Here is a 57,671-nt window from a genome sequence, read left to right as displayed (position 1 = left end):
AGCTTGGCAACGTACTGGCGTTCGCGGCTGACGTCGTGGAGCACCAATACCACACCGGAGATTTCGCCGCTGCGCGCGCGGATCGGAGCGGCCGATTGCATGATGGGCACTTCGGTGCCGTCGTTGCGCACCAGCAACAGGGTGGAGGCGGTCTCGATCGTGCGCTCCTCGCGCAATACCATCTCGATGGGATTCGGCGCGACCTTCCGGTTGGTTTCGTCGACCATGCGCAGTATCGCCTGCATCGGCAAGCCCCGTGCCGTTTCCGTTGTCCACCCGGTGAGCTGCTCGGCGACGGGGTTGAGATATTCGACCCAGCCGTCGGTGTCGGTGGTGATGACGCCTTCGGCGATTGATGCGAGCGTTACCAGGGCACGCTCCTTCTCCGCAAACAGGTCCGAGGCCGCCTGCCTGCGGTCGGTCATGTCCGTGATCGATCCCGCCATGCGGACTGCCTTGCCCGTTACACCGCGCACCGACTGGCCGCGTGAACGGAACCAGCGATAGTCTCCCGCTTTTGTCTGCAGACGCATTTCGACATCGAAGGGCGCACCTTGCTCCAGGTGGCTGTGAAAAGCATCGTCGGTCGTTGCCCTGTCTTCGGGATGCACACGCGCCAGGAACGTGTCCATCGAGTTGCCGATTTCAAGTTCACCGAAGCCCAGGAGTTGCTCGAAGCGCGGCGAGAAATACATTTGGCCGGTAATGACGTTCCAGTCCCACAACCCATCGTTGCTTCCCGTGACCGCCAACTTGAAGCGTTCCTCGCTGCGCTTGAGGGCCTGCTCTGCCTCCTCCCGGCGCCGGATCATCTTGTGCGACAGGAAAATCCCTATCGGGATCAGAATTGCCGCCGCCGCGAAATTGGCGATCAGCAGCAGAAACTGCGTAATGCGCGCGGCATCGCCCAGCCTCTTGGTGAAGCGATCCTCCAGCGGTGTAAGCCGGGCATCGATATCGAGGATTATGTCGAGAATCGGGCGCACCGCTTTCGCCGAGTCGCCTGCCGATATGCGCCTGTGCAACTGATCCGCGGCCAGCGTCAATTCCTCGATCATCCGGTCGCCCGCTTCCCACGTTGCAATGACCTCGGCCATGAAACTGACGTTGCGGAAGCGCCGATAAAGCTTGATGACGTGGGGAATGTCGTCCGGATGCGTGCGCCCTTCGATCAGGCCCTGCCATACCAGGGCATAGTCGGGATTGGGCTTTTCCAGTTCGACGCGCGCCTTGTTGTCCCCGAGGGGCACTAAAATGGCCGCACGGTATTTCTGGTAGTTGGCGTCGTCCCTGGTTTCCGCGTAGCGCAGAAGATGGAATACCGATTCCTTCTGGCCTTTCGACCAGAGGCTCTCTCCTTCCGAATAGGAACGCGCGGCAACGAGAATGCTCATGCTCTCGCTGGACAACCACAGGAGCACGGCCACGATGACCAGGAAGGGCCAGATGATCGGCAGCAAACGCCAACTGTCGGGCAGAACTTCAAGAATTCTGCGGCGCGTTTTACTGTCCTTGGGAGCGCTGGCTGTTTCCATTCGCTCGATCACATGCCGCCACCTAGGACACGAATTGACAGGCCGACCCTTGAGAATCGGACGCCCAGATTTGCCATTTTTCCCGGCCCGCGTAAAAACAGGGGCACATTACTGTTTATGTTCTTGGATTTATACATCAATTCGAAGGTAAACGGGCACTTATGGGCAATCCTTTAGCGGCCCGGAAAGGAATTTTGCGCAGGCGGAATCCTCAGGGGGGCAAAAAGCCCGGGTTTACGCCGCTCAGGCGAATGCCCGTGCCAGTTCCGCCATGACCGAAGCGACAGGGGGCAGATCCCTGATCAGCCCCACGGACTGACCGACGTAGAGCGCGAAGGCTTCGATTTCCCCGGTTGCGCCCTGCATCGGTGCCGGCACCCCATACCGTCGAATCGGATCCCCATTGGGAAATGCGCCGACACGTTCACCCTCCCGAGGACATTTCCCGGTCGTCGGACAACCCGCGCTTTCCCATAGGTTCGACGGTTGAATTGCGCAGGGCGCGATGCGGCGCGTCCGGCCAGCCCTGGTCGAACAGCGTGGTATAAACCGTGTCGGTGGAACGAGCGGCCACCAGACGGTTCTTGTAGTCATCATGCGCGCCTGATTCGGCGTTTGACTCCTTCTTCGAGCGCGATTTCCAGGCGCTCGTGCTGGTCCCACGGCATCGCAAGATTGACCGCGAACGGCCCATCGGTCAGCGCGTGTGTCGCGCGAATTTTTTCCCTCAGAACCGTTGGCGCATCCCAACTCGTACCCAGCATGCCCAATCCACCGGCGTTCGTAACGGCTGCCGCCAGCCGGGGCGGGGCCGTGCGTCCCATCGGCGCCTGGAAAATCGGGTAGCGGATCGACAGAAATTCGGCAATACGGTTTGCTTGCATGGCTCTATCCGGCAAGGGGGGGGTCATTTCAGGCGTAACGAATTGTCACATCGTAAACCAGCCCATGCGTCGGCCGTTTCTGGAAGCGTGGTGATGAACATACACGGAGGTGGATCATGAAAAACCGAAGCGTTGCCCCCTTGCTGCTGACCGCCCTGGCTGCCCCAGCCTTTGCAACGGACTATACGGATAGCGCGCCGGTGATTTCCAGCGTACCCGTCTATCAAACCGTCAATGAACCGCAGCAGCAATGCTGGACGGAATCGGTTACCAGTTACGAGGAGCGCCGCTCTCCGGGCGGAGCCATCCTCGGCGGCCTCACCGGCGGGCTGATTGGCAACACCATCGGCAGGGGCGACGGCCGGTTCGCGTCCACTGCATTCGGCGTCGTGATCGGTGCAATGGTCGGGGATCACCTCGCTAACCGGGATAACAGCGCAGTGGCGGTAACCCGTCCGATTCAGCGTTGCCAGACTGTTGCAAGCTATCGTCAGGTCCTCACTGGTTACCAGGTCACTTACAACTACAACGGCCGCAATACGACCGTCGTGCTGCCCTATGACCCGGGTCCGCGTGTGCCCATCGAAGTCGGCATTACCGGCAGCGCAGCGCAATCCGCCTATGTCGGTCCGCCGGTCGCGCGCATCACTTACGAACAACGTCGCGCGCCCATCTGGGAAGAAAAACCGTACAAGCGCCCGCGTCATCGCCATGACGATGACAATGATCGCGACTGGGACCGCTGATAACAAATTCCGTCGTCTCCCCCTGTTTGGGCGCCTCACGGCGCCCTTTTTTTTCGGCTCGTGAACTAGTCGCGGAACGCCGCGGTAAAATTCACGGTCAATCACCAGCCGCCTGCTGATTCCGAAATCATGCTGACCTCCACCCCGAAAACGATTTTCCTGAAGGACTACGCCCCGCCGGCGTTTCTGGTTTCCAGCGTCGATCTCGATGTGGATCTGCGGGATGACCATGCGCTGATCAAAACGAAGCTCGCGATAACACGGAACCCGGAATCGGCCGATCCAAACGCGCCGCTCGAACTCGATGGCGACGAACTCGAACTGGTTTCGGTCAGACTGGATGGCAAGGCGCTCGGCAATGGCGATTTCACCCTGTCGGCGGAGCATCTGGAAATTCCCGGCGTACCCGATCAATTCACTCTGGAAACCGCCGTCCGCATCCGTCCAAAGCAGAACACCAAGTTGATGGGGTTGTACGCCTCCAAGGACGGCTACTTCACCCAATGCGAGGCGGAAGGCTTTCGCCGCATCACCTTTTTCCCCGACCGGCCCGATGTAATGGCGCGCTACACCAACACCATTCACGCTGAGAAGGCCTCATTTCCTTTCCTGCTGTCGAACGGCAACCAGGTCGCGCAGGGCGACGAACCCGGCGGCCGGCATTGGGCGAAATGGGAAGATCCGTTTCCGAAACCCGCCTACCTGTTCGCGATGGTCGCGGCGAAACTGGACCGTCTGGAGAACAACTTCGTGACGCGTTCCGGCCGCAAGGTGAAGCTCGCGGTCTTCGTCGAACCGGGCAAGCTCGATCAATGTGGTTTTGCGATGGATGCCCTGAAGCGGGCAATGAAATGGGACGAAGACGTATTCGGGCTTGAACTGGACCTCGACCAGTACATGATCGTCGCGGTCGGCGACTTCAACATGGGAGCGATGGAAAACAAGGGCCTGAACATCTTCAATACGAAATATGTCCTCGCGCGCGCGGACACCGCGACCGATACCGATTTCATGTTCCTCGATCGCGTGGTGGCGCACGAATACTTCCACAACTGGACGGGAAACCGCGTTACCTGCCGCGACTGGTTCCAGTTGTCGCTGAAGGAAGGCCTCACCGTATTCCGCGACCAGGAGTATGGCGCCGACACCTATTCGCGCCCCGTGCAGCGCATTCAGGAAGTCCGATCGCTGCGCAGTGCCCAGTTCCCGGAGGACGCCGGACCGATGGCGCATCCGGTCCGTCCCGCCTCTTACATGGAAATCAGCAACTTCTACACCGCCACGGTCTATGAAAAAGGCGCCGAAGTCGTCCGCATGATCCACACGCTGATCGGCGCGCAGAATTTCCGCAAGGGGATGGATTTGTATTTCGGGCGCCACGACGGTCAGGCGGTGCGCACCGAGGAATTCGCGCAGGCCATGCAGGATGCCTCGGGCGTGGACCTGATGCAGTTCAAGCGCTGGTATGAGCAGGCCGGGACGCCACTGCTCGAAGTCGACGGCAAGTACGACGCTCAAGGCAAGCGCTACGCGCTGACCGTCAGGCAATCCTGCCCACCGACGCCGGGCCAGGAAACAAAATTGCCGTTCCACATTCCATTCGCGGTCGGACTGGTCGCGCCGGACGGAAGCGAACTCCCGCTGCAGCTCGCGGGAGAAGCCAAAGCGAACGGCGGCACCCGGGTTCTGTCTCTGACCAAGCCCGTCGAAAAATTCGAATTCGTGAACGTTTCGAAGCCACCCGTGCCTTCGTTGCTGCGCGGGTTTTCCGCGCCGGTCAACCTGCGGTTTGATTACGCGGATGCCGATCTGACCCACCTGATGGCTTACGACGCGGACGCGTTCAACCGTTGGGAAGCCGGGCAGCGACTCGCGCTCAATCTGCTGCTGCGCGGTATCGGCGAATTCCGCGCCGGACGTGCTCCTCAATTTCCCGATGGCTTCATCAAGGCCTTCGCACGCGTGCTCGCCGATGCGCCGAATGATCCTGCTTTCGCGGCCGAGGCGCTGGGATTGCCCTCCGAAGGCTACATAGGCGAACAGATGGACGAGATCGACCCGGACGCCATTCATTCGGTACGCCGGTCGTTGAGAAAGCATATTGCGATCGCGCTGAAAAACGAACTGCTGGCTGCCTACCGGACTTCCACTGCATCCCAACCGTACAGTCCCGACGCCCGTTCTGCGGGCCAACGCGCGCTGCGCAATCTGTGCCTGGGTTATCTGATGGAACTCGACGATGCGGGGGTACGCGCGCTGTGTATTGCGCAGTTCGACACCGCCGACAACATGACGGACTCGATGGCCGCATTGTCCGCATTGGCCAACGCCGAGGGCAGCGAACGAGAAGACCCGCTGCAGAAGTTCTACGACAGGTGGAAAGACGAGCCGCTGGTTCTGGACAAGTGGTTCGCGGTACAAGCTTCTTCCCGCCTTCCGGGCACCCTCGCGGCAGTGAAACGGCTGATGCGGCACCCGGCGTTCACGCTCAAGAATCCCAACCGGGTGCGTTCGGTTGTCAGCAGCTTCTGCCACGGCAACCAGGTGCGCTTCCATGCCGTGGATGGTTCAGGTTACGCCTTCGCCGCGGATCAGGTCATCGCGCTCGACCCGCTCAATCCGCAGGTGGCTGCGCGGCTCGCCCGCAGTTTCGACCGATGGAAGAAATTCGATGCGGCGCGGCGGATGTATGCTCGGCCCGCGCTCGAACGCATTCGCGACACCACGGGTTTGTCGAAGGATACGTTCGAGGTGGTAACCCGCGCCTTGGCGTGAAGCGGATGCCGACGCGCCCGCCGCCTGTCCCGGGTTGCCCGGCATCACGACGTGGGAATGGTACGTCGTGAGCCAAGATTCTTCGGTCCGTAGTTCGGCTCGTTCACGTCCATGAAAGCCAGCATGCCGCCGAAACGCCGGGTCGCCGCATCGTCGAAGCCGGCCTGGCCTTCCCACGCATAAGGATTGCGAAACGTGCGGAACAGGATGTCCCAGATCGGCAGATCGCCGTAGTTGTTGGCGTGCAAATCGCGTTGATGGTGAACGCAATGCGCTTCCGGCCGCTGGATGAAGTACCCGAGCCAGTGCGGCGTGTGCACATTCATGTGTTGGAAGAAGCTGTAGAACGCCGCGATATACCCGGTCAGCGCCGCCGCAAGAGGGTCAAGACCGATCACCAGCGTCGTGACCGCCACCGATAATGCAGCAAACACCGTCATCTCCAGCGGATGGAAAACCGCCGCACCGGACATGTCCATTCGCTGCGGGCTGTGATGCATCTGGTGAAAAAGCCTCCACATCAGCGGCACATTGTGTACGCTGCGATGCCATGCATAGGCCATAGCCGAGAGAAGCACATAGCCCACTATCGCCCCGCCCATGACACCCAGGCCGGTCCCATCAACCAGACGATTCTGCTCCAGCCACTCGATGGGGATCAGCAGCGGTACAATCGTCGAGACTGTGGCCAGCACGATCAGAAACACGATACCCAGCGTTTTCCATCCGCGTACCTTTGGAAATTTCCGGGCCGGCCAGATACTTTCCACCGCAAGCATGGCCAGGTAAGTCAGCGGTACCAGCAAGCCCAGGACATCGATTGCACTCATGGAACCCTCCTTTTGGTTCAATCCAAGACATGTACCCTTTTTACCTTACGGCGTAAGGTCGTGAGCGTAGTATAGACTTACAGTGTAAGATTACAAGTGCAAAATGAAAGCCGGACAAAAAATCGGAAAAATCAGGGCAAAAGCGCCGCCAAAGTCAGCGCGCAAGCCGTTATCGCGGGAGCGCATCGAGCTGGCAGCACTGGACCTGATCGAGCAGGAGGGTCTGGAAGGATTCAGCACCCGAAAGCTGGGGGAAGTTCTCGGCTGCGAAGCGATGAGCATCTATCATCATTTCCCGAGCAAGTCGCACCTGCTGAATGCATTGCTGGATCGCGTATTGGCTGCCCAACCGATGCCCGCGAAAGATCTGGCGCCCGTGGAGTGGATACGGCAACTGGCTTACTGGTACCGGCAGATCGGTATCGATCATCCGAAGCTGTTCCAGTACATCGCCCTGCATCGCATGAATACCCGGACCGGACTCGGCCTGCTCAATGACGTCATCGGCGCGTTCAAGAATCTCGGCCTGGGTGCAGAAACCACAGCGCGCCTGTTCCGCTCGTTTTCTTACTACCTGACGGGCGCGATACTTGACGAAACCTCGGGCTATGCAAAGGGCCCTTCGGCAGCGGAGCCTGTTCCCGACGAAGAAATCGCCAGAAACTTTCCCCATGTCGTCGCTGCAGGTCCTTACTTCAAACAACAGCATTTCGAGCGCACTTTTTCCAAAGGTCTCGAGATATTTCTGCGCGCGATCGAGGGTGGCTCGAAACCGGCAAAAAAGGCAAAGCGGTAAGCTGCCCATCCTCAAAAAACTGAGGATGAAGCCGGAGCAACTCGTGCGCAAGAGTGAAGATGTCTACAAGGACAAATTCCCCGATAAGTCGCTCAATGAAGAACAGTGGCTGGAAGCGCTCGCCAAGAATCCCATCCTGATCGAGCGGCCGATCGTGGTGAAAGGCAACCGGGCGGTAGTGGGCCGCCCACCGGAAAGAGTCGAAGAACTGCTCTGAAAATAAGGCCGGTCAGCGTGTCTTGCGGCGCGAAGCCGCACGCACTTTCGACTGTTCGCGGTAATGTCTCTGGAAAAAGGCCGCGAGCATTTCGACATCGACGCGTCTTGCGCCCGCGGCACGAGCGACCAGTGCAACAGTCCGTGCCGGTATCTGGGTCGAGAACGGCCTGGCGATCAACCGGGTGCCTTTGAGAATGCCGGCCTTGAGCGTCAGTTCCGGCAACAGCGTAACGCCGAGTCCGCCTTCCACCATTTGGATCAACGTCGTCAGGCTGGTCGCTTCCAGCAGCGCCTTGGTTTTTGCGCCCCGGGCACCGCACGCCGCGATCGCGTGGTCCCTCAGGCAGTGTCCTTCCTCCAGCAAGACCACGCTGCCGGGCTCGAGGTCGCGCACCAGCATTTCCTTCTTTTTGGCGTGAGCGTCATCCTGACGAGAGACGAACCAGAATTCGTCGCGGAACAGCTCGATCACTTTCAGCTCCGCCGTCTCGAACGGCAGCGCAATCAGCGCCGCATCGAGTTCTCCTGCGCGCAACTTCTCCAGCAGCCTCTCGGTGAGATCCTCGCGAAGATACAGTTTGAGTTCCGGATACTCACCCCTGATCTTGGACATCACGCCGGACAGCAGAAACGGCGCCACCGTCGGGATGACGCCCAGCCGGAATATGCCACCGAGCGGCGCTCCGGCGTCTCGCGCCGAGTCCATCATGTCTTTTACCGCGGCCAGAACGGTCCGGGCACGTAGCGCAACCTCCTCGCCCGCGGGCGTCAGCCGCACGCCGCGCGGATCGCGTTCGACCAGCTCCACGCCAAGTGACAATTCCAGTTCCTTGATACCGGCAGATAGCGTCGACTGGGTGACGAAGCTGGCCTCGGCCGCCGCGCGGAAATTCAGCCGGTCGGCGACTTGCACCAGATAACCGAGTTGCCGCAGGGAAGGCAGTGCGCTCATCGCATTGTTCGTATCGGGCGTCGATCGTATTTTTCGATCAGTCTAAACTATTTTTCTCGCTTTATCGATCAACGGGCTTGATGCAGAGTGGCGCTGCAAACATTTTCAACCTGCCATTCAAAGGAGCCAAGCATGCTGACCATCGGTGACCGTCTTCCCGCATTTGACCTCAACGCCGTCGTTTCGATCGACCCGGACAAGGCTTTCCAGCACATCGACCAGGCGTCCAATCCCGGCAAGTGGAAAGTGCTGTTTTTCTGGCCGAAGGACTTCACGTTCGTCTGCCCGACCGAAATCGCCGCATTCGGCAAGCTCAACACCGAGTTCAACGACCGTGACGCCGTCATCTATGGCGTGTCGATCGACAGCGAGTTCGTGCATCTGGCATGGCGAAACAACCATGCCGACCTGAAGGACCTGCCCTTCCCGATGCTGGCCGACATCAAGCGCGACCTGTCCTCTTCGCTGGGCGTGCTGGACAAGAATGAAGGCGTCGCACTTCGCGCCACGTTCATCGTCGACCCGGAAGGCGTGATCCGCTTCGTGTCGGTCAACGACATGAGTGTGGGCCGCAATCCCGAGGAAGTCCTGCGCGTGCTCGATGCACTGCAGACCGACGAATTGTGCCCGTGCAACTGGAAGAAAGGCGACGAGTTCCTCAAGGCTGCCTGATGGGCGGGCCCGGCTCTAAGGAGCCAGGCCATCGCGGCGCTCGTTTGAACACATTGAAAGGAGATTGAAGATGTCGATCCAGACCCTGAAAGACCGCCTGCCCGAATACGCCAAGGACCTGAAACTGAACCTGGGCTCGCTGGCGGCGGAAACTGTGCTGAACGAAACGCTGAAGGCGGGCACCTTTGTCGCCGCGGCGTTCGCTTCACGCAATGCGGAAGTCATCGCGGCGATCAATGCCGAATTCGGTGACAAGCTGGCACCGGCGGACTTCACCGCCGCCAAGGCGGCTGCGGCGATCATGGGCATGAACAACGTCTATTACCGCTTCCTGCACCTCGCGGAAAACGACGAATACGTACGCCTGCCCGCCAAGTTGCGCATGAATGTGATCGGCGCGCCCGGCACCGCGAAGGAAAACTTCGAGCTGTGGTCGCTGGCAGTCTCTGCGATCAACGGTTGCGGCATGTGCATCACCGCCCACGAGAAGGTGGTGCGCGCCGCGGGGCTGACCGCGGAGCAGGTACAGGCTGCAGTTCGCATTGCCGCGGTGGTTCATGCCGTGGCGGCGGCCCTGGAAGCCGAAGCGGCGACTGCAACGGCAACGCTCGCCGCTGCCGCTTGACCGCAGCGCACTGATCAAAACAGGCACTGATCGAACGAACGGACGACAAATTCGGGACGGGAGGCGACAGCCTCCCGTCCCGAACTATTTTTGCGCGACCGCCTCGTCTTCCGGCCTATAGCCCACTTCCTTCATGTACAAGGCCAGCACGTTATCCATGCTGGCGGCGTGATTCGAGAACCATTCCGCCACGGCCCGCGCCAGCACTTGTCCGAAGCGCGTCTCGCCGGCTGCAACACGACGGCGTACTTCATGCGCAGTCTCGAGCACGCCGTCGTGCTCCCTGACGTGGCAGGTCAGCGGTGGATAGGTCATTTGCTCCATCCAGCGCCGCTCCTGCGCGAAATGCTCCTCGGTATGCCTGATGAATTCGTCGAGCACCGTCAGCATTTTTTCGTCCGGCGCATCGGCAAGACGGTTCAGCAGCTCGATGAATTCGCGATGGGTCTCGTCCATCAGCCCCCGGTCGAGCACCAGGGTTTCATTCCATTCCATGACGGACATGACAACTCCAGCAGGATGCACAGACCGAAGTTTACCGTATCGGCCCTGCCAGCAAGCCACGGACCGATGAGTCACTTATCCGACGAAGGCCGCGGGAACCGGCTCCTCGCCCAGCGCTTGCCGCAAGATCGCCCAATGCATTGCTTCGTCGCCGAGGATGCTGCCCGCCGCGCGCGACAGATCGCGGTTGTCGAATACCGGAATGGCGCCCAGATACGCGCTAACGGCACCCTTCTCGAGCTGAGCGGCGAAGCGCAAGACGTCCGCCTGGGTCTTCAGGGTTTCAACCGGGAATGTGTATTTGGACTTCGGCTCCGCCGGCCGGCCGCCAAGCTTCTTGACGGTGGCGCCAAGCAGATCGGCATGCGTCTTGTGATGCCCTTGAAACGTGACCGCGAGCACCTTTACTCCAGGCTCGAGAAGGCCACTTTCGGCACCGACCTGATAGGCGGCGATCGCTTCCATCTCCGCTGCGAGAGCTGTATTGAGGATGGTGACGTCATTTGCCCCGGCATTGCCGGCATTCTTCTGCGCGGCGGCGAGCGATTCGCAGCCACCCAGCAGGGCGACTGCAGAGGCCGACAACAGGATGCCGGAGTTGCCCAGAAACGCGCGGCGTGACGGGTTGGAAAAATCGTTGTGTGCAAACGATAGAAAAGACATGGCCTTCTCCTTGTAAAAGGAATTGATCGGATAGTCCGGCAGGTTGAGTGCCGGGCGATGGAAGACCCCTCGGGCAGGCGCCCGCGGGTCAGGTGGTATCGGGCGTTCGCAGCCGGTCGAGTACGCCACCCACGATGCGGTCGCAGCGGCTGCCCGCAAACGCAAAGGCGCCGTCGATGGCGTAATCGACTTCCTTCGCCAGCGATTCGCGCAGCAGGCTGCGTGCGCGAAAGAAGCGCGTGCGCACCGTGGGCTCGGGAATACCCAAACAGGCCGCCGTTTCTTCGACCGACAGTTCTTCGAGTGCGCGCAAGACGAAAACCGTTCTGAAAACGTCGGGAAGTGCGTCGATCTTTTGCTCGATGAGCGCGCGCATCTCGCCGCGCATGGCCGCGGCATCCGGGCGATCGGCACTGGCGGCGCTGCCTTCTGCTGTCAAGATATTCCCCTCTTCATCGGTGACGGACTCAAGCGGAATAACGGCACTTTCCGTATTGCGTTTGCGTGCGCGCATCAGCGCCTCGTTGACCACGATGCGGGTGAGCCAGGTTGAAAGCCTGGATTCGCCGCGAAACCCGTCGATCGAACGGTAGGCATGCAGATAGGCGAGCTGCAAGGCATCTTCGGCTTCGGCATCGTCCTTGAGGATGGCGCGCGACGTTCGATACAGCATGCGGTTGTACTTGCGCATCAGCACTTCGAAAGCGAGCTGGTCGCCCGCCGCTATGCGCCGCGCAAACTCGCTGTCCGACAGATCGCTCGACAGGACTTGTTGAACCGCTGCACCGACCGGCATCACGACACTCCTTCAGGTATCTCAGCGTATTGGATGCATGCCGATGCCCCCGCGTTCCCGGTTATTTTTTGCCGGTTGACAGCGCGCAAGTGCCGGGAGACCCTTGAAACGGCAGAGCAACTATGGGATGCATCGAAGAGTGCCTGAACTACCCGACATTGTCGTCTACGTCGAAAGCCTTGAAACGCGCCTTCTGGGGCGGACCCTGCAACGGATCCGGCTCCTGAACCCCTTCCTGCTGCGCACCGCAACACCGCCCATAGCCGCAGCGGAGGGAAAGAAAGTCGCCAGCGTACGCAGACTCGGCAAGCGCATCGTCATCGCGCTTGAAGGAGATCTTTTCCTCGTGCTGCACCTGATGATCGCAGGCCGGCTGCGCTGGTTCGACGGCAAGGCAAAGCTCCCTGGCAGGATCGCGCTCGCGGTTTTTGAGTTCGACAACGGCACGCTGGTGCTGACCGAAGCGGGCACCAAACGCCGCGCGTCGCTGCACCTCGTCGAGGGCGAAGCATCAGCACAAGCGCTGCACGCGGGCGGCCTGGAAATTCTGGAGTCCGATCTGAAGACTTTTTCCGGCCGCCTCACGGCCGAAAAGCACACCCTCAAGCGTGCGCTCACCGATCCGCATATCTTCAGTGGCATCGGCAATGCCTATTCGGACGAGATCCTGCATCGCGCGAGACTCTCTCCGATTGCGCTGACGGACAAGCTGGACGACGAAGAAGTTGCACGCCTGTTCGAAGCCACGCGCGTCATACTCACCGAATGGACTGATCGACTGAGGAAAGATGCCGGCGGAAAATTTCCCGAGAAAGTCACCGCCTTTCGCGAGGAGATGACGGTACACGGACGCTTCGGAAAACCGTGTCCCGTGTGCGGCGCGCCGGTGCAGCGCATCGTCTACGCGGAGAACGAAACCAACTACTGCGCGCGCTGCCAGACCGGCGGCAGGATTCTCGCCGACCGCGCGCTGTCGCGACTGCTGAAGAAAAGCTGGCCGCGCTCGATCGACGAAGTCGGTTGAGCGCGTGCTCTTGCCGGCCGGTGTGTAGACAGCGAGAACTCGTACCTCGTAATTCCCGCATACCAGGCGGGATATTCAAGGTAGTCAACGCCATGCCGATCGATCGAAGCTGTCGCGGCTGCTCAAGAAAAGTTGGACGCGTTCGACCGACAAACTCGATAGGTTCGCACGGCAAACTTGGCGACCACTCTACCGGAGCATTTTTTCACGGCCTAGGTGGTCGTTTCATACTGCATCTGGTCGGTAACATCATGTCGCGCGCCTCGATGCGCGCGTCCGTTCGGGTGCCCAGGCCGGTGTTCTCAAAGTCGTACTTCACGTCGCGGCCATTGACGCGGGTGATCGTGGAAATGTATAGCGGCTCGAAGAGCTGATGATCATCAGGGCGCATCCAGGCCTCGCCCATGCTGTTCTGAACGCGAACACCTTCCAGAGCGTAAGCAACGCGCAGCGCATCGGTTGCGCCCGCGCGTTCGGTCGCGCTCACTAGCATCGCAAACAGATTGTTGAGAGGCATTGAATAATATTCCAGCCCGTATCGTCTCTTGTATTCATCGGCTGCCCTGCGTTCATCTTCAAACGGAAGATTCGGGTGCCAGCGCCAGATGACCTTCACTTTATCGCTGGCCGCCAACCCCATCGCAGTCGGGGCGCCCGGGCCGCCCCCGTAATAAGTGTAGAACGCCGCTCCCAAACCCGACGAGGCCGCCGCCTTGACGAGCAGCGCCATATCGGACCCCCAATTGCCGGTAATCACTGTGTCCGCCTTGGCAGCCCTGATTTTGGCGACGTAAGGAGAGAAGTCCTTGACCTTGCCTAGCGGGTGCAAATCGTCGCCGACAATGGCAATGTCGGGCCGTTTGCGGGCGAGCATTTCTCGGGCGAAACGCCGTACCTGATGGCCGAACAGATAGTCCTGATTGATCAGGTAAACCCTCTTCACATTCTTGCGCATAGCAATAAAATCTGTGAGCGCCTCCATCTTCACCTCCTGGTTGGCCATGAAAGTGAAGGTCCAGAAGCTGCACTTTTCCTGAGACAAGTCCTGATCACCGGGTTCGTTCAGAAACAATAGTCGATTGTCGGGATCGCGCTCATTGTGTTTCTCGATTGCGTCGGCAAGCGGTACCGCGATGTGGGATCCGCCGCTCTGGATCATGAACGGGATTCTCTCGTCGATGATCCTCTTGAGTACCAGCAGGGCTTCCTGCGGACTATTTTTGTTATCGAATGGGACGACCTCCAGCTTGCGTCCACCCAACACGCCGCCATGGGCATTGATGGCATCGACCACGAACTGCGAATTCTTGACGTAAAGCTCGCCGACGTTGGCGAACGGCCCACTCATCGGCATGTTCAGCGCAATCCTGACCGGTTCGGCAGCCTCGGCGCTGAAAACTACTGCGAACATTGCGATACCCAGGGCACATCCGAGATTCCTGGCTGTCATGTTCCCTCCGCGCCGCAGTTCCACCGCATCAGGGATTATGCCTTCTGTTCCGGCAAAGTTGTAACATGCTCACGTCTTAGCGCACGCAACTTCCCAATGCCAAGACAGCGTTTTGCCAAAGTTACCCCTCTCCACCTTCACGGAGCTGTGGCCCGCGGACTCGTTAGCGACGGAGTCGACTGTTCGCGGGGAGCGGGCCCGGCCACCGCACAACGGTCTCGCTGGCAATGAAACACCCGCAATTCGCAAAGCTGACAAGACCTCGGCTCCATGACGCGGTGGCCCGCGAGCGGCTGTTCCGCGTCCTGGACGAAAAACGCGGGCATCCCGTGGTCTGGATCGCGGGTCCGCCTGGTTCCGGCAAAACCACGCTGGTGGCAAGCTATCTGGAGGTGGCCCGGTCTCCGGCGATCTGGTACCTCCTTGACCGCGGGGATTCCGACCCCGCCACCTTTTTCTACTATGTGGCACAAGCGACCGGCGCGGCTTCGCGGTCGCGTGGCAAGTCCTTGCCATTGCTTACCCCGGAGTATCTGCCGGACCTCGAAGGATTCAGCCGCCGGTTCTTTCGCGACTTTTTTGGGCGCCTGCCCGAATGCAGTCTTCTCGTTTTGGACAACTATCAGGAGATTGCTGCAGACAGTGCGCTGCACCGTATGCTGAATGCGGCGATTGCCGAGGTGCCGCAGAGCGCGAATTTGTTGGTGATCAGCCGCGCGCCGCCGCCAGGACTGTTCGCACGGGCACAGGTGGCGGGCAGCCTCGACATGCTGGGCTGGGAGGAATTGCGCCTCATGCCGGATGAAACTGCCGCCATTGTCGCGCGTCGCGAAACGCCCGATCCCGAGGTCGTCGCGACCCTTCACGTGCGTTCCGGAGGCTGGGTCGCGGGGGTAAGGTTGCTTCTGCAAGCCGAAACCAGCTTGAAAAACGACGCCCTATCAACCGGTCCGGAAGGGTTGGAATCCGCGTTCGACTACTTCGCCGCCGAATTTTTCGACGGAGCGCCGGAATCGCTTCGACTCGTCCTGCTGCGTACGGCGTTTTTCCCGCGTTTCACTATCGGGATGGCGGTGGCGATCACCGGTGACCCTGATGCCGGAGAGCAGATCGAACAACTGTACAGGCGGCGCTTGTTCATCGACAGGCGCCTGGGCAACGAAGCGACGTATCAGTACCACGACCTGTTTCGCGCTTTTTTGCGGAACCGGGCAAACGATCGGTTGCCGCCGGAGGAAATCGCATCGGTAACCGCAAGATCGGCAGGGTTGCTGACGGCGGCAAATCTCGCCGACGAGGCATTCGGCTTGTTCGTTCAGGCGAAGGACTGGGCTCACGCGGAGGAAATTTTTCTCGATCACGCACCCAGACTCATTTCCAGCGGGCGCTGGCTGACTCTCGATGATTGGGCCAATTCCCTGCCGAAGGAGCGCCTGGCGGCAAATCCCTGGTTGCTTTACTGGCTGGGCCGCTCGAAAGCACTGGTCGATCCCGTGCAGGCATATCCGACGCTTGAGGCGGCTTACAAGTCCTTCACCGAGGGAGAAGACAATCTTGGTCAGCTATTGTGCGCCGCCGAGGTCGTGGAAACGCTGCATTTCGCGGTCACACGTTTTGAAGCCATGGGTCTGTGGCTGGAGCGGTTGGAGAGAAGTCTGGGGGCACAGAAAACATCGCTTCAAACGGATGATGAACTGCGCGTTCATTCCACGTTGTTCTGGGCCGCCGAAAACAGTGATCCCGGCAGTCCGGTCATCGAGCCATCGGTAGCCCGAGTCCAGCAGCTTCTGCCGCATTGTACGGATGTCAACTTGCGGATCTCCGTAGCGAACATGCTTCACTACCACTCTGTCCGCTCGATGGATCCAGAATCAACCCGGATTGCCATGCGTGAGGCACGTCCGTTTCTGGATTCTGCGGCTCTTTCGGCGGATCGGCTTGCACTTTACCTCTTGGCCGAGGGAATGGCACATGTCGATCCCGGCAGATATGAAGATGCCCTCTCGTGCTACGACCGTGCCGACGCAGTCATTGAGGCCCACGGGCTCGCGGGCAGAGATCACATTGCGAGGGTCTGGCGCGCCATGTGTCAATACGCCGCGGGTGACGTTCAAAATGCTCACGCCACCCTTGCGCGTATTGAAACATTACGATCCGAGGACTTGCCGGTCATTGCCCAGGTTCTCCTCAACGCCCGCGCCTGGGTTGCGTTCAGTCGTAACGACATCGAGAGTGCGCTGAAGCATGTTCAGGCCGCAATCGACAATATTGACAAATGGGGTCCGTCAATTGTGCTGGGATGGTTACTGCCGAATCAAGCCTACATGCGAATCTCTGCAGGACGCACTAAACAGGCGCGTGAACCGCTGAAAAGAATCCGTTCGCAATCGTGGTTGGTTTCCTACGGACATTTTCAGGGCGCGGTGGCCCTGCTCGAAGCCTGGGAAGCGCTACGGCTCGGCGAGGAAAACCGGAGTCATGCGGCGTTGCGGGAGTGTATGCGGCTTGCGCAAGATCAGTGCGACCGCCTGCGGATGCGCTGGTATCCGAAAGCACTGGCGGAGTTGCTCCCGAGCGCGCTCGAACTCGGCATCGAGACCGATACCGCCCGCACGCTGATCCGCGAGTGCCGTCTCGACCCGCCTGCACACACGTCCGACACGTGGTCCTGGCCGGTCAAGGTCTACACACTCGGCCGCTTCGAGATTCTGATCGATGAAAAACCGCTGGGATTCGGACGCAAGACACCGAAGCGCACGCTCGCGTTACTCAAGGCACTGATCGCGCTGGGCGGCACTGACGTGTCGGAGCAGAAGTTGATCGATTCGCTGTGGCCCGATCAGGAAGCCGATGCGGCGGTCGAGTCACTCGCCGCCGCGCTGCACCGCCTGCGACGATTGCTGGGAGGCAACGACTTGATCCGTCAGAACGGCGGCCTGCTGTCACTCAACGCCCAACGTACTTTTGTCGATGCCTGGGCGTTCGAGGCCGGCACCGATGACCCGGCGAAACGGGGGCTGGCGCTGAAACTCTACGGGGGCAATTTTTTGCACGGCGACAACGAGCCCTGGACCGCTTCCCTGCGCGAGCGGCTGCGCGGCAAGTTCGTGCGCACCGTCGAGAACGCGTGCCTCGACTTCGAATCGTCTGGGCAATGGCAGGAGGCGATCGAACTTTATGTGCGCGGCATCGGGACGGACGACCTGATCGAACCCTTTTATCGGGGCTTGATGCGCTGCTACAGCAACCTGGGCCGACATGCCGAAGCGGCAGGTGCATTCCGCCGCCTTCGCCAAACCCTGTCCGTGACACTCGGGACTAGGCCTTCCGCCGAAAGCCAGCGACTGTTCGAAACGCTGCGCCTGCAGTAGGTCACTCGCCGCACCCGCTCCACCGTGAACGATGGGTCCGGCACCCCCGGACGTACTTGAATTTCGAATCCGTACCCAATTGCTACCCCGTTGACGCAGAAACTGGGTTCCGTGCAAACGGGGAGTGGTTCATGCGCGCACCGCGCAGCTACATCGTGCGAATCTATCGTCGCGGATTCCGGACCTTGTCCGGAGTCATCGAGGACACCCGCACGAACACGCAACAGCCGTTCGGTGACATCGACGAGCTTATTGCCGTAATGCGCACGCCCGATTCGCGCGCACCACCCCCCGGGCGCCGAGAAAAGGTCCGTTCAACGAAGTAACACCGAAGGAGGGCATATGAAATTCTCACACTTTCTCATTATGGCCGTCACCATGGCATTGGGTGTTTCGAGCTTCTCGGCACAGGCGGAGAAGCGCGAGCAGACGTCAGTCAAGACCAATCAACGTTCGGTTGCCAAGTCAACCGTAACCATCGGCGATGTGCCGAATCACGAAGTTTTTCAGGAAACACTGATTTCCTCCATAAAGTATTCGAATCCCGACTTCAAGGTCAGCGAGGAATGGGTGTACTCCCAGACTGACCAAGTCGACGGAAGCGGAACACATCGATGCTATTGGATCGATTTCCATCATGGCGGCGAGCAGACCTACGGCACTTGCGAAGGCGCCCATAAGACGGTCGCCAAGGACGATGGAAGCTGGCTGTCAACCTGGGAAGGAAAATACCGGTACCTCGGCGGCACTGGAAAATTCAAGAACATCAAGGGCACCGGCACCTACAAGGGAAAGGTCGGGTCGAAAGAGCCGTTTATCGAAGAGGCTCGGGAGCAGATCGAGTTTTGAGGTCGAACTGCATCGGGCGTCGCGTGCGCCCGTTTCACACTCGCCTTCCTGCTGGCCGGAAGTACGTCCAGTTAACGAAGCAAATCCATGTTGAGGACATCATGAGAATCCAATCACTACTCATAGCGGCCACCACCGTCGTTCTATGCGTTTCGGGCTACTCTGCTCTGGCCGAGAAGCGCGAACTGACGTTCGTGAAAACCTCGACGCAAACCATGGCCAAAAGCGCCACTGCGCTTTCGGAATCCCCGAACCACGAGATCACCCAGGAAGTCATGCATCAACACATCAAATACTCCAATCCTGATTTTCAGGTGGATGAGGAGTGGGTGTACGTGCAGGCGGATTCTGTCGACGGCAGTGGCCCGCACAAAGGCTATTTCACCTTCGTTCATACCGGCGGGGAGCGAACCTACGGCAGCTTTGAAGGCAGTCACAAAACCGTCGTCAAGGACGACGGAAGCTGGCTCACCACCTGGGAAGGCAAGGTCCGCCACCTTGGCGGTACGGGCAAATACAAAAACATCAAAGGCACTGGCACCTACAAGGGCAAGGTAGGCGCGAAAGAGCCGTTCTACGAGGAGGGCCGGGATCAGATCGAGTTCTGACTTGGAAGGGCGGTGCGGGACGGATTGGACAGCACGTTGCAACGCATACCGCCCACTTCAGAGAAATTAACAGTCCCGGCCATTGCCTCGACGGTCTACTCGCCCAACACGACATCCAACACGGAGGCTGAACGGGTGCCGGGGATTGGCCGGTTGTCGGCGGCGTGATAGGTAAAAACCGCTGCAAATTTGGTCAGCCCGGTGCGATTCTGTCCGGCGGCATGCAGCAGGCGGCAATGAAAGAACAACACGTCGCCTTCATCCAGTTCCGCAGCAACTCTGGCCTGCAGGATTTTGCGATTTTCCTCGCGGTCGGTGCGGAAGAAAAAATCGTCGTCATATTGCTCGCGGCGCAGTTCCATGAGGTGCGAGCCGGGCACCAGCCACAGGCAGCCGTTTTCTTCGTGCTCGGGGCCGAGCGCCAGCCACACCGATATCAGTTCGGGCTTCTGGAACGACCAGTAGCGGATGTCCTGATGCCATCCGGTAGCACTGCTGAAAGCCGGATTCTTGGTCATGACGCAATTATGGTGCGCCTGCGACAACTTTAGCTGCGGTCCGAGCAGCCGGCGCAGGCGGTTCGCAAGTTCCGGTGATGTCGCCCATTCCTTATAGAGGGCATCGCGCGCGCAGGCCTGCAGCAGCCGGCGCACCGTCCGGCCACCGGGAGCGTCCAGCGACGCCGGCGCACCGGGATACCTGACCTGGGCTTCGTATTCCAGCGGTTGGGTCTCCGCAGCCAGGTGGCGCAACGCCAGCGCCTTCATGGCTTCGCACGAGGCCTGCGGGACAAGGCCGCGAGCGATCACGAAACCATCGCGGGCGAACTGATCGAGTTCTGCGGATGAAAAACCGTTCAAGGGATGGACTGCGAAAGCGGAAGCTAAGCTCGGATTTTACCGGGAACCGGTGTGTCGTTATCGAGGAACATCAGCGAAAGGAATCCCGGTGCCAATCACAAGTCACCAATTACCAATCACTGCACCGCGCTAGCGGTGCGCCGCGTTGAACTGCTCCAGTGCGGCACTGCCGGGACAGAGTTCGTTCTCGCCGAGCCGGTTGAAAGGAGCCTCCACGGTGCCCAAGTGCGCATGCAGATCTTCCGGATCCGGATCGACGTGCAACACGCCCGTCACGATTTCACCGGCGGCCTTGCGCTCCTGCAGATAATTCATCGCTGCGATGCGGTCGTGGACGTCGTATTCGGCGGCAAGCTTGCGCAATTTGAGTACCGAGCCGTCGTGCTGCGTGACTTCCTCCACTTCGCCCGGCGCATAGTCCGCGGTGATCGTCTCGCGCGGCAGCATCACGTCGAGCTGGTTGACGGCTTCGTTGTGCTCGCGCACGTAATCGAAGCTCTTGGTCGAGCCGGCATGGTTGTTGAAAGCCACGCACGGTGATATGCAATCGATAAACGCCGCCCCGCGGTGCAGGATCGCGCCCTTGATCAGCGGCACCAGTTGCGCCTTGTCACCCGAGAAGCTGCGCGCTACGTAAGTTGCGCCCAGCTCCAATGCCAGCAAGACCAAGTCGATCGCGGCATCGGTATTCATTGCGCCCTTCTTGCTCTTCGAGCCGCGGTCCGAAGTCGCCGAGAACTGGCCTTTCGTCAGCCCGTACACGCCGTTGTTCTCGACTATATAGACCATGTTCACGCCGCGGCGCACGCTGTGCGCGAACTGACCGAGCCCGATCGAGGCGGAATCGCCGTCGCCCGATACGCCCAGGTAAATCAGCTCGCGGTTTGCCAGGTTGGCGCCGGTCAGCACGGAAGGCATCCGGCCGTGCACGCTGTTGAATCCATGCGAGCTGCTGAGAAAATAAGTCGGGGTCTTCGACGAGCAGCCGATGCCGGACATCTTGGCGATACGATGGGGCGGCAGGTCGAGCTCGAAACAGGCCTGGATGATCGCGGCGCTGATCGAGTCGTGGCCGCAACCGGCACACAATGTCGAGACCGCTCCCTCATAGTCGCGCCGGGTGAATCCGAGTTTGTTGGCCGGAAGTTGGGGATGATGAAGCTTCGGCTTGGCGATGTAGGTCATGGAGGCATCCTGGTTAATGGCGTATCGCTCATGGCGATACTTTGCGCATCGGCGTCACCTTGAGTGCGGCCGCGTCTTCGGCGATTTCCTTGATGATGAAGCGGGCGGTGATCGGCGTGCCGTCGTAGTGCAGCACCGGCGTGAGTTTGGCCGGATCGATCCCGCATTCGTTGACCAGCAGCATGCGCAACTGCGAATCGCGGTTCTGTTCGACCACGAACACATGGTCGTGCTCGGCGATAAAATCGGCGACTTCGTCCTGGAAGGGAAACGCGCGCACCCGCATGGCATCGAAATGCAGGCCCTGCTGTTCCAGGGTATCGAGCGCCTCGTGCATCGCCGGGCTTGTGGAACCGTAATAGATCACGCCGAGCCGGCTGGATTGCAACCCTGGGCGAAGCACCGGTTTCGGGATCAGGTCCTTGGCCGACTCGAACTTGCGCAGCAACCGCTGCATGTTGTCGAGGTAGTCCGGACCGGCCTCGCTGTAGCGCGCATACCGGTCTTTGGTGGTGCCGCGCGTGAAGAACGAGCCGCGCGAAGGATGCGTGCCCGGATAGGTGCGGTAGGTGATGCCGTCACCGTCGACATCCAGATAGCGCCCGAACTCCGTGCCCGACTCGAGCTCGTCGAAGGTTGCCACCTTGCCGCGGTCGTAGCGGCGCGCATCGGCCCAGGCGAGCGGCCGGCTCAGTCGGTCATTCATGCCGATGTCCAGGTCCAGCATCACGAATACCGGCGTCTGCAATCGCTCGGCGATATCGAATGCGTCGGCCGCGAAATCGAAACTTTCAGCCGGGTCTTCGGGAAACAGCAGCACATGCTTGGTATCGCCGTGCGAGGCATAGGCGCAGGCCAGCAAGTCGGCCTGTTGCGTGCGGGTCGGCATGCCGGTCGAAGGCCCGCCGCGCTGCACGTCGAAGATCACCGCAGGAATCTCGGCGAAGTAGGCCAGCCCGATGAACTCCTGCATCAGCGAGATGCCGGGGCCGGATGTGCAGGTGAAGGCCCGCGCGCCGTTCCAGCTGGCGCCGATCACTAGACCGATGGAAGCGAGTTCGTCCTCGGCCTGGATCACCGCATATCGATTGTTGCCGGACGCATCCTTGCGATAAGTACGGCAATGCCGCGCGAACGCTTCCGCCAGGCTCGAGGACGGCGTGATCGGATACCACGCGGCCACGGTCGCGCCGCCGTAGACGCAACCCAGCGCGGCTGCACTGTTGCCATCGATGAAAATGCTGTCGCCGACTGCAGAGGCACGACGCACGCTCAGGCCGATCGGGCATTCGAAATGCGTCTTCGCGTAGTCGCGCCCCAGACGCAGCGCCTGGATGTTCGGCGCGATCAGTTTGTCCTTGCCCTTGAACTGCTCGCCGATCAGCTTCTCGATTTCCGCGATATCCATCTCCAGCAGCGCCGCCAGGGCGCCGACATAGATGATGTTGCGGAACAGCTGGCGCTGGCGCGGATCGGAATACTCGCGGTTGCAGATCTCGGTCAGCGGCACGCCGATGACGCGCACGTCGTCGCGGAATTTCGATTTCGGCAGCGGCTTCGTCGAGTCGTAGAAGAGGTATCCGCCCGGATCGATGCCGAGTACATCCTTGTCCCAGGTCTGCGGATTCATCGCCACCATCAGGTCGACGCCGCCGCGCGCACCGAGATAGCCCGCCTCGGAAACCCGCACTTCGTACCAGGTTGGCAAGCCCTGGATGTTGGACGGAAAGATATTGCGCGGGCTGACCGGCACGCCCATGCGCAGGATCGACTTGGCGAAAAGCTGGTTGGCCGACGCCGAGCCGGAGCCGTTGATGTTCGCGAACTTGACGACGAAGTCGTTTATTTTGGGTTGCGACATGCCGGTCCCGCGTACGTGACTTCCAGAAGGAATTTGCGCATGTCCCATGCGCCGGTCGGGCAGCGCTCGGCGCACAATCCGCAGTGCAGGCAGACATCCTCGTCCTTGGCCATGATGCGGCCGGTCTTGAGCAAGTCCGATATGTACAAATCCTGCGACACGACCTCCGCCGGCGCATTCAGCCGTCCGCGCAATTCCTTTTCCTCGCCGTTCGCGGTGAAGGTGATGCAGTCCATCGGACAGATGTCCACGCAGGCGTCGCATTCGATGCATAGCGGCGGCGAGAACACGGTCTGCACGTCGCAGTTCAGGCAGCGTTGCGCCTCGGCAAAAGCCATCTTCGCGTCGAACCCGAGCTCGACTTCGACCTTGATGCTCTTCAGCGCAATGACCTGGTCCTTGAGCGGCACCTTATGGCGCAGGTCGCTCGAGATATCGTTGTCGTAACTCCACTCGTGGATGCCCATCTTCTGGCTGACGAGGTTCACCAGCGGCCCGGGCCGCGTGCGTACGTCCTCGCCGTTGCAGAACTTGTCGATCGAAATCGCCGCATCGTGCCCGTGGGCCACCGCCCAGATGATGTTCTTCGGGCCGAATGCCGCGTCGCCGCCGAAGAACACTTTGGGCTGGGTGGACTGGAAGGAGGTCTCGTCGACCACGGGCATGCCGGATCGGTCGAAATTGACGCCGGCGTCGCGCTCGATCCACGGGAACGAGTTCTCCTGGCCGACGGCGATCAACACGTCGTCGCAGTCGAAGCGCTGATCGGGTTCGCCGGTGGGCACCAGTTGCCGGCGCCCCTGGTCGTCGAACACCGCTTCGACTTTCCCGAAGGTCATGCCCGTGAGCCTGCCATTGCGGTGCTCGAAGGCCTTCGGTACCAGAAAGTTCAGGATCGGGATGCCTTCGTGCGCCGCATCCTCCTTCTCCCACGGGCTGGCTTTCATTTCGTTGAAACCGCTGCGCACGATGACTTTGACATCTTCGCCACCGAGGCGCCGGGAGGTGCGGCAGCAGTCCATCGCCGTATTGCCGCCGCCGAGCACGATTACGCGCCGGCCGATCGACTCGACGTGGCCGAAAGACACCGACGAAAGCCAGTCGATGCCGATGTTGATGTTCTTCGCCGCTTCCTTGCGGCCGGGAATGTCCAGGTCGCGGCCGCGCGGCGCACCCGAGCCGACGAAGACAGCGTCGAAACCCTGGGACAGCAGTTTCTTCATGCTGTCGATGCGCACACTGCCGCGGAATTCGACACCGATGTCGAGCACGTAACCGACCTCTTCGTCGATCACTTCCTCGGGCAGGCGGAAGCGCGGAATCTGCGTGCGGATCATGCCGCCGGCTTTCGGATCCTGATCGAAGACCACGATTTCGTAACCGAGCGGCGCAAGATCGCGAGCCACTGTCAGCGACGCGGGTCCGGCACCGATGCAGGCCACCCGCTTGCCATTCTTCCGTGCGGGGGCTTTCGGTAACTGCGAGCGGATGTCGCCCTTGTTGTCGGCTGCGACGCGCTTGAGGCGGCAGATCGCGACGGGCTCGGGCTTGGCCTGGTTGTGCTCCTCGACCCTTCCGCGCCGACAGGCCGGTTCGCACGGACGGTCGCATGTGCGGCCGAGAATGCCGGGGAAGACGTTGGACTTCCAGTTGACCATGTAGGCGTCGCTGTGACGTCCTGCGGCGATCATCCTGATGTATTCGGGAACGGGGGTATGGGCGGGACACGCCCACTGACAATCCACGACTTTGTGGAAATAGTCGGGTGCCGCGATATCGGTGGGCTTCAAAAAGTGCTCCTCCCGTTGGGCGCTTGCCTGCGAATTGTTATTGCCCGCCGGATCCGATCAGGTCGGAGCTCATTCGAAAAGCGGGTTCTTGGCTGCCCAATTTTGCGTAGTGTAACCCGTTGTAACCCTGTAGTTAACAGGTGTCGTTCTAATCCAGAACATGCGACACCAGCCCGTCGGCCAGTTTGGGCTCGAACCAGGTCGATTTCGGCGGCATCACCTCGCCGACGTCCGCCACCGCCATCAGGTCTTCCATGCGCGTCGGGAACATCGAGAATGCCGCCGCCATTTCACCGCTGTCGACCCGCTTCTCCAGTTCCGCCAGGCCGCGAATGCCGCCGATAAAATCGATGCGCTTGTCGCGCCGCGGATCGGTGATGCCGAGCAACGGCGCCAGCAGGCGGTCGGCCAGCAGGCTGACATCGAGCCGCTCGACCGGGTCATGCGTCGGAATCAGCGAGGGGTGGACATTCAATCGAACCCACTGGCCGGACAGATACAGGCCGAACTCGCCCGGCTTCGCCGGCGTCACTGCGCCAGAAGCGGCATGCAGCGCGAAGCTCCGGCCGATCTTCGACAGGAATTCCTGCGGGCTGAGCCCGTTCAGGACGGTTACTGCGCGGTTATACGGCAGGATACGCATCTGATGATGCGGAAACGCAACAGCCAGGAAAAAATTGTAGCTCTTCGTACCGGCATGCTCTGGATCGGCGGCGCGGCGCGACGCAGCGACACGCGACGCCGCGGCCGAGCGGTGATGGCCATCGGCGATGTAGAGCGCCGGCATGGCATCGAATGCCTGCGTCAATCTGTCCAGAGTGGTCGCGTCTTCGATCCGCCACAGGCTGTGGCGCACACCGGTGTCCGCCGTGACATCGGCGACAGGCTCGCGGCTCGTGACTTGCGCAAGCAATGCATCCACGTCCGGTGCATTCGGATAGGCCAGCAGCACCGGCCCGGTCTGTGCGTTCAGCGCCTCGATCTGCCGAACACGGTCGTCTTCCTTGTCCGGCCGGGTGAACTCGTGCTTGCGGATACGGTTACTGTCGTAGTCGGCAACCGAGGCCACCGCCACCACACCGGTCTGAGCATGACCATCCATGATCAACCGGTAGGCGTAGTAACAAGGCCGGCGGTCGCGCTCCAGTACCTTCTGCGCAAGCATGCGCTGGAGATTTTCCGCGGCCATTGCATACACCTGAGGCGCGTGCGGGTCGGTGCCGGGGGGAAGATCGATCTCCGGTTTGGAGATATGCAGGAAGCTCCAGGGTTTGCCCGCCGCGCGGGCTCGCGCTTCTTCGGTGGAAAGGACGTCGTAAGGTGGTGCGGCGACATCGGCGGCGCGTCCCGGTGCGGGCCGCAGACCGGTAAAAGGGCGAATCAGGTGCAAGTAGTAAGTCCTTTCCAGGAAAACAAAACGACCTGCCACGATAAGCAGGCCGCCCATACACGAAAGCCTGACGGGCAGCTGTAAAACCCGAACGTCAAATTCAGAGTCTCAGATTTTCGATCTTGTCCTTTCAATGCCGTTCGGGACCTTCAACACCCTGCCGAAAGCGGATCATCCATGCTTGAATACGATGGTCTTGGTATGCGAAAACTCGTGCAGCGCCTCGATGCCTTTTTCCCTGCCGTGGCCGCTCTTCTTCACACCGCCGAAGGGCAGTTCGATGCCGCCGCCCGCGCCGTAACCGTTCACGAAGACCTGGCCGCAACGCATCTTCTTCGCCACCCGCATCTGCCTTCCGCCGTCGCGCGTCCAGATGCCGGCCACCAGCCCAAACTCCGTCGAATTGGCCAGCTTCACCGCATCCGCTTCGTCCTCGAAGGGAATGATCGACAGCACCGGACCGAACACTTCGTCGCAAGCCAGCGCATTGTCGCGCGGCACCGGGCCGAACAGCACCGGCGCAACATAGAAACCGCCGGCCGGCACGCCATCGGCGAGTTGCGCCTCGGCGAGCACCGGGATGCCGTCCTTCCTGGCCTGATCGATGAAGCCGTGCACCCGCTTCTTCTGATTGGCTGAAATGAGCGGGCCGCAATCCAGGTCCATCGCGTGGCTGCCAACGCGCAATTGCCTGAAACGCACGATGACCTGCGCGACGAATTTGTCGTAGATGGATTTCTGCACCAGCACGCGGCTGCCCGCCGAGCAGGTCTGGCCGCCGTTCTGAACGATGGCGTTGACCACGACCGGAACCGCCGCATCGAAGTCGGCATCCTCGAATACGATCTGTGGCGATTTGCCGCCCAGTTCCAGGGTGCATCCGATATGGTTCTCGGCCGCCGCCTTCTGCACCAGCGTGCCGACTTCCGGCGAGCCGGTGAAGGACAGGAAATCGATGCCGGGATGGCTGGCAAGCGCGGCGCCGGCTTCTTCGCCAATGCCGGTGACGACGTTCAGAGTGCCGGGCGGAAAGCCGACTTCCTGCGCGAGCTGTGCCATCCTGACCGGCGTAACGCAGGCATCTTCGGCCGGTTTCATGACCACCGCGTTGCCCATCGCCAATGCCGGCGCCAGGCTGCGGCCGAACATCTGCGCCGGATAATTCCAGGGGATGATGTGGCCGGTCACGCCTTTGGGTTCGTGCAGGATGGTGACCATGTAGCCGTCGAGGAACGGGATGGTGTCGCCGTGATACTTGTCGGCCGCGCCGCCGTAGAACTCGAAATAGCGTGCGGCCGCCGTGATATCGGCACTCGCCTGTTTCATCGGCTTGCCGCAATCCCGCGCTTCGAGCTGGGAAAGTTCTTCGTGGTGGGCGAGGATGGCCTCGCCGAGCTTCGTCATCAGGCGGCCGCGCTCGACGGCCGTCATCTTCCCCCAGGCGCCTTCCTCAAAGGCATGGCGCGCGGCCTTGACCGCCGCATCGACGTCCGCTTTCGACCCGCGCGCAATTTTGGCAAAGGCCTGACCGTCGCTGGGGCTCACCATGTCGACCGTGCGGCCGTCGGAAGCGGGCTGCCATTTGCCGCCGATCAGGTTCTGGTAAGTCGTTGCCGTGTCCTCGACGATCTTTCTTGCTGTGGATGCACTCATCTTTATCGTTCCCGGGTTTTCACTGACTCGGCCGCAATTCTAGCAACCGGCGTGCGACCTTGCTCTCATGGGTGGATATAGACGAATCCTTCCTTGGCCTGCAGCCAGGCGATTTCCGCCACGCCAGAAGGCACGATCTGGACTTTATCGATCAGATCCTTCTTCGTCAGCTTCAGCGCATTCATGCTGTTCTGGCAGATGCGGAATTCCACGCCTTTGGCGGCGAGCTGATCGACCCACTCGGCGTAAGGCCGCCCGCCGGCATCCTGCGCGCCGAACGTGAAGGCCCGCACTCCGGTCGACAATGCCACCACGACGATCTTCACCCCCGGATCCGCCGCGAGATGATTGTTGATGTTGTTCATCGCCAGCGTTGCCAGCCTGTCGTCCGGCAGGTGATAAACGGTCTTGATAACATCGTCGGCGCGTACCGCGAGCGGCCCCGTCAGCAATGCGGCGGCGAGCAATGTCGCCAGCAGCGTCAGCAGATATTTCATTCTCATGAGCTGTCTCCTAGATTGATGGCCGGTTTAAAGCATGCCCAGCCGGTTGAGGTCGGCGCGCAACTGATGCGGGTCGCGAAAATGCAACGCATGCATGCCAGCATGCCGGCCGGCTTCGACGTTGCGCGGGCTGTCGTCGATGAACACCGTGCGTGCAGGCTCCAGCCGGCAGCGCTCGATGGTCAGCGCGAAAATACGCGGATCGGGCTTCGCCAGCCCGACTTCGCCTGACACCACGATGTCCTCGAACCATTTCAGGAATTCGAAGCGGCGGCGCGCGATCGGGAAGGTTTCGGCCGACCAGTTGGTCAGCGCATGCAGCCGATGCCCCTTCCTGCGCAGTTCGCCGAGGATTTCGACGCTGCCGGAGATCTCGTCGCGCAACATCTTTTCCCAGCCGTCCCTCCACAACGCGATCATGCCGGCGTGATCCGGATGGACGGCGACGCGCTCGGCGACCGCCTGGTCGAAGGTCTTCCCGGCGTCGATCTCCAGGTTCCACCAAGGCGGCGCAATCTCGGCCAGAAAGTGCTCCATGGCCTTTTCGTCGCCGTTGAAAAGCGGCTGGTACAGATAGCGGGGATTCCAGTCGACCAATACCGCGCCAAGATCGAACAAAATCGTGTCGAACAACACCGTATCCATTCTTCAGCGTTTCTTCTTCCAGGCTTCGTATTCGGCGCGCATCGGCTCGTTCGGCGGGTAGGTGCCGGCAATCGTCGCGCCGGCCTGTACTTTCTCCAGCACGAAAGCTTCCAGTTCTTCCATCTCCATCCCGCCTTGCGCAACTTGTTCCACCACGTGACGCGGAATGCAGACCACGCCTTCTTCGTCGCCGACCATGATGTCGCCCGGCATCACCAGCACCTCGGCGCACCCCACCGGTACGTTAACGTCGACCGCAAGATGCCGGTGGACGTGGGCCGTGGCGGCCATGTTCTTCGCGAATACCGGAAACCCCAGCTTCTGGATCGACGCGTAGTCGCGCATTGCGCCGTCGGTCACGGCTCCGGCGGCACCGCGCGCCTGCAGGCGCGACATCAGAATCTCCCCGGCGGCGGCGGAAGTATCGATGTTGCGGCAATCCAGCACCAGCACCTGGCCGGGCAGGATTTCATCGATCGCCTTGCGCTGCGGGTAGCCCGGTTTGCCGATCGCCTCGAAGGTGGCGAGGTCCTCGCGGGCGGGCACGAAACGCACCGTCACCGCCTCGCCCGCCATGCGCAACGCCGGGTTCAGCGGCCTGACGCCATTGAGGTAGGTATTGCGGAAGCCGAGCTTGAACAACTGGGAAGTCAGGGTCGCGGTGGAAATGCGCCTCAGTTGGTCGAGAATCTGCGGCGCGACGGGAGCGGGTTTCATTGTCGGTTCCTGCATTGATCGGGAACCGTATCCTACTACGCTATCAAACCCATTCACCGCGGAGGACGCGGAGGAAAAGCGGAAACGAAGGAAGGTGAATAGGGAATGAATTGTAGTAGAGGGTTTATCTGCGAATTTGCGCCGCCAAAATTTCCCTGCGATGGAACTTTAACCAAAGGATTTGTCCCCAGAATCTCCTTGTTCTTGCCTTTCCTCTGCGCCCTCTGCGTCTTAAGGTGAAACACTCAAGGGAACACTTGGAGCTGAAGCTGCTGCGGTGAAAGAGTCCTGTTTTTGGTGCGCCGCCGGCGCTAGTCGTAGACGACGAGTTGTTTGCCGCGGGTTTCCGGCAGCAGCGCTACCGCGATGATCACCACGACGAAAGCGGATCCCGCGAATATTCCGATCGCCCGGCCGAGCGGCATGCTGGTGCTGAGGAATCCGACCAGCGCGGGAAACAGCGCGCCGATGCCGCGTCCGAAATTGTAGGCGAAGCCCTGTCCGGAGCCGCGCACCCGGCTGGGGAAGAGTTCGGTGAAATAGGCGCCGACGCCGCTGAAATTCCCCGATACGAAAAATCCCAGGGGGAACCCGAGCACCAGCATCTGCGCATCGCTGATCGGAACCAGCGTATACGTCACGGCGGTCGCCGCCGAGCAAACGGCGAACAGGAAGAAAGTATTGCGCCGGCCGATGCGGTCCGACAACCAGGCAGCCGTCAGATAGCCGACGAACGCGCCGGATATGATCACCGCGAGGTATCCCCCGGTACCGATCACCGACAGCCCGCGCACCGTTTTCAGATAGGTCGGCAGCCAGATGGTCACCGCATAGTAGCCGCCCTGCATGCCGGTCGCCATCAGACTGGTCAGCACCGTGATGCGCAGCAACTGCGGCGAGAAGATTTCGAGGAAGTTCGTGCGCTGCGCGCCGGCGCGCGCCAGCGTGGCGGTGAACACTTCGGGATCTCTCACGTGACGGCGGATGTAGAAGATCAGCAGCGCCGGCGCCAGCCCGGTCCAGAACAGGGCACGCCAGGCGATGTCGTCGGGCAGCAGCGTGAAAAACACCGCGAACATCAGCGCCGCTGCGCCCCAGCCGACGGCCCAGCCGCTCTGCACCGTGCCCACCGCCTTGCCGCGGTGCTCCGCTCGGATGATCTCGCCGATCATCACCGAGCCCACCGCCCATTCTCCGCCGAAGCCCAGGCCCTGCAGGCTGCGCACCACCAGCAGTTGCTCGAAGGATTGGGTAAAGCCGCACAGGAAGGTGAAACAGGCAAACCAGGCGATGGTGATCTGCAGAACACGCACCCGGCCGAAACGGTCGGACAGTGCGCCGGCGATCCAGCCGCCCAGCGCCGACATCAGCAGCGCAGAGGTGGCGATCAATCCGGCCTGTCCTTTGCTCATGCCCCACGCAGCAATCAGGGCAGGAATGACAAAGGTGTAGATCATGAAGTCGAACGCATCGACCGACCATCCGCCATAGGCGGCGATCAGCGTCTTTTTTTCCTGCCCTGACAGTTCCCGGATCCACGCGAACATGCCGCCCCCGATGTCTGCAACCGCCTCTAGTAAAAGCCCTTTGCGCCGAGCCCTTCCGGCTCTGCCCGTTCAGCGCAATCCGCTTTGAAGCTTGCCGATTTCGATCTGATTGATGGTGGGCGGCAGCTTGATGGCCAGGGCCTCGAGATAGGAGCGCTCCATATCCTGCGCCTTGCGATTGCGCATCGCGCCGATCAGACTCGGGCGGATGTCCGCCAGCGGGCGTGTCGCCGCGGGCTTCCTGTCCAGCAGCTTGATGAGATGCCAGCCGGCCGCGGATTTGACCGGCGGGCTCACCTCGCCTTTGTTCATTCCGGGCACTGCCCGGCGGATCTCCGGAACCATCTGCTCTTCGCTGACCCAGCCGAGTTCGCCGCCCTTTTCCGCGCTTTCCTTGTGCGCGGAGTTTTCCTTCGCAAGTTTCGCGAAATCGGCTCCCGACTTGCCGAGCTTGCCGCTCAGTTCGCCGATCCTCTTCTTGGCTTCCTCGGCCTTGGCCTTGTCGGTGCCGTCGGCCGCCGGCAGGAAAATCTGCGCCAGTAGATACTGGGCCGGAGCGAGCAGTTGCGCCTTGTTCGACTCGTAGAACTGCTTGATCTCGTCTTCGGATGGATAACCGTCGCCCGGCAGCGCGACGTTGCTCACGAAGGAACTCACGATAACCTGGTCACGCGCCCTTTCGATCAGCGGCTGCAGTTCCTGGCGCTTGTCCCAGCCCTTCTGCTTGGCTTCATTCAGCACCGCCTTGCGCATCAGCTCGCTGCGCACCAGGCGTTCGAGCGCCGCCGCATCGGTGGCGAGCTGGCGCCGCGCGTCCGGCGGCTGGGCATCGAGGATTGCCTTCAGCTCGGAACTGTGCAATTCGACATCACCCATTTTTCCCACCAGGTCCTCCGCGGCGGCGGCAGAACACAGCAACAGGCCGATCAGCAGCACCGGCAGGCGAATGGTTTCAGACATGATTACTCCCCACAAACGGACTCAGGAACGAATAGGACACTGGCGGCCTGCAAGCGTTTCCGGATGAGGTTCCCGGCGGGGTATGGGAGGTGTGACTCGGAATTCTCTTGCCTCGGAGGGGTGAGGCGCAAGGGGCATCCCGCGAACACACCAGCCGCGAGTTGCGGTTTCCGAAACTGGATCGGCCGCCGGGCCAGCCTCGCCGGCCCGGCTTGCCGAAAATCAACAGAAGAAGGTTACTTGAGGTGGCCGGCGACGAGCTTGGTCATCTCGAACATCGATACCGTCTTCTTGCCACCGAAGACTTCCTTGAGCTTGTCATCGGCGTTGATGTTGCGTCGGTTCTTGCTGTCCTGCAGGTCGTTCTTCTTGATGTAGGCCCACAGTTTTTTGGTGACTTCGGTGCGCGGTAGCGGGGTGCCGCCGATCACTGCGGCGAGCGACGCGCTGGGCGTCATCGCTTTCATGAAAGCCGCATTCGGCTTGCGCTTGGCTCCGGATGCCTTCTTCTTCGGGGCCTTCTTCGCGGGCTTCTTCGCAGCAGCCTTCTTCGCAGGTTTCTTCGCAGCAGCCTTCTTCGGCGCGGCTTTCTTGGCTTTCTTCACAGGTTTCTTCGCAGCGGTCTTCTTCTTTGCGGCCATCGTGGTGCCTCCAATTTGAGTTTGCACGTAACTGAATTTGCGTTGCCTTGCCAGAAGCAAAGGCACGGCGAGCAGAGAATGCCGAGAGGAGAGTGCGTTGTCAATCGGAGAATGCACGTTTTTCATAGGGGAGCCGCTCGCAAATGCGACGCGCGCGTCTCGGTTCGCCGCGACCGGTCGACTGTCGGACCGGGGACTTTCCGGGCGAGAATCGCTTCCTGAACCGGCACCAACGCGTTCACAATACGCATTGCCGGCCCCATTCCGCGCGCATAGTCGAACATGCCACTGACCGAACTGGACCGAACCAGCATCGCGACCCGCGTAGGCGAACTCGAGGCCAGGACCGGGACGCAGGTCATTGCCGCCGTCGTCGGCAAATCCGATTCCTATCCGGAAGCGCCGTGGAAAGCATTCGCCCTCGGTGCCGCCACCGCGGCGCTGGCGTGCGTCATCTGGCAACTTGCCGCCCGCGGCTGGTCCGCCGGCGTCCCTGAAACAGGGCATGTCCTGGTCATACTCGGCGGCGGCGCGCTTCTTGCATTGCTCACCCTCCTGCATGCGCCGTTCGCGCGTCTGTTCGTCGACCGCATCCGGCGCGACGTCGAAGCGACGCAGTTTGCACAGTCGCTATTCTTTCGACGCGGGCTCGATCGCACGCGCAGCCGGGTCGGCATTTTGCTCCTCGTCAGCCTTTTCGAGCGCAAGGTCGTGATCCTGGCCGACGCCGGTTTCGACGGGCGCATCGATACGCACGACTGGGAAGCTTTGACCGGCCGTATCGCCTTGCTGCTGCGACACAGCACCGCGGCGATCGCCTTGCGGGCAGGCTTGGAGGCGATGGAGGCGATGCTGCTGGAACGCGGATTCTCCGGTTCCGGGATCGTCAACGAACTGCCCGATATGCCGCTGGCAGTGAAGGACTAACGATGAATCGCGCACTGAAATTGCTGGTACTGCTCGGCTTCTGCTGGACCGGTTTGTCGGCGGTTGGCGACACAACGATTCCCTATCTTTCCGGCCGCGTCGTCGATCAGGCCGAAATCCTGTCCGCGCCCGCGCGCGAACGCATCGGCAACATGCTGCGGGCGCACGAGCGCGCTACCGGCAACCAGATCGCGGTGCTCACCATCAATGGCATCGGCGCGGAAAGCATCGAGGATTTCGCGGTGCGGGTGTTCGAAAGCTGGAAACTGGGGGACCGCGAAAAGAACAATGGCGTGGTGATCGTGATTGCGCCGCAGGAACACCGTATGCGTATCGAGGTCGGCTATGGCCTGGAAGGCACGCTGACCGATGTCGTCGCCGACCGCATCATCCGCAATCTCATGACGCCTCGCTTCCATGAGGAAAACTACGACGTCGGGGTCGAAGCTGGCGCCACGGCGGTAATCCAGATCCTGGAAAACAGGCAGCCGGCGGCTGCGGACGCCGACTGGGCCGCGCCGGCGAAGCTTGCTTCGGGCTTCCATGTCGAGCCGGCACCGATGCCGCTGGCCGAGCGCATCCTGATCAGCCTGTTCGTGTTCGGCATTATTGGCCTGTTCACGTTTATCGGCATCGTCACCCCGGGAGGGATGGGCTGGTTCCTGTATGTCTTTCTGATCCCGTTCTGGTCGATGTTTCCGATGGCGATCTTCGGCAGCCATGCCGCCCTCTTCATCATTGGCACGTACGCAACGCTCTATCCGATCGCCAAGATCCTGATCGCCCGCATGCCCTGGTATCTCAAGGCGCAGGAAGATCTGAAGACCAAGGGCGTCGCCCAGATCGGTGGCATGACGATCCGTCCAGGCGGCAGCGGCGGCAGCTCTGGCGGATTCTCGAGCGGCGGTGGATTTTCCGGTGGGGGCGGACGGTCGGGAGGTGGAGGTGCGAGCGGAAGCTGGTAAACCGCTAACGCTGAGAGAAAAGGTTAAAGGTCAAAGACAAGGGAACACTTGAAGCGCAGCAGGAAAGGTCTACGTGGCCTAGGGCCATAAAGGCGAAAGCCGCCTCGCATTTCTTCCTCTATCCTCTCGCCCTTACTGGCTGACCGGATGGTCAGGTTCTGCCGCCGGCGCAGACGCCGCCGGAGAACGCGATTCGGTCTCGTCTACCGCCTGCGGAGCAGGTTGCTTCAGCTGCCGGACTCGTGAATCCAGATCGAGGTAGTAGTTCCTGGCCTGCGCGGCGGAATCCGCCTGCGCCTTCTGCAGTTCCTCGATCGACCCGCGCAACGAAGCGGAATTGCGCCGCACGCCTTCCAGTTCGCGCATCATTTGCAGCAGGCCTTCCGAACTGAGAACCGAGCGGGTGTCCTCAACCTGCTTGCGCACGGTGGCGAGCTGCCGGGTCAGGCCATCGTTGGTCTCCTGCGCTGTTTTTCCTTTAACTTCCAGCAGCGCCGAACGGCGACCGGCCTCTTGCAGCCCAGCCTCGACTGCAACCAAGCGGCGGCTCCCGTCGTTGAGCGCGGAGACGTTCTGTTCCAGCTGCCGCTGTTGTGCCTGCAGTTGCGATTCCAGTTCGGCGAGCTTGCGTCTAAGGTCTGCAAAAGCAACGCCGTTCTCGTCGAGCTGGCGGCGTTGCTCTTCGCGCGCCGCGATCAGGTTGGCAAGAAATTCCCGGGAGGTCGAAAGCGCATTGTCGGCCTGAACCTTCGCCGCGTCCGTACGGGCGCGCGCATCGGTCAGGACAACTTCGAGTTCATGCACCGATTCCTGCGTGCGCCTGATTTCCGTGCGCAGATCCGAAATCCCGCTTTCGCTTCGATCCGCACCCGCACGCAGCGCCTGCACGGCCTGGCCCTGCTGCGCCTCGGTCCGGCGCAACTCGTCCTGAGTGGCGCAGCCGGCCGCGACGCAGACGATACCCGCCAACGCGACGAAAAACTTCATTTGTGCGGCCCGCTCAATAGACGATGTCCGCGCGGCGATTCTGGCTGTAACTTTCTTCATCCTTGCCGGTGGCAACCGGTTTTTCCGAACCGTAGCTGATGGCGTTGATGCGGCCGCCGTCCGCGCCGGCCAGCTCCAGTGCGCGCTTCACCGACTCTGCGCGCCGGGCACCCAGTGCAAGATTGTATTCGCGGCTGCCGCGTTCGTCGCAGTTGCCCTGCACTTCCGTTTCTACGTCAGGATGGGCCTTCAGATAAGCAGCGTGGGCTATCAGCATCGAATCATATTTGTCGGGCACGGAAAATTGGTCGTAGCCGAAATACACGCTGCGATCGAGCACGGGCGCAAGCGCTGGCTGGCCGCTGCCGTCGTCCGCTGTTTTTCCATCTCTGGGGAAAATCGCCAACTCGTCCTGCGCCTTGGACGTGGCCGCCTCGCCCGGCGAGGCGGCCTGATCCTTCGTGCCCGCAGCGGATTGCTGGTCCGACTGCTTCGCCGCGTCCATTGCTTCACGTCCCGCGACCGGTTCTTCCTGTCCCACGCCCGCCAGTTGGTCCGCACCCGTCAGTTGGTCGCTGCGAAGCTTGTTGATCTGCGCGTCCTGTTCGGCGAGCTGGCGTTTCAGTTGTGCCGCCTCATCGTTATCGCTGCTTGCCGTACTGCCCTCAGACGAGCGCTGCCTTGAGCCTGCGTTCGCTCCGGCCGCACCGGAAGAGTTCGCGGGATTGGAATTGGACTGCCCGGCCGCACCGGTCGAATTCGAAGATTTTCCGGCGGAAGCGTCCGGTTTCGCTGCGGTTTCCGGCTTCGCAGCCTCGGAAATAGGCGCAGCCGCCTGGTCGCCCGAGCCTGTGCTGCTTTTCTGCATCGTAGAACACGCTGCGAGAATTACACAGATCGCAGCCAGGGAAAATTTCCGCAACGATTGAAAAGCGGATGGTTGGATCATCGTCATTGACTCCCTTTGCTCGCGCCTATCGGACGCCGAGTCGGTGGGTTGTTTCAAATTGTTTCGGCACGCGCAAAACTGACCGCCATTGCCGGACAACCGCCTGCGTTCACGCAAACCTTCGCGCAAATAACGGCTCACGTCAATGTGAACTGAAGGGCTACAGGGGCGAGAGACGAGGGAAGAGGGAAGAGGGGCGAGGGACGAGAGAAAGTCAGAATCTCTCCAGGCTCTGAGAACTCGTCTTCGAAATCGATCTTGCGTTCAATCCCTTGTCCCTCACCCCTTGGTCGTGTAGACCACGGCGTCCAGTGCCACGCAGCCCTCCCCCCTGGCGCCGACCAGCACAGGGTTGAGATCCAGATTCACCACACCGGATTGCGGATTCATCATCAACCGGCAGACGGCGAGCGCCGCCTCGCAGAATGCCTCCACGTCGAGCGCCGGCTCTCCGCGCACGCCGGCCAGCAACGGCGCAACGCGCAATCGTCCCAGAGCTTCCTTAACTTCAGCCGCGGTCAACGGCGAAATCAGCAACTGCACGTCGGGCATGGCTTCGACGTATTTGCCGCCGTCGCCGACCAGCACCACCGGCCCGAACACCGGGTCGACGCGTGCGCCGATCATCATCTCCCGGCGGCCGCGCGCCATTTTCGCGACGATGGCGCCGTCGAATCGCGCGCCATGATCCGTCAGCGCCTGCTTCATTTCCGTGAATGCCGTGCGCACCTGACCAGCGTCGATCAACCCCAGGCGCACCAGTCCCAGCTCGCTCTTGTGCGCAACGTCCGCCGAGCAGCCCTTCACCGCCACCGGACCGCCCAGTTCCGCAAGTGCCGCTGCCGCGTCGTCGGCGCTGTTGCACAGCCGGAATTTCACGACCGGCACGCCGGCGCCCGCCAGCAATTTCAGGCTGTCCGCTTCGTTCAGCATCGCCGACGACTTCGCAGCCGCAGCCGGTGCCTGCGTACTCGTTAGGGCTCTGCCCTTCGATGCCTGGATGAGTTCCCCATGCGACAGGAACTGGTTCAGTGCCGCTACCGCTTCGTATTCGGTGGGAAATACCGGCAGGTCATGCGCCTTGAAGCGCGCGGCGATGTTGGGTTGCGGAATCGCCACAACCAGCGGCTTGGCCGTCGCCTTTGCGAAATCCGCGGAATCGCGGGCAAAGGCTTCGACATCGTAGCCCTGTCCCGCGACCGGAATGCCGATCAGGAAGGCGTCGGCGGCGGAATCGCGGGCCAGCACCGGCAGGATTTCCGAGAACAGCCCGCTGTTGGTCAGCAGCGCCGCGGTGATGTCGATCGGGTTGGACGTCGTTGCGAATCCCGGCAGGATCTTTCCCAGTTTCGCGCGCGTCCCGTCCGCCAGCTTCGCCAGCGGCATGCCGACGGTGCTGGCGGCATCCGCGGCCATCACGCAGACCGCGCCGGAATTGCTGATCGCCACCAGTCTGCGACCCTTCGGCTTCCAGCCTTTCAAATACATTTCCGCGCTGGCCACCAGTTCGGCGGTATCGCGCGCGCGCCAGATGCCGTGCTTGGCGAGAAAGGCGTCGACCGTCCTGTCCTCGTTGGCCAGCGCGCCAGTGTGCGATCTCGCCGCCTCCTGGCCGGCGGCCGTGCGCCCTGACTTCAGCGCAATCACCGGCAGATTGCGCTCGTGCGCGATGCGCGCGGTCTCGGCTAGAAAGAATGGATCGTTGATGCTTTCGAGATAGAGCAGCAGCAGTTTCAGGTCCGGGTCTTCGGCAACCACCGAAGCCAGTTCCGCGACGGTCACGTCGGCGTCGTTGCCGGTGGCGTGCGAGTGCCGCACGCCGAGGCCGCGGGAACGCAGCAAACCGTAAGGCACCACGCTCATCGCACCCGACTGGCTGACGACGGCGATCGGTCCGTCCATCGGCGGGGCTTCGATATACATGGTCGAAAACGACAGGATCGCGCCGGTGCCAAAATTGGCCAGACCCTGGGAATTCGGACCGACGATGCGCATTCCGCCCGCGTGCGCCGCATCGCGCATGCGTTTTTCCTTGGCCTTGCCCTCGACCGGATCGGTCTCGCCGAAGCCAGAGGTCATCACCACCGCGGTTTTCACCCCGCGCTGGGCGCACTGCTCGACCGCCTCGATCGCCGCGTCGCCGGCCAGCGCGACGATGGCCGCTTCCGGCACGTCGGGAACATCGGCAAGCGATGGATAGGCCTTGAAACCCTGGATCTCGGCGCGCTTCGGGTTGATCGGATAAACCTTGCCCTTGTAGCCGTGACGGGAGAGATAGAGCAGCGGGCGTCCGCCTATCTTGTTCTCGTTTTCCGACGCACCGATGACCGCGACGGATTTCGGATTCAGCACGGTGCGCAACGCCTCGCGCAAGATGTCTTTCATTGCTGTCGTCCTTAAGAAAAATCAAAACCCAACACAGAGGCGCAGAGGGCACAGAGAACACAGAGAAACCCGAACAAGTGATTTTGTATATTGCGAATGTAGCGATCGGTAGTTGCGTCAACTTGCGCCGATCAATTTACGATTTCCTCTGTGCCCTCTCTTGCCCTTCCTCTGTGTACTCTGTGTCAACGCTCCTAATGCCGGCCTTCGGCCGGCTGTTAGGGTTTCTCGAAATAGGGAATTTTCCTGCCGGCGAGTTGGGCGAAACGGGCGCGCACGCGGTCGCCGATCTGCAGGCCCGCATCGCCGTGCGCCATCAGGCGGAAGCCTTCATCGGCATCGACCAGCACGATGAGGTAGGGCGAATGCGCCCGCAACTCCTCGGTCGGCGCGCGCGCGACCAGCGTGCGCGCGTGCACCGTACCCCGTCCCGATGCCTGCAGCGTGGTCGGCGCGGAGGCGCCGCATTCGGGACAGAAACTGCGCTGGAAATACCAGACAGCCTTGCAAGCCCCGCAAGTCTGATAGGCGATAGCCTCTGCGTCCTCGGTCCAATCCTTCACGACGGGTTTCAAGCTGCCTCCACCACCAGGGAAACGTGCGACGAAAGCACCCCGCCGTCGCCGTGCAGCAACGCCAGACTGGCGTTCTTCGCCTGCCGGTTCTGCGCCCGGTTTGTCAGTTGCCGGTGCATTTCGACCAGATGCGCCATCGCGCCGCCGACGCCGCAATGGCCGTAGGAAAGCAGTCCGCCGTGCGTATTCAGCGGCACTATCCCGTCGTGATCGAAGCGGCCTTCGCGCGCCTGCCGGCCTGCGCCGCCGCGCGGCGCCAGCCCGATTTCCTCGAGAAGAATCGTCAGCGTGATCGTGAAGCTGTCGTAGATCGCGGCATAGTTGACATCGGCCATGCGGATGCCGGCGTCGGCACGCGCCTTCTCCACGGAGGCAGCCGCGCCGAAGTGCGTGAGGCTGGGCGCGGCGCTGATGTGCTGATGGGTATGCGCCTGTCCTGTGCCGCGGATGCGCACCGCGAAATCGTTGCTGCGGACGCGGCTCACGACAAAGGCCGCCCCGCCGTCCGATACCGGGCAGCAGTCGAGCAGCTTCAGCGGCGAGGCAATCGGCTTCGAGCCGAGCACTGCATCGACCGTGATCGGCTCCTTGAACTGCGCGCCGGGGTGCATGCAGGCGTGTTTGCGCATCAGCACCGCCAGCTCGGCCAGGTCCGTTTCCGTCGTACCGTGTTCGAGCATGTAGCGCGATGCAAGCAAGCCGTAGTACGCGGGAATGGTGGCACCCAGCGGCACTTCGTAAACCGGATGGCCGACCTGCGCCAGCGTCTGGATCGCGGAATCGCGGCTTTGCCCGGTGAGCCGGTTTTCGCCCGCCACCGCCAGGATGTTCCTCGCCACGCCGGATTCGACCAGGTGATGCGCCAGCATCGCCATCGCGAAACCGGTTGCCCCGCCGAGCTGGATCGCATGCGCATACTCGGGCTTCAGGCCGAAGTGTTCGGCGAACACGGTCGACAACATCAGGTGCGGCATCGTCGTGGAATACCCGCACACCAGCCCGTCGATGTCGCCGCGTTCCAACTGCGCATCGGCAAGCGCCGCCGTCGCCGCCTCGCTCATCAGATCGAGCGTGCTCTTGCCCGGAAGCTTGCCGTAAGGCGTCAGCCCGACGCCGGTGATGTAGCTCAAGTGCTACCCCGTGAATATGATGAAGGTCGGGAATGAGGACGTATCGTTATCTGCGGAGTATAGGTTCGAGGTTCGAGGGTCGAGGTCCGAGAAAGAGCTTTTAAGTGCTTTTGCTCGGCCCTCGACCCTCGGCCCTCGACCCTGCTTTTTCGCGCTCAGCACTGGCTTCCCTCTAGCTTCTCTTCGGATTCCCGATGATTTCGGCTTCGCGCTTGAGCATGTCGACCAGTTGCTCCATCCGCGAGGACAGCCGGTCCGAGAGCGCCGCGATGCTGATTGCGGCGACCGGCCTGCCGTCGGCGCCGAAAATCGGTACGCCGACGGCACCCATGCGATCGACGAGCATGTTCAGGAACACCGTGTAGCCACGCTCGCGGGAGCGGTCGATCTCGTTTCTCAGCCAGGTCATGCTGACTTTGGGAAACTGCGGCAGACGCTGCTCGACCAGCGGCAGGATGGCCTCGATCTCGGCTTCCGATTGCCAGGCAAGAAGCGCCATCGCGCCCGCGCCGATGCCCAGCGGGCGCCGGCTGCCGATGTCGAGGTAATTCGCTCGAATCGGAAAGGGCCCGACTTCGCGGTCGACGCAGACCGATTCGGTGCCGCCGCTGCGCACGGTCAACAGTACCGAATCCTCGGACATCGCGGCCAAGCGCACCAGCGACGGCCGCGCGCGGGCGCGCAGGTCGTCGCGATCGCGCAGCGCCGCAGCGAGAATGAATACTTCGTTGCCGAGCGAGTACGTCTTGGTCTTGTCGTCGCGCTTCACGAACCCCTCGCGGGACAGCACTTCGAGGATACGCAGCGTGGTGACTTTGTTGAGCCCGGTCTGCGCGGCGATTTCGGACAGACGGCTCACCCGCGGCTCGGTCAGCGACCGCAGGATGCGGCAAGATTTCTGTACGGAGTTGATTGCGGATGCTCTGGTAGGCATGGCGAACTCCCTGATCGGTCGGTTAAACGGTGGCTACCGGCGTGGCCGGAGAACCAACGGCGCCGGGCAAACGCAGCGGTGGCGCGGTAAGCAGAAAGCGCGAACGCTTGTGTTCGCGCAACCAGTTAGCGAGCGGCGTCAGATGCCAGATCTCGCCGAGGTTCACGCCGAGCTTGAACAGGCAATGCTCGTGCAGCGGCAATGTCGCGCAACGGCCGTCGTGGCTGGTGGCCGGATGCGCTTCCACCGCGTAATTGTCCGCGATCAGCGAGACAAGTCCGGAATCCGTGATCCACTGCAGCAGCTTCTGGTCGCGCCCGTCGAGCGTTGCGCAGGAATGTTCCAGCTTGTGCTGATCCGGCTGCTTGTTCATTTCCAGGATCATCTGCGCAAAGCCGGTGTGCAGGCAGACCATGTCGCCTTTTTCGACGACAACCTGGTCCTTTTCCATGATGCGCATCAGCTGGTCATAGCCGACCGCGATGCTGGCGCGGCCGACGTGCGCGTGCAGGTCAATCATTACGCCGCGGCCCTGGACGCAGTTCACCGCCATGTTTTCGACGCCGAGCGCGTGCACCGCCGTCGTCGTTTTCGCCGGCACGTTGCCGATCGCGCCGGCATCGTCCGGGTCGGTCGGACCGGAGATCTCCTTGCCGGCGCGGTAGCCGTTGTAGAACACCGGTTCCGGCTTGCCGTCGCCGTCGGCGTCGAACAACTGACCGACATGCGCCAGGCTATCCCACTGCGTCGAATACTGCAGGTGCAGGATCACCGCGTCGTCGTTGATGACGTCGGTGGCATCCGGGTTGTCGCGCTGCACGACGTAGACCATGTTCGGGCGGCCATTGCGCAGGGTCGGGCGCAGGATCGGCGGATGGCGTCGCGGGTTGAGCAGGTTGCCACCCGGATAATCCAGCGGCAGGCTCAGACAGAAAACCAGGCCTTCCTTCACCTCTGTGATGCCCTGCTTCACCTTCTCGGGTGTGAGCAGGTTCAGCCGTCCGAGTTGATCGTCCGGTCCGAAATCGCCCCAGGTCGAGCCCTGCGGCCGGTTCTTCCAGCGTGTCGATGCAGCCATACCATCCCCTCCTGTTTTTCTCTCAATACGCAAACGCTAAGAACAAGACCGGGTACTCACCATGCGTCAATTTCCCGCCACCGGTTCGCTTTTCCGGCCGCCGAGGTAAGTCTGATGCAGCACGTCGCTCGCCTGGATTTCCTTCGGCGTGCCGGCGGCGGCGATGCGTCCGGTCTCCACCAGGTAACAGTAACCGGCGTGGCGCAGTGCTTTTTCCACCAGTTGCTCGACCAGCAAGATCGCCATCCCGCCTTTGCACAGTTCGGCGGCGACCGAAAGAATCCGGTCGATGACCAGCGGCGCCAATCCGGCCGAAGGCTCGTCGAGGATGAGCAGGCGCGGTTCGCCGATCACGCCTTGCGCAACCGCGAGAATCTGCTGCTGTCCGCCCGACAGGCGCGAGGCGGGATCCTCGCGCTTTTCCTTGAGTTCCGGAAACAGCTCGTAGATGCGCCCGAGCTTCGAGCGATCGCCGTAAGGGCTGCGCGCATAGGTGCCGATCAGGAGGTTGTCTTCGACCGTCAGCGTGGTGAAGACGCGATGGCCTTCCAGCACCTGAACCACGCCGGCACGCACGATGTCGCGCGGCGTCGCATTGCTCAGGTCGCGGCCGTCGAATTCGACGCGGCCGGACTTCTTCGGAATCAGTCCCGAAATCGCGTGCAGCGTGGTGCTCTTGCCCGCACCGTTGCGGCCGAGCATCACGGTAAATTCGCCGTTGCGCACTTCCAGGGAAATACCGTGCACGACCTCGGCCTTGCCGTAGGCGACGTGCAAATTGTCCACTTTCAGCAGCGGCCGGTCGGTCCTCAACGCTCATGCTCCCAGGTACACGCGGATCACTTCCGGATCGCGCTTCACTTCGTCCGGCGTGCCGTGCTTGATTACCGCACCGACATCCAACGTGGTCACGCGATCGGAGATGCGAAACACGAAATCGGTATGGTGTTCGACCAGCAGTACGCCGACGCCCGACTCGCGCATGACCCGGATCACCGCGCCGAGGTGTTCGATCTCGGCCTGGGTCAGGCCGCCTGCCGGTTCGTCGAGCAGGATGAAACGTGGCCGCTGCGCCAGGCCGCGGGCGATCTCGAGGAAGCGCTGCTCGGCATGTTCGAGAAGATTCGCGCGCCGGCCGATCGCATGCGACAGGCCGACGCCATGCAGCAGTTCTTCGGCCCGGCTGCGCAGTTCGCGCTCGTCGGCCTTCACCTGCGGCAGCGAAAATGCCGTCGCCAGAAAACCGGCACGGGCATCGCGCCAGCCGCCGAGCATGGCGTTGTCGAGCACGGAGAGCGTGGGCAGCAGCCGCGGCTTCTGGAAGGTGCGCGCTACACCGAGGCCGGCGCGTTGCTGCACCGTCGCGCTCGAAATGTCGGTCTCGTCGATGGCGATCTTTCCGCCGTCCGGCCGGTAATAGCCGGACAGCAGATTCAGCAGCGTGGTCTTGCCGCTGCCGTTCGGACCGATCAAGCCATGCACTTCGCCGGGCTCGAGTTCCAGCGATACCTGCGACAGTGCCGTCAGTCCACCGAATCGCTTGGTGATGTCGCGCGCGGCGAGGCTCATCTTACCGATCGTCCGTTCTCGATTGCCTTGGCGAGCCGGTCGAGGTCGGGTTTTACGACATGACTTTCACCTCGGCGAGGCCGGAAGTACTCGATCAGGAGTTCGAACACCCGGCCGATGCCTTCCGGCACCAGCAACACCACGGCGAGCAGCAGCAATCCGTAGAAGAAGTTGCCCAGCTTCGCGAGCGGCGCGACCATCTCCGGCAGCGCAGTCAGCACGATAGTGCCGATGGCCGGGCCGAGGATGTGGCCGCGGCCGCCGATGATAATGCAGACGAAAAAGAACAGACCGAGATCGAATACGAAGGTATCCGGCGTGATGTAGCTTTGCAGCACCGCGAACAGCGCGCCCGCCACCCCGGCGGTCAAGCCGCTGAAAACGAACACGGTGAGCTTCGCGCGGAATACCGGAACGCCGACCGCCTGCGCGGTCACGGCGCTGTCGCGCACCGCGACCAGTCCGCGTCCCCAGGTATGGCGTGCCACATTCCAGGTGAGCCAGGTCACCAGCACCGCGATGGCGAGGATCAGCCAGTAAGTGCCCCGCGGCGTATCGAAAGGCGCCGGCAACCCCGGGACTGACAGCCCGACGCCGCCACCGGTGAGATTGCCCTGCGCCAGCGTGATTTCGGTAACGATGAGCGCGAACGCCAGCGTGGCCATCGCGAAATAAAATCCGGGCAGTCGCAACGACGGCAGGCCGAGCAGCAGTCCGCACAGCCCGCACAACGCACCGGATGCGGCGATGGCAATGCCCGGATGCACGCCGTGCGTACCCGCCAGTATCGCAAAGCAGTAGGCGCCGATTGCGAGCAGCCCGACGTGACCGATCGACAACTGGCCGGAATAGCCGACGACCAGATTCAGTCCGCCGATCAGCACCCAGTAGGCGCAAATCAACGCCGCGAGATGCAGTTTGTAGAGATCCCCGGCCCACCACGGCAGCGCGATCAGCGCCGCCATCACGATCAAGATCGCCATCGGCCTGTTCTTCATATCGGCCGCACGCTCTGGCTGCCGAACAGGCCCGCCGGTTTCAGCAGCAGCACGATCATCAGCAATCCCACCGAAATGGTCTGCTGGTATTCGCCGCCGACGAAATAGGTCGCCACCGCGCTGAGGATGCCGAGCGCTGCGCCGCCGACCAGCGCGCCGAGATTGCTGCCGAGCCCGCCGACAGCCAGTGCGATGAAACCATTCAAGGTCAGCGCCAGTCCGAGCGCGAAATAAGCGAAGGTCAGTTGTCCTGCGGCGAACCCGGCCAATCCGCCCATCGCGCCCGCGATCACGTAAGACATCGAGCGGATGCGCCCCGTCGGGATGCCGCGGGCGCGCGCCGCGAAGGCATCTTCCGACATCGCCACGAACAACTTGCCGTACAGCGTGCGCCGATAGAACGCCTCGAGCGCAACGGCGAGCAGAATCGCGATGGCGATCGGCAACCAGTATTTCTGGTCGCCCAGTCCCGCCGAGAAATCCTGCGGGATCAGGCGCGGGAACGGCTTCGGCTCGGTGCCCCACCACAGCCCCGCTGCCTGCTGCACCATGGTCGCGAGCGCCAGCGTGGAGAGCAGCCAGAGATGCTCGTCACTGCGCGCCAGCACGCGGCGGATCGCGATCAGGTCGGTCAGCAGGCCGAATGCCGCGCCGACGACCATCGAACCCAACAACGCGATCGGGACGGGCCAGCCGAGCGTGGAAATGAACCAGGCGCCGAAGATGCCACCGAGCATCGAGATGTGGCCCGTGGTGACCGACAACACCTTCGATGTCGAGAACATCACGTTGTACGTAAGGGCCGCGGCGGCATACAAGGCGCCGGTGGCAAGGCCGGTGACTAGGGCGACGAACATTGTTAGGGGCTAGGGGCTAGGGGCTAGGGGCTAGGGGCTAGGGGCTAGGGGCTAGGGAAAGTCTAGTTCAGTTTTTCTTTCAGGCCACGTTGAATGCCGCGAAGCATTTTTCCGACTTCGTCGGAGAGATCTAACGCTTTCGTCACCTCATTTTCTGAGAGGAATTTCACTCTTCCACACAACAGGAGCTGCGTCTCTACCTCTGCAATCGAACCCAGTGACACTGAGATGTGGTACAGATACTCCTTGGTGGAATTCCTTGCGTGATCCTCCGCAATATTGGAAGGCACAGAGTTGGCGGCCCGCTGCATTTGTGCGCTCATTCCGTAAATCTGTTCTCGTGGAATCTTTGAAGTCAGGGAAAAAATCATCTCCGCCAGGTCCATAGCCTTTTGCCAGACTGTCAGGTCACGGTAGCTGGTAACCACGCTCTTCCCCCAGACCCTAGCCCCTAATCCCTAGCCCCTCGCACCGCGGCGCGCTAGCGTGCCGCGGCCGCAAAGCTTCCATCCTTGAAGCTGCCCGCGATGTTGACGACGATGTTGTGATCGGGAAAACCGTTGCGGTTTTCCTTGCTCCACGAATAGGTCGCGTAGACGCCGGGGAAATCCCTGGTGTTCTCCAGCACTTTCCCGATCGCCGCGGCATCCGTGGAACCGGCAGTCTTCACGGCGTGCTCGACGATCTTCACGGTGTCGTAGCCGAGCGCGATCCACCAGAACATGAAATCGATCTCGCCTTTGCCGAGCTTTGGCCGGATCTTTTCCATCAGCGCCTGTGTGCGCGTTGGCAGCTTGCCCTTGGCGTCGTAGGTGGTGCTGAGGTATCCGGCGGCGAAGGCGTTGTGCCAGTATTCCGGTTTGTTCAGCAGCGGCCTGACCGTCGGCGCCATCATCGCCGGGTGGCCGACGATGGGAGCATCCCAGCCCATGTCGCCACGGGTGTTGAACAGGCGCGCGAGCAATCCCGTTGCGGCCGACCACGGCATGATCACTTCAGCGCCTGCGGCCTTCGCCTTGTTCAGTTCATCGGTCAGGTCCGTCTTGTTAGGATCGACCAGCACCGAATACACCGGCTTCACGCCGGCCTTTTCCAGCAGATCCTGTGCAACCTTCGAAGACGCGGTGCCGTAGCCGGAGGTATCGCCGATGACCGCGATTTTTTTCTTCTTGAGGACATTGAGCGCGTAGTCGTTCGCCGCCTCGATCCACTGGTGATTGGTGTTGATGGCGCGGAACGCGAGCGGAAATTTCTGCGCATCGACCAGTTCGTCGATGGTGCCGATGATGAGGTTGGGAATGCCGGCCTTGGCGACGATCGGCACCGTGGCAAGCGACTCGCCGGAATTCACCGGGCCGATGATGAAGTCCACCTTGTCCACGAACGCGAGTTGCTTGGCCAGGTTCACGGCCTTGGTCGGTTCGCCGCTGGTGTCGCGCGTGATGAGTTCAAGCTTGCGGCCGTTGACACCGCCGGCCGCGTTGATTTCATCGACCGCGAACTGAACGCCCTGGTTTTCCGCGATCGCGGCAGAAGACAACGGTCCGGTCAGCGACGACAGCCAGCCGATACGGATGGGGGATTGCGCCGATGCAACCGACGCGGCAAACGCAAGGGACAGCACCAGCAGCCGCGCACTATGCGCGGTGGTCAACTTCAGCATGAATGACTCCTCCGGTATAGGGCCGCTCGTGGCGGTTTTTTGAGAAATAGTCGTTGCCCGGACGCGACTTTGTCAAGAATTCGTTCTGACCGGTGGAATTGACGGAAGTGGCTTAACCATACGTTTCAACGTTTTAAGAGAATTGATCACACTTGGTTCCGGTTTCCGGAATCCGTTGAGATTGACGCGATGGCATCGACAATTCAGTATTCCGGCGACCAAAATGTCCGCCCTCGCGGATGAGAAAAACAAAGCAGGAGGAAGGATGTTTTGCAACAAACCGGAAGCCGCGCGATGAAGAAAATCGTGCGTATCGGTGCCGGCTCGGCATGGTGGGGCGATCGCATCGAACCGGCCCGATGGAACGCCGAACGCGGCGACCTCGATTACCTCTGTTTCGAAACCATGGCGGAAGCGACCGTCTCCGCCGCGCAGGTGCGCAAGCGCCGCGACCCTTCGTTTCCGGGGTATGACACTTATCTCGACGATCGCATGCAGGCGGTGTTGCCGGGCTGCATCAAACGCGGCACCCGGATCGTGACCAACCAGGGTTGGATCAACCCCGACGCGGCGGCCGAACGCATCGTCCACTGGCTGAAGAAGCTGGGAGCGAAAGGGATCAAGGTCGCAGCGATCAACGGCAGCCTGATTACCGATCGCGTGCTGCAGCTCACCGACAAGATCCTGGAGAACGGCAAACCGACTTCGTCCCTGGCCGACAGTCTGGTTTCCGCCGAGGTCTATCTCGGCGCGGAGCCGATCGTCGCCGCGCTCAAGCAGGGAGCGCAGATCGTCGTATCCGGCCGCGTGGCCGATCCGTCGCTCTTCATGGCGCCGATGATGGTCGAATTCGGCTGGGATGCGCTGGACCATGCCCGCCTCGGCGCCGGCAACGGCCTCGGCCATCTGATGGAATGCGGCGCGCAAGTCACCGGCGGTTATTTCCCGGATCCCGGTTTCAAGGATGTCCCGGAACCGTGGAACCTGGCCTTCCCGATCGTCGAAGTCGAGGAAGACGGTTCGGCGGTACTCACCAAAGTGTCGGGTTGCGGCGGCGCAGTCAACCTGATGACAGTGAAGGAGCAAATGCTTTACGAGGTGCACGATCCGGCGAACTACATCACCCCCGACGTCGTCGTCGATTTCACGACCAGCAAGCTCGAACAGGTCGGACCGGACCGCGTGCGCATCACTAACATATCCGGCAAACCGCGCACGCCGACGCTGAAAGTTTCGATCGGCTGCACCGAGGGCTTCATCGGCGAGGACATGTTCTTCTACGCCGGGCCGGGCGCCCTGCGGCGCGCGCAACTGGCGAAGACCATCCTGGAGGAACGCTTCAAGGTCGTGAAACTCGACGCAGAAGAAGTGCGTGTCGATTTTCTCGGATTGAATGCCATCCACGGCGCAATGACGCCGAAAGATGCACCGGAACCTTACGAGATCGCAGTGCGCGTGGCAGCGCGGACGAAAACCCGCGAAGAAGCGATCAAGGTCGGCCGCGAAGTCGACGGCATGGCCGTATCCGGCGTGGGCATGACGGGAAAACGCGTGCCGCACCAGGACCGCACCCGCGAAATCATTGGGGTTTGGTCGTCACTGGTGCCGAGGGAGAAGATTGTTCCTAGCATCAACTTTTTTGAGAGTTGATGCAGAGGGGCTAGGGGCTAGAGATTGAAAATACCAAACATACAGGCGCGTCTTTGGCGCTCATCCCCTAGTCCCTAGCCCCTATCCCCTTCTAACGAATGCCATTGAACGTGAACAAACGAGATCGCCAATGAAAGTACTACTCCAGCACCTCGCACACTGTCGCTCCGGCGACAAGGGCAACACCTCGAACATCTCGGTGATCGCCTACGCGCCCGAATTTTATCCCTATCTGAAAGAACAACTGACCGCCGACAGATTCAAGTCGCACTACACCGGTGTCGTCACCGGCAAGGTCACGCGCCACGACGTCGATGGCCTGCAGGCACTGAATTTCGTCGCGGAAGGTGCGCTCGGCGGTGGCGTATCGCGCAGCCTTTGCCTCGACAACTACGGCAAGTCGCTATCGGCCGGAGTGCTCTCTTTTGAGCTCGAAATTCCCGAGGCGCTTCGGCCGCAACTGAGAGGTATGAAAGAGCCGTGACGAGCGTGAAAACAGGCGAGCAAAGTGAGAAGTCCGTGACGGTGTGACGATCGTGACGAACGTGACGGTCGTAAAAGCCGGTTCAGGGCTTTTCCCGCCTGTTTCAGTGCAGGCTAACATCTGCGCAGCCGATGTTATGCCGGAACTACAATTCCATAGCTGCGGCCTTTAGCCGCATGGGCGTGACGAGGTAGCTCGAACGATCAAAAGCCAAGAGCGTGTATTAAGATTTGGCTGAATCAGAGGACAGAGTTTTCGCGCAGTTACGTCGTCACGATCGTCACGACTGTCACGACCGTCACGTCGTCACGAAAAGGAGGAGCAGCATGGCGACTACTTTAGGAAGCGGCAAATTCCGCTACGAAGTGCAGGAGAACTGGGCGCAGCTACCCGATGAATGGACGCTGCGCGATGTCGCGGCGGTAGCCGTCGATCACAGGGACCAGGTCTACATCTTCAATCGCGGCGAGCATCCGATGATGGTGTTCGATCGCGACGGAAAATTTCTGCGTTCCTGGGGCGAAGGGATATTCAACCGCGCACACGGCCTGCACATCGGCCCGGACGAATCCCTGTACTGCACCGACGACGGCGATCACAGCGTGCGCAAGTGCACGCTCGACGGAAAAGTATTGCTGCAGATCGGCATACCCGGCAAGCCGGCGCCTTACATGAGCGGCGAGCCCTTCCATCGTTGCACGCACACCGCGCTCTCGCCGCGCGGCGACATCTACGTCTCCGACGGTTACGGCAATGCGCGCGTCCACAAGTACTCGCCGGATGGCAAAGCGCTGAAATCCTGGGGAGAATCCGGCACCGGACCGGGCGAATTCAACATCCCGCACAACCTCTGCTGCGATGCGGATGGCTGGATCTATGTCGCCGACCGCGAGAACCACCGCGTGCAGGTGTTCGATGGCGACGGCAACTACGAAACCGAATGGCACAACCTGCACCGGCCCTGCGGCATGGTTATGGAGCCGAAACGCAATCCGCTGTGCTACATCGGCGAGATCGGCCCGACCATGCCGGTCAACCGCGACGTGCCCAACCTCGGACCGCGCATCAGCATCGTCGATCACGAAGGCAAGCTGCTGTCGCGCTTCGGCGCCGCGCACGCGGGCTACGATCGTCCCGACCAGTTCGTCGCACCGCACGGCATGGCGGTGGATTCCCATGGCGATCTCTACGTCGGGGAAGTTTCCTACACCGCCTGGTCCCAGATCTATCCCGGCAAGGACCTCCCGAAGGGATTGCGCACCCTGCGCAAGCTAGTGCGCATGCGGTGAGTTCGGTCAGCGTGCTCGGTGCCGCGACAGAACCAGCCGGCCGATGGCCGGCAATAAGGGCGTTGACGCAGAGTTCGCAGAGAAGAGCAAGAAAGAGCGCAGAGGAAATCAGGACTCGGTAAGAAGCAGGAATTTGTCGCGGCTGATGGATGACGCACAGGCGACGAGTGACAGGTGGCGGCAAAATCGAGCCAATCTTCCCTCTTCCTGGTACTCCTTATCCTTTGCGATCTCTCTTTTCACCTCTGCGCCCTTAAGGTGAAACACTCAAGGGAACACTTGGAGCTGAAGCTGCTGCGTCAACGCCTTTGACTTTAAGATAGCTACGGCCATTCTGCGTTAGCATGGCCGGACGTTCACTTCCAACCACACCATGCGCCCCGTCGTCAGTCATCGCCTTGCCGCATTCGCCCTGATCTGCGCGTCCCTTTTCAGCGGCTGCCAGTCGATGCAGGACTTGATCGGCGGCGCGCCGAAGCCGACCGCGCATGTCATCGGCGCCAGCGTCCGCGGGCTCTCGCTGGAAAATATCGTGCTGCTGTTCGACGTCGAGGTCGAGAATCCCTACGCCGCCAGCCTGCCGCTGATCGACCTCGGTTATTCGCTGACCAGCGGCGGCGGGAAATTTCTGGAAGGCTCGGTCAAGCCCACCGGCTCGATTCCGGCGCGCGGCAAGCAGGTAATCCAACTTCCGGCCACCGTGCAGTTTTCGTCGCTGTTCGCCACGCTCAAAGGCGTGAAGCCCGGCGCAATCGTCCCCTATACCGCGGATTTCAAGCTCGGCGTCGATGCACCGGTGCTTGGCCGGCTCGACGTGCCGTTGTCGAAGAGCGGAGAGCTGCCGATACCCGCCGTGCCGCAGGTTGAATTGACCTCGCTTGCCATCGGCAAGCTGGGCCTCGACCAGATGACGGCCTCGGCGAAGTTGCAGGTGAAGAACACCAACCAGTTTCCCCTCGATCTGACGAAGCTCGGCGTGAGCTTCGCGCTCGGCGGGCAGGAAGTCGGCGGCAGCAAGCTGGCAAATTCGGTCAACCTTCCCGCAGGACAGGCGACGACGCTGGAAGTGCCGTTGTCGTTCTCGCCCCGCGCTGTCGGAATCGGACTCGTGAATCTGCTGCGCGGCAACCAGATCGCCTACAAGGTTTCCGGTTCGATCGATGCCAACACGCGCTTCGGCCCGCTCTCGCTGCCGTTCAGCCACATCGGGAATACGGCGGTTACGAGGTAACAGCGCGTGACGAACGTGACGGCCTCTATTCCAGCTCTATGCGGTGAATGTCACCGACGACGAAGATGTAGGAAAAGGCGCCGATCAGCGCAACAACGGCAATGAAAGTCAGCGCACCGACGAACGAGCCGGTGGCGGCGACGATGAAACCGATCACCAGCGGCGTGATGATCCCGGCGAGATTGGCCGCGAAGTTAAAGATGCCGCCGGTCAGGCCGAGCAAACCCTCCGGCGCAATGTCGGAGACCAGCGTCCAGCCCAGCGCGGCCATGCCCTGAGCGAAGAAAGCCAGCGAAAGAATCCCGATCACGACGTAGTCGCTGTCCACGTAATTCGCCGTGACAATGACCGATGCGAGCAGCAGTCCGGTGATGATCGGCAGCTTGCGAGCGATGTTGGCCGAGCGGCCGCGCTTGAGCAGCGAATCCGACCACCAGCCGCCGAAGAGCACGCCGACCGAGGCGGCGATGAAAGGCAGCACGGTGAAGAATCCGATCTTGAGCCAGCCCATGTGCCGTTCGGTCGCGAGGTAGGTCGGGAACCAGGTCAGGAAGAACACGAGCGTCGAGTTGCCGGCGAACTGTCCGATGCAGATGCCCACCAGCTGGCGGAAGCGCAGCAGCCGGCCCACCAGGCGCCACTCGAACTTCGCATTTGCCGCTTTCGGCGTCACGATGCCGCCGCCGGCCGCGATGTAGTCGAGCTCGGCCTGGTTCGCCGCCGCGCTTTCATGCGGTTCGCGATAGCTGCGCCACCATACCAGGCCGAAGAGGATGCCGGCGACGCCGACGACGACGAACAGCGCGCGCCAGCCGAAGGCACCCATGATCCAGAACAGCAGCGGGCTCAGGAAGGCGAGGCCGACATATTCGCCGACGGTGTAAACGCCGGTTGCGAACGCGCGTTCCTGCTGCGGAAACCAGGTTGCGACGACGCGGCTGTTTGTCGGGAAGCACGGCGCTTCGCTCACGCCGAGCGCAAAGCGGAAGGTCAACAGCGAGGCGAGATTGGTCGCGAGTCCGTGCAGCAAGGTCGACAGCGACCAGAACGTCAGCGACAGAAAATACGTCAGCCTGGTGCCGAAGCGATCCAGAAAGATGCCGCCGGGTATCTGCATGGCCGCATACGTCCAGGAAAACGCGGAGAAGACGATGCCCATCGTCGCCGCGCTGAATCCGAGTTCGCCGGTCAGCGAAGGCGCCGCGATGCCGAGCACGGTGCGGTCGAGATAATTGATCATCGTGCCGATGGTCAACAGGCTCAGAATGAAGAAGCGCACGCGCGTGCGCGGCGCGGCCTGCGTCTGTATGGACATTCGCGTCTCCCCTTCTTATTGTTCTTCGTCTCGCCCCGTTCGATGCAGGCTCAGCTTGCGCCCATCGACGCGAAATGACGCTGCATCCGCTCCGCGTCCGGCCTTATGCCGGTAAACAGCCGGAAAGCCTCGACCGCCTGGAATACCGCCATGCCGCTGCCGTTCATGGTGCGGCAACCAAGCCGGCGCGCCACGCGCAACAATTCGGTCTCCAGCGGGAAGTAGACGATCTCCGCGACCCACAGCGCAGACCGCAGCAATTCAGCCGGAAGCGGCAGCCCGGGATATTTCACCATTCCCGTCGGCGTGGCGTGGATCAGCCCGTCTGTCTTCGCCATCGCCGCACCCAGGTCGGCGCCCGTTACTGCTCGACCGGCGCCGAAACGTGCGCAAAGATCGGCGGCCAGATTTTGCGCGCGACTCGCGTCCAGATCGAAGATCGCCAGCTTTCGGGTACCCAGAGTCAGCGCGGCATGGGCGACCGCCGCACCCGCCCCGCCGGCGCCGAGCTGGACCACGCTGTTCATTTGCACATCGGGCAGTCCACGGCGAAAACTTTCGGCGAAGCCCCACCAGTCGGTGTTGTAGCCGACACGCCGTCCGTTCGACAGCACGACGGTGTTGACGGCGCCTATGGCGCGCGCATCGTCGGACAGCTCATGCAACAGCTCGAGCACGGATTGCTTGCACGGATAGGTAATGTTGAGTCCGGCGAAACCTTTGCTTTCGGCCTCTTTCAGCAAGTCCGGCAATGCGTTGGCACCGACCTGCAGCTTCTCCAGGTCGATGAGCCGGTATTCGCAGCGCAGCCCCTGCTCCGCAGCTTCGTGCTCGTGCATGGACGGCGTGCGCGAGGCCTGGATGCCGGCACCGATCAGGCCGACCCGATAAGAGGATCGGAGAGGTTTCTTCATGCCGACAGGTTCATGCTGGACGCAGGGGCGCTGATCGTTATTCTGTGGATGGCGCTGGCGGGAGATTCTAAAGGACTTCGCGCGCCGGCAGATACCGGGTTTTTGACCTCCCGGCTTTTTCGTTTTGGGCCGGAGCCCGGCCTCGGGTATGCTTTCCCCTAGCCCCTCACCCCTAGTCCCTAGCCCCTGATTCTTATGTCCCCCTTCCTCTCCGCAAAAAAGCTGGCCGCGCTCATCCGCCGCAAGAAGATCGGCAGCGTCGAACTGCTCGACCTCTACCTCGAACGGGTGGCCCGCCTGAATCCGAAACTCAACGCCATCGTCGTGCTCGACGAGAAGCGCGCACGCGACCGGGCGCACAAGGCGGACCGCGCCGCCGCGAAAGGCGACTGGAAGGGACCGCTGCACGGTGTACCGATGACGGTGAAGGAGTCCTTCGACCTGGAAGGCCATCCGACCACCTGGGGCCGCGTCGACATGAAGGGCAACATCGCGAAACGGCACGCTCTCGCCGTGCAGCGCTTGATGGACGCCGGCGCGGTCGTATTCGGCAAGACCAATGTGCCGGCGCTGCTGGCGGACTGGCAGACTTTCAATCCGGTCTACGGCACGACGAACAATCCCTGGGATGTGACCCGCGGCCCGGGTGGTTCATCCGGCGGTGCCGCGGCGGCGCTCGCCGCCGGACTGACCGGGCTCGAGCTCGGCAGCGATATCGGTGCGTCGATTCGCAATCCCGCGCATTACTGCGGCGTGTTCGGCCACAAGCCGACTTTCAAACTCTGCCCGATCACCGGACATAACCTGCCGCCGAACCTGGCCGTCAAGGACATGCTGGTCATCGGCCCGATGGGGCGCAGCGCGGACGACCTGGAAATTCCGCTGAAGCTCATTTCGCAACCGGACGAAATGGAAGCGCGCGGCGTGAAGATCGCGCTGGCCAGGCCGAAGCCCGACGTGAAAAAGCTGAAGGTCGCCGTGCTGACCACCGCCGCGACCGCGGAGGTCGACGACTCCGTGCAGGCTGCCGTACTCGCGGCAGCGCAGGCCTTCGCGAAACGCGGCGCGAAGGTCAGCGAAACCACGCGGCCGGATTTCGACCTGCACGAAGCACACCGCACCTTCATTCACCTGCTGCGCGGCGCAACGTCGTCCGCGCTGAACGACGAACAGTTTGCGCACCAACGCGAACTCACGGCAAAAAATGCACTGGGAGACGACAGTTACGTCGCCTGGATGACGCATGCCAATACGATGCCGGTGCGCGAGTGGCATGGATGGAACGAGAAGCGCGAGCGGATTCGCCGCGCATGGGCGGAGTTCTTCCGCGAATGGGATCTGCTGCTCTGCCCCGCCGCAGCGACCGCCGCATTTGCGCACAACCAGAAAAGCGAGCGCTGGGAGCGCATGGTCATGGTCAACGGCAAGCCGCAACCGTCCACCACGCAGATGTTCTGGGCCGGATTTCCCGGCATGGCTTTTCTGCCTTCGACCGTCGCGCCCGCCGGATTTACCAAAGAAGGATTGCCGCTCGGCGTGCAGATCGTCGGGCCGCAATACGGCGACCTCGCCACCATCGCAGCGGCGCAATTCCTCGAACGCGAGTTCCAGCCCTTCGTCGCCCCGAAAGGTTATGAGTGATGCGCAAAACGATGCGGAGCGAGATCGGAACGCTGCTGCTGCTGTTGCTGCTGGCGCACAACGCCATCGCCGAAGTCCGAGCTTCCCTGAGTTCACGCTTCCACGTGCTTGGACTAGAATCATGTTCGATGCGTCAGGGTTTGCTTGAGGATTTTCCTAGCCCCTAATCCCTGAATTCAGAACCATGGAACTCGATTTCACCCAACCTTCCGCGCAAGACGAGGGCTACGACCCGGCGGTCGCGCGCAAATGCTTCGAATCTTTCGGCAAGACGGAAAATTTTGCCGAAATGGAAAGCTTTTTCGCCGAAGGTCAGGCCAGCGACAAGATGTATCTGCTGGTCGAAGGCGAAGTCAGCCTGGTTCGCAGCAAGAAGACGCTCGATATCGTCAAACCCGGTGAGATATTCGGCGAGATAGCGGTCATTACGCAGCAGCCGCGCGCCGCCTCGGCGTCGGCCCGCAAGTTCTGCCAGGCATTGGTGCTCGACGCCAGGCAATTCCAGCAGGCGATCCAGGCCACGCCGGAATTCGCGCTGATGCTCATGAACATCATGAATAACCGGCTGCGCCTGACGATCGCACTGATGAAACAGACTGCCAGCCTGCCGAGCCTGGACGATCGCGACGAATTGAGGGTGTTCGACAAGAAGATGATGGAGGAACTGGTCGCCGCCTTCAGGGCGAGGCCGCCACAGACCTTCCCGGCGGGCCGGGTCATCATGAAGGAAGGCGACGCCGGCGTTTCGATGTACATCTTGATCCGCGGCAGGGTCTCGGTGTCGATCAGGACGATCGTCGTCGAACGGGTTGGCCCGGGGGGCACCTTCGGCGAGATGGCGCTGGTCGACAAGGCCTCACGAATGGCGACAGCGATCGCCGATACGGAATGTCAGTTGCTGACCATCAGCCGCAACGACTTCCTGAATCTCGTCATGACCAAGCCCGGCTTCGCCATCTCGCTGCTCAAGACCATCGCCGACCGTCTGCGGAACATGACGGCTCAAAAGAATAGGGGCTAGGGGCTAAGGGGCTAAGGGGCTCGGGGCTAGGGGCTAGGGGCTAGGGGCTAGGGGCTAG

At 61.6% G+C, this 57,671-nt stretch carries 55 protein-coding genes (1 of these 55 running past the window's edge); 19 read left to right on the top strand and 36 right to left on the bottom strand.

Features of this window, described 5'->3' with window-relative positions:
* The 3 genes from HY067_20685 to HY067_20675 form a co-directional block, all read right to left on the bottom strand.
* Positions 1-1,535, bottom strand: the 5' portion of a protein-coding gene (locus HY067_20685) for an EAL domain-containing protein (GenBank protein MBI3530370.1). It extends 1,306 nt beyond the left edge of the window; 1,535 of the gene's 2,841 nt are visible here — the first part of the coding sequence; the start codon lies at positions 1,533-1,535; its stop codon lies off the left edge, out of view.
* A 424-nt stretch (positions 1,536-1,959) separates the two neighbouring features.
* Complete coding sequence (locus HY067_20680) at positions 1,960-2,109, bottom strand: hypothetical protein (GenBank protein ID MBI3530369.1); 150 nt, start codon at positions 2,107-2,109, stop codon at positions 1,960-1,962.
* 19 nt (positions 2,110-2,128) lie between these two features.
* Positions 2,129-2,419: a nitronate monooxygenase gene (locus HY067_20675; protein ID MBI3530368.1), complete on the bottom strand. Its 291-nt coding sequence runs from the start codon at positions 2,417-2,419 to the stop codon at positions 2,129-2,131.
* Positions 2,420-2,535: 116 nt separating this feature from the next.
* Between HY067_20675 and HY067_20670 the strand changes: the two genes are divergently transcribed.
* Together HY067_20670 and pepN are read left to right on the top strand one after the other, a co-directional pair.
* A complete protein-coding gene (locus tag HY067_20670; protein ID MBI3530367.1) occupies positions 2,536-3,165 on the top strand; it encodes a glycine zipper 2TM domain-containing protein in 630 nt (209 codons plus the stop codon).
* A gap of 129 nt (positions 3,166-3,294) precedes the next feature.
* Positions 3,295-5,940: an aminopeptidase N gene (gene pepN, locus HY067_20665; GenBank protein ID MBI3530366.1), complete on the top strand. Its 2,646-nt coding sequence runs from the start codon at positions 3,295-3,297 to the stop codon at positions 5,938-5,940.
* Positions 5,941-5,984: 44 nt separating this feature from the next.
* Here pepN and HY067_20660 read toward each other — a convergent pair whose 3' ends face one another.
* Entirely contained in the window at positions 5,985-6,770 is a 786-nt protein-coding gene (locus tag HY067_20660; protein ID MBI3530365.1) for a sterol desaturase family protein, read from the bottom strand.
* Positions 6,771-6,873: 103 nt separating this feature from the next.
* Here HY067_20660 and HY067_20655 point away from each other — a divergent pair, with 103 nt between their 5' ends.
* Complete coding sequence (locus HY067_20655) at positions 6,874-7,566, top strand: TetR/AcrR family transcriptional regulator (protein ID MBI3530364.1); 693 nt, start codon at positions 6,874-6,876, stop codon at positions 7,564-7,566.
* Positions 7,451-7,783: a hypothetical protein gene (locus tag HY067_20650; protein ID MBI3530363.1), complete on the top strand. Its 333-nt coding sequence runs from the start codon at positions 7,451-7,453 to the stop codon at positions 7,781-7,783. The genes HY067_20655 and HY067_20650 overlap by 116 nt, the downstream gene beginning before the upstream one ends.
* Before the next feature lie 12 nt (positions 7,784-7,795).
* Here the strand turns inward: HY067_20650 and HY067_20645 are convergent, their stop codons facing one another.
* Positions 7,796-8,737, bottom strand: coding sequence for a hydrogen peroxide-inducible genes activator (locus HY067_20645; protein MBI3530362.1), 942 nt, complete (start codon positions 8,735-8,737; stop codon positions 7,796-7,798).
* Between the two features lie 132 nt (positions 8,738-8,869).
* On the opposite strand from HY067_20645, the gene HY067_20640 reads away from it, so the two are divergent.
* Both HY067_20640 and HY067_20635 read left to right on the top strand, forming a co-directional pair.
* Entirely contained in the window at positions 8,870-9,409 is a 540-nt protein-coding gene (locus HY067_20640) for a peroxiredoxin (protein ID MBI3530361.1), read from the top strand.
* Between the two features lie 70 nt (positions 9,410-9,479).
* Entirely contained in the window at positions 9,480-10,034 is a 555-nt protein-coding gene (locus HY067_20635) for a carboxymuconolactone decarboxylase family protein (protein ID MBI3530360.1), read from the top strand.
* 84 nt (positions 10,035-10,118) lie between these two features.
* Here the strand turns inward: HY067_20635 and HY067_20630 are convergent, their stop codons facing one another.
* From HY067_20630 to HY067_20620, 3 genes are all read right to left on the bottom strand, one after another.
* Positions 10,119-10,538 carry a hemerythrin domain-containing protein gene (locus HY067_20630; GenBank protein MBI3530359.1) on the bottom strand — a complete coding sequence of 140 codons (420 nt, stop codon included), beginning with the start codon at positions 10,536-10,538 and terminating at the stop codon, positions 10,119-10,121.
* Between the two features lie 75 nt (positions 10,539-10,613).
* Positions 10,614-11,201 carry a ferritin-like domain-containing protein gene (locus tag HY067_20625; GenBank protein MBI3530358.1) on the bottom strand — a complete coding sequence of 196 codons (588 nt, stop codon included), beginning with the start codon at positions 11,199-11,201 and terminating at the stop codon, positions 10,614-10,616.
* 88 nt (positions 11,202-11,289) lie between these two features.
* Positions 11,290-11,997 carry an RNA polymerase sigma factor gene (locus HY067_20620; protein MBI3530357.1) on the bottom strand — a complete coding sequence of 236 codons (708 nt, stop codon included), beginning with the start codon at positions 11,995-11,997 and terminating at the stop codon, positions 11,290-11,292.
* A 139-nt stretch (positions 11,998-12,136) separates the two neighbouring features.
* Here HY067_20620 and HY067_20615 point away from each other — a divergent pair, with 139 nt between their 5' ends.
* Positions 12,137-13,021, top strand: coding sequence for a formamidopyrimidine-DNA glycosylase (locus HY067_20615; GenBank protein ID MBI3530356.1), 885 nt, complete (start codon positions 12,137-12,139; stop codon positions 13,019-13,021).
* Between the two features lie 205 nt (positions 13,022-13,226).
* Here HY067_20615 and HY067_20610 read toward each other — a convergent pair whose 3' ends face one another.
* Positions 13,227-14,495 carry a branched-chain amino acid ABC transporter substrate-binding protein gene (locus HY067_20610; GenBank protein MBI3530355.1) on the bottom strand — a complete coding sequence of 423 codons (1,269 nt, stop codon included), beginning with the start codon at positions 14,493-14,495 and terminating at the stop codon, positions 13,227-13,229.
* 254 nt (positions 14,496-14,749) lie between these two features.
* On the opposite strand from HY067_20610, the gene HY067_20605 reads away from it, so the two are divergent.
* The 4 genes from HY067_20605 to HY067_20590 all read left to right on the top strand — a co-directional run bounded on the left by HY067_20605 (position 14,750) and on the right by HY067_20590 (position 19,299).
* Positions 14,750-17,842 carry a hypothetical protein gene (locus HY067_20605; GenBank protein ID MBI3530354.1) on the top strand — a complete coding sequence of 1,031 codons (3,093 nt, stop codon included), beginning with the start codon at positions 14,750-14,752 and terminating at the stop codon, positions 17,840-17,842.
* A 131-nt stretch (positions 17,843-17,973) separates the two neighbouring features.
* Positions 17,974-18,168 carry a hypothetical protein gene (locus HY067_20600; GenBank protein ID MBI3530353.1) on the top strand — a complete coding sequence of 65 codons (195 nt, stop codon included), beginning with the start codon at positions 17,974-17,976 and terminating at the stop codon, positions 18,166-18,168.
* A 16-nt stretch (positions 18,169-18,184) separates the two neighbouring features.
* A complete protein-coding gene (locus HY067_20595; GenBank protein MBI3530352.1) occupies positions 18,185-18,691 on the top strand; it encodes a hypothetical protein in 507 nt (168 codons plus the stop codon).
* A gap of 101 nt (positions 18,692-18,792) precedes the next feature.
* Positions 18,793-19,299: a hypothetical protein gene (locus HY067_20590; GenBank protein MBI3530351.1), complete on the top strand. Its 507-nt coding sequence runs from the start codon at positions 18,793-18,795 to the stop codon at positions 19,297-19,299.
* A 95-nt stretch (positions 19,300-19,394) separates the two neighbouring features.
* On the opposite strand, the gene HY067_20585 is transcribed toward HY067_20590, so the two are convergent.
* The 12 genes from HY067_20585 to HY067_20530 form a co-directional block, all read right to left on the bottom strand.
* On the bottom strand, positions 19,395-20,159 hold the full coding sequence (locus tag HY067_20585) for a phytanoyl-CoA dioxygenase family protein (protein ID MBI3530350.1): 765 nt from the start codon (positions 20,157-20,159) through the stop codon (positions 19,395-19,397).
* Between the two features lie 129 nt (positions 20,160-20,288).
* Positions 20,289-21,344: a 2-oxoacid:ferredoxin oxidoreductase subunit beta gene (locus HY067_20580; protein ID MBI3530349.1), complete on the bottom strand. Its 1,056-nt coding sequence runs from the start codon at positions 21,342-21,344 to the stop codon at positions 20,289-20,291.
* Between the two features lie 28 nt (positions 21,345-21,372).
* A complete protein-coding gene (locus HY067_20575; protein MBI3530348.1) occupies positions 21,373-23,205 on the bottom strand; it encodes a 2-oxoacid:acceptor oxidoreductase subunit alpha in 1,833 nt (610 codons plus the stop codon).
* A complete protein-coding gene (locus HY067_20570; protein ID MBI3530347.1) occupies positions 23,187-24,995 on the bottom strand; it encodes an FAD-dependent oxidoreductase in 1,809 nt (602 codons plus the stop codon). Before HY067_20570 ends, HY067_20575 begins: the two co-directional genes overlap by 19 nt.
* Before the next feature lie 148 nt (positions 24,996-25,143).
* Entirely contained in the window at positions 25,144-26,385 is a 1,242-nt protein-coding gene (locus HY067_20565; GenBank protein ID MBI3530346.1) for a DUF1015 domain-containing protein, read from the bottom strand.
* Positions 26,386-26,556: 171 nt separating this feature from the next.
* A complete protein-coding gene (locus HY067_20560) occupies positions 26,557-28,038 on the bottom strand; it encodes an aldehyde dehydrogenase family protein (protein ID MBI3530345.1) in 1,482 nt (493 codons plus the stop codon).
* Between the two features lie 65 nt (positions 28,039-28,103).
* Positions 28,104-28,541, bottom strand: a complete 438-nt coding sequence (locus tag HY067_20555; GenBank protein MBI3530344.1) for a DsrE family protein — start codon at positions 28,539-28,541, stop codon at positions 28,104-28,106.
* Positions 28,542-28,568: 27 nt separating this feature from the next.
* Positions 28,569-29,186, bottom strand: a complete 618-nt coding sequence (locus tag HY067_20550; protein ID MBI3530343.1) for an HAD family phosphatase — start codon at positions 29,184-29,186, stop codon at positions 28,569-28,571.
* Positions 29,187-29,189: 3 nt separating this feature from the next.
* Positions 29,190-29,903 carry a ribonuclease activity regulator RraA gene (locus HY067_20545; GenBank protein MBI3530342.1) on the bottom strand — a complete coding sequence of 238 codons (714 nt, stop codon included), beginning with the start codon at positions 29,901-29,903 and terminating at the stop codon, positions 29,190-29,192.
* A gap of 311 nt (positions 29,904-30,214) precedes the next feature.
* On the bottom strand, positions 30,215-31,450 hold the full coding sequence (locus HY067_20540) for an MFS transporter (GenBank protein MBI3530341.1): 1,236 nt from the start codon (positions 31,448-31,450) through the stop codon (positions 30,215-30,217).
* A gap of 69 nt (positions 31,451-31,519) precedes the next feature.
* The gene (locus tag HY067_20535; protein ID MBI3530340.1) at positions 31,520-32,410 is read right to left on the bottom strand and encodes a peptidyl-prolyl cis-trans isomerase; all 891 of its coding nucleotides are present in this window, start codon (positions 32,408-32,410) and stop codon (positions 31,520-31,522) included.
* 236 nt (positions 32,411-32,646) lie between these two features.
* On the bottom strand, positions 32,647-33,051 hold the full coding sequence (locus HY067_20530) for a hypothetical protein (protein ID MBI3530339.1): 405 nt from the start codon (positions 33,049-33,051) through the stop codon (positions 32,647-32,649).
* Between the two features lie 282 nt (positions 33,052-33,333).
* Between HY067_20530 and HY067_20525 the strand changes: the two genes are divergently transcribed.
* Entirely contained in the window at positions 33,334-33,978 is a 645-nt protein-coding gene (locus tag HY067_20525; GenBank protein ID MBI3530338.1) for a hypothetical protein, read from the top strand.
* A 2-nt stretch (positions 33,979-33,980) separates the two neighbouring features.
* A complete protein-coding gene (locus tag HY067_20520) occupies positions 33,981-34,943 on the top strand; it encodes a TPM domain-containing protein (protein MBI3530337.1) in 963 nt (320 codons plus the stop codon).
* A 132-nt stretch (positions 34,944-35,075) separates the two neighbouring features.
* On the opposite strand, the gene HY067_20515 is transcribed toward HY067_20520, so the two are convergent.
* From HY067_20515 to HY067_20455, 13 genes are all read right to left on the bottom strand, one after another.
* A complete protein-coding gene (locus HY067_20515) occupies positions 35,076-35,930 on the bottom strand; it encodes a hypothetical protein (protein MBI3530336.1) in 855 nt (284 codons plus the stop codon).
* A gap of 13 nt (positions 35,931-35,943) precedes the next feature.
* Positions 35,944-36,879, bottom strand: a complete 936-nt coding sequence (gene pal, locus HY067_20510) for a peptidoglycan-associated lipoprotein Pal (protein ID MBI3530335.1) — start codon at positions 36,877-36,879, stop codon at positions 35,944-35,946.
* 279 nt (positions 36,880-37,158) lie between these two features.
* The gene (locus tag HY067_20505) at positions 37,159-39,252 is read right to left on the bottom strand and encodes an acetate--CoA ligase family protein (GenBank protein ID MBI3530334.1); all 2,094 of its coding nucleotides are present in this window, start codon (positions 39,250-39,252) and stop codon (positions 37,159-37,161) included.
* 230 nt (positions 39,253-39,482) lie between these two features.
* A complete protein-coding gene (locus tag HY067_20500) occupies positions 39,483-39,839 on the bottom strand; it encodes an OB-fold domain-containing protein (protein ID MBI3530333.1) in 357 nt (118 codons plus the stop codon).
* The gene (locus HY067_20495) at positions 39,836-40,969 is read right to left on the bottom strand and encodes a thiolase family protein (GenBank protein MBI3530332.1); all 1,134 of its coding nucleotides are present in this window, start codon (positions 40,967-40,969) and stop codon (positions 39,836-39,838) included. The genes HY067_20500 and HY067_20495 overlap by 4 nt, the downstream gene beginning before the upstream one ends.
* A 172-nt stretch (positions 40,970-41,141) precedes the next feature.
* The gene (locus HY067_20490; GenBank protein MBI3530331.1) at positions 41,142-41,903 is read right to left on the bottom strand and encodes an IclR family transcriptional regulator; all 762 of its coding nucleotides are present in this window, start codon (positions 41,901-41,903) and stop codon (positions 41,142-41,144) included.
* Positions 41,904-41,925: 22 nt separating this feature from the next.
* Positions 41,926-42,981: a cyclase family protein gene (locus HY067_20485; GenBank protein MBI3530330.1), complete on the bottom strand. Its 1,056-nt coding sequence runs from the start codon at positions 42,979-42,981 to the stop codon at positions 41,926-41,928.
* A gap of 66 nt (positions 42,982-43,047) precedes the next feature.
* Positions 43,048-43,794: an ABC transporter ATP-binding protein gene (locus HY067_20480; protein MBI3530329.1), complete on the bottom strand. Its 747-nt coding sequence runs from the start codon at positions 43,792-43,794 to the stop codon at positions 43,048-43,050.
* A 3-nt stretch (positions 43,795-43,797) separates the two neighbouring features.
* A complete protein-coding gene (locus HY067_20475; GenBank protein MBI3530328.1) occupies positions 43,798-44,550 on the bottom strand; it encodes an ABC transporter ATP-binding protein in 753 nt (250 codons plus the stop codon).
* A complete protein-coding gene (locus HY067_20470; protein MBI3530327.1) occupies positions 44,547-45,548 on the bottom strand; it encodes a branched-chain amino acid ABC transporter permease in 1,002 nt (333 codons plus the stop codon). Before HY067_20470 ends, HY067_20475 begins: the two co-directional genes overlap by 4 nt.
* A complete protein-coding gene (locus tag HY067_20465) occupies positions 45,545-46,405 on the bottom strand; it encodes a branched-chain amino acid ABC transporter permease (GenBank protein ID MBI3530326.1) in 861 nt (286 codons plus the stop codon). The genes HY067_20470 and HY067_20465 overlap by 4 nt, the downstream gene beginning before the upstream one ends.
* Before the next feature lie 62 nt (positions 46,406-46,467).
* On the bottom strand, positions 46,468-46,791 hold the full coding sequence (locus HY067_20460) for a four helix bundle protein (protein ID MBI3530325.1): 324 nt from the start codon (positions 46,789-46,791) through the stop codon (positions 46,468-46,470).
* Between the two features lie 95 nt (positions 46,792-46,886).
* Positions 46,887-48,068, bottom strand: a complete 1,182-nt coding sequence (locus HY067_20455; GenBank protein ID MBI3530324.1) for an ABC transporter substrate-binding protein — start codon at positions 48,066-48,068, stop codon at positions 46,887-46,889.
* Positions 48,069-48,362: 294 nt separating this feature from the next.
* On the opposite strand from HY067_20455, the gene HY067_20450 reads away from it, so the two are divergent.
* From HY067_20450 to HY067_20435, 4 genes are all read left to right on the top strand, one after another.
* Positions 48,363-49,718 carry a DUF1446 domain-containing protein gene (locus tag HY067_20450; GenBank protein ID MBI3530323.1) on the top strand — a complete coding sequence of 452 codons (1,356 nt, stop codon included), beginning with the start codon at positions 48,363-48,365 and terminating at the stop codon, positions 49,716-49,718.
* Between the two features lie 130 nt (positions 49,719-49,848).
* A complete protein-coding gene (locus HY067_20445) occupies positions 49,849-50,202 on the top strand; it encodes a hypothetical protein (GenBank protein ID MBI3530322.1) in 354 nt (117 codons plus the stop codon).
* 326 nt (positions 50,203-50,528) lie between these two features.
* Positions 50,529-51,491 carry a hypothetical protein gene (locus tag HY067_20440; protein MBI3530321.1) on the top strand — a complete coding sequence of 321 codons (963 nt, stop codon included), beginning with the start codon at positions 50,529-50,531 and terminating at the stop codon, positions 51,489-51,491.
* Between the two features lie 373 nt (positions 51,492-51,864).
* Positions 51,865-52,722, top strand: a complete 858-nt coding sequence (locus tag HY067_20435) for an LEA type 2 family protein (GenBank protein MBI3530320.1) — start codon at positions 51,865-51,867, stop codon at positions 52,720-52,722.
* Between the two features lie 25 nt (positions 52,723-52,747).
* Here the strand turns inward: HY067_20435 and HY067_20430 are convergent, their stop codons facing one another.
* Both HY067_20430 and HY067_20425 read right to left on the bottom strand, forming a co-directional pair.
* A complete protein-coding gene (locus HY067_20430) occupies positions 52,748-54,037 on the bottom strand; it encodes an MFS transporter (protein MBI3530319.1) in 1,290 nt (429 codons plus the stop codon).
* Between the two features lie 50 nt (positions 54,038-54,087).
* Positions 54,088-54,951, bottom strand: coding sequence for a shikimate dehydrogenase (locus HY067_20425; GenBank protein MBI3530318.1), 864 nt, complete (start codon positions 54,949-54,951; stop codon positions 54,088-54,090).
* 195 nt (positions 54,952-55,146) lie between these two features.
* On the opposite strand from HY067_20425, the gene HY067_20420 reads away from it, so the two are divergent.
* Complete coding sequence (locus HY067_20420; protein MBI3530317.1) at positions 55,147-56,592, top strand: amidase; 1,446 nt, start codon at positions 55,147-55,149, stop codon at positions 56,590-56,592.
* A gap of 184 nt (positions 56,593-56,776) precedes the next feature.
* Positions 56,777-57,613 (top strand): cyclic nucleotide-binding domain-containing protein, encoded by an 837-nt coding sequence (locus HY067_20415; GenBank protein MBI3530316.1) that lies wholly within the window; start codon positions 56,777-56,779, stop codon positions 57,611-57,613.
* Positions 57,614-57,671 lie beyond the last annotated feature (58 nt).

Source organism: Betaproteobacteria bacterium, assembly GCA_016194905.1.
In the GTDB taxonomy this organism is placed as follows: Bacteria; Pseudomonadota; Gammaproteobacteria; order Burkholderiales; family JACQAP01; genus JACQAP01.
The sequence above is the reverse complement of the archived record's forward strand: the minus strand, read 5'-3'. Positions and strand labels throughout refer to the sequence as shown.

What these genes read in the sequence shown, in the direction of transcription:
- pepN (MBI3530366.1), top strand. Translation starts at nt 3,295, where the DNA reads ATGCTGACCTCCACCCCGAAAACGATTTTCCTGAAGGACTACGCCCCG.
- HY067_20425 (MBI3530318.1), bottom strand. Translation starts at nt 54,951, where the DNA reads ATGAAGAAACCTCTCCGATCCTCTTATCGGGTCGGCCTGATCGGTGCC.
- HY067_20660 (MBI3530365.1), bottom strand. Translation starts at nt 6,770, where the DNA reads ATGAGTGCAATCGATGTCCTGGGCTTGCTGGTACCGCTGACTTACCTG.
- HY067_20635 (MBI3530360.1), top strand. Translation starts at nt 9,480, where the DNA reads ATGTCGATCCAGACCCTGAAAGACCGCCTGCCCGAATACGCCAAGGAC.
- pal (MBI3530335.1), bottom strand. Translation starts at nt 36,879, where the DNA reads ATGATCCAACCATCCGCTTTTCAATCGTTGCGGAAATTTTCCCTGGCT.
- HY067_20475 (MBI3530328.1), bottom strand. Translation starts at nt 44,550, where the DNA reads ATGAGCCTCGCCGCGCGCGACATCACCAAGCGATTCGGTGGACTGACG.
- HY067_20640 (MBI3530361.1), top strand. Translation starts at nt 8,870, where the DNA reads ATGCTGACCATCGGTGACCGTCTTCCCGCATTTGACCTCAACGCCGTC.
- HY067_20545 (MBI3530342.1), bottom strand. Translation starts at nt 29,903, where the DNA reads ATGAAACCCGCTCCCGTCGCGCCGCAGATTCTCGACCAACTGAGGCGC.
- HY067_20575 (MBI3530348.1), bottom strand. Translation starts at nt 23,205, where the DNA reads ATGTCGCAACCCAAAATAAACGACTTCGTCGTCAAGTTCGCGAACATC.
- HY067_20600 (MBI3530353.1), top strand. Translation starts at nt 17,974, where the DNA reads ATGCGCGCACCGCGCAGCTACATCGTGCGAATCTATCGTCGCGGATTC.
- HY067_20455 (MBI3530324.1), bottom strand. Translation starts at nt 48,068, where the DNA reads ATGCTGAAGTTGACCACCGCGCATAGTGCGCGGCTGCTGGTGCTGTCC.
- HY067_20530 (MBI3530339.1), bottom strand. Translation starts at nt 33,051, where the DNA reads ATGGCCGCAAAGAAGAAGACCGCTGCGAAGAAACCTGTGAAGAAAGCC.
- HY067_20655 (MBI3530364.1), top strand. Translation starts at nt 6,874, where the DNA reads ATGAAAGCCGGACAAAAAATCGGAAAAATCAGGGCAAAAGCGCCGCCA.
- HY067_20555 (MBI3530344.1), bottom strand. Translation starts at nt 28,541, where the DNA reads ATGAGAATGAAATATCTGCTGACGCTGCTGGCGACATTGCTCGCCGCC.
- HY067_20620 (MBI3530357.1), bottom strand. Translation starts at nt 11,997, where the DNA reads ATGCCGGTCGGTGCAGCGGTTCAACAAGTCCTGTCGAGCGATCTGTCG.
- HY067_20630 (MBI3530359.1), bottom strand. Translation starts at nt 10,538, where the DNA reads ATGTCCGTCATGGAATGGAATGAAACCCTGGTGCTCGACCGGGGGCTG.
- HY067_20490 (MBI3530331.1), bottom strand. Translation starts at nt 41,903, where the DNA reads ATGCCTACCAGAGCATCCGCAATCAACTCCGTACAGAAATCTTGCCGC.
- HY067_20485 (MBI3530330.1), bottom strand. Translation starts at nt 42,981, where the DNA reads ATGGCTGCATCGACACGCTGGAAGAACCGGCCGCAGGGCTCGACCTGG.
- HY067_20420 (MBI3530317.1), top strand. Translation starts at nt 55,147, where the DNA reads ATGTCCCCCTTCCTCTCCGCAAAAAAGCTGGCCGCGCTCATCCGCCGC.
- HY067_20535 (MBI3530340.1), bottom strand. Translation starts at nt 32,410, where the DNA reads ATGTCTGAAACCATTCGCCTGCCGGTGCTGCTGATCGGCCTGTTGCTG.
- HY067_20560 (MBI3530345.1), bottom strand. Translation starts at nt 28,038, where the DNA reads ATGAGTGCATCCACAGCAAGAAAGATCGTCGAGGACACGGCAACGACT.
- HY067_20670 (MBI3530367.1), top strand. Translation starts at nt 2,536, where the DNA reads ATGAAAAACCGAAGCGTTGCCCCCTTGCTGCTGACCGCCCTGGCTGCC.
- HY067_20520 (MBI3530337.1), top strand. Translation starts at nt 33,981, where the DNA reads ATGAATCGCGCACTGAAATTGCTGGTACTGCTCGGCTTCTGCTGGACC.
- HY067_20625 (MBI3530358.1), bottom strand. Translation starts at nt 11,201, where the DNA reads ATGTCTTTTCTATCGTTTGCACACAACGATTTTTCCAACCCGTCACGC.
- HY067_20590 (MBI3530351.1), top strand. Translation starts at nt 18,793, where the DNA reads ATGAGAATCCAATCACTACTCATAGCGGCCACCACCGTCGTTCTATGC.
- HY067_20580 (MBI3530349.1), bottom strand. Translation starts at nt 21,344, where the DNA reads ATGACCTACATCGCCAAGCCGAAGCTTCATCATCCCCAACTTCCGGCC.
- HY067_20460 (MBI3530325.1), bottom strand. Translation starts at nt 46,791, where the DNA reads ATGGACCTGGCGGAGATGATTTTTTCCCTGACTTCAAAGATTCCACGA.
- HY067_20550 (MBI3530343.1), bottom strand. Translation starts at nt 29,186, where the DNA reads ATGGATACGGTGTTGTTCGACACGATTTTGTTCGATCTTGGCGCGGTA.
- HY067_20645 (MBI3530362.1), bottom strand. Translation starts at nt 8,737, where the DNA reads ATGAGCGCACTGCCTTCCCTGCGGCAACTCGGTTATCTGGTGCAAGTC.
- HY067_20525 (MBI3530338.1), top strand. Translation starts at nt 33,334, where the DNA reads ATGCCACTGACCGAACTGGACCGAACCAGCATCGCGACCCGCGTAGGC.
- HY067_20430 (MBI3530319.1), bottom strand. Translation starts at nt 54,037, where the DNA reads ATGTCCATACAGACGCAGGCCGCGCCGCGCACGCGCGTGCGCTTCTTC.
- HY067_20595 (MBI3530352.1), top strand. Translation starts at nt 18,185, where the DNA reads ATGAAATTCTCACACTTTCTCATTATGGCCGTCACCATGGCATTGGGT.
- HY067_20675 (MBI3530368.1), bottom strand. Translation starts at nt 2,419, where the DNA reads ATGCAAGCAAACCGTATTGCCGAATTTCTGTCGATCCGCTACCCGATT.
- HY067_20445 (MBI3530322.1), top strand. Translation starts at nt 49,849, where the DNA reads ATGAAAGTACTACTCCAGCACCTCGCACACTGTCGCTCCGGCGACAAG.
- HY067_20450 (MBI3530323.1), top strand. Translation starts at nt 48,363, where the DNA reads ATGAAGAAAATCGTGCGTATCGGTGCCGGCTCGGCATGGTGGGGCGAT.
- HY067_20470 (MBI3530327.1), bottom strand. Translation starts at nt 45,548, where the DNA reads ATGAAGAACAGGCCGATGGCGATCTTGATCGTGATGGCGGCGCTGATC.
- HY067_20540 (MBI3530341.1), bottom strand. Translation starts at nt 31,450, where the DNA reads ATGTTCGCGTGGATCCGGGAACTGTCAGGGCAGGAAAAAAAGACGCTG.
- HY067_20440 (MBI3530321.1), top strand. Translation starts at nt 50,529, where the DNA reads ATGGCGACTACTTTAGGAAGCGGCAAATTCCGCTACGAAGTGCAGGAG.
- HY067_20515 (MBI3530336.1), bottom strand. Translation starts at nt 35,930, where the DNA reads ATGAAGTTTTTCGTCGCGTTGGCGGGTATCGTCTGCGTCGCGGCCGGC.
- HY067_20415 (MBI3530316.1), top strand. Translation starts at nt 56,777, where the DNA reads ATGGAACTCGATTTCACCCAACCTTCCGCGCAAGACGAGGGCTACGAC.
- HY067_20465 (MBI3530326.1), bottom strand. Translation starts at nt 46,405, where the DNA reads ATGTTCGTCGCCCTAGTCACCGGCCTTGCCACCGGCGCCTTGTATGCC.
- HY067_20435 (MBI3530320.1), top strand. Translation starts at nt 51,865, where the DNA reads ATGCGCCCCGTCGTCAGTCATCGCCTTGCCGCATTCGCCCTGATCTGC.